Raw genomic sequence first — 57671 nt, forward strand, 5'->3', positions numbered from 1 at the left:
CACTACGCCTCGCTGGAGGATGCCCAGCTGATGCGCGGGATGAATCGGCTGCGGGCAGGGTACGTCGCTCTCGACCCCGGCCTCGAGCCCTATCTGACCACGGGGTTCACCGACGACAGGCCGGGGCTGGTCCGCACCTACGGTCTGGGCTACACGCGCTCCGGGGCCCAGCAGGTGATGGCCAGCGCCATCTTCTTCAGCAGCGTCGTGAACGGGCTCGTCGCCGGCGGCTGGGTCGGGATCCTTGCAGCTCCGGCCGGGCGAACGGTAGCGGTGCTGGTTGGTGTGGTGGCGGGGCTGGGCTACCTGGCTGCGTTCATGTACGCCGTCGCGCGGCTGTTCGCGCAGGCGGAGAGGATGCCGGAGCTGGTGCACTTCCCGTCAGCTCCATCATCACCTTCTTGAACGTGGCATAGCGCCGCTCGCCGACCTGGGCCGCGAAGTCGCTCTCCATCCGCTCGAGCGCGCCGTACACCTTGCCCATGACGCGGTCTCCCGTGCGCGTGCGGAAGACCATGCGCACGCGCCCGTCGTCGGGGTCGGGCTCGCTGTGGAGGTGGCCGGTGCCGGTGAGCTGCGTGACGAACTGCCCGCAGCCCTGCTTGGTCATCCCTGTCAGCCGGGCGAGCTCGGTCACGTTGATGCCCTCGGGCGGCACTGCGGACATGACCCGGACGTGAGACATCCTGAGGTCGCCCAGCGCCTTGTCCGGGAGCTCGCTGCGCAAGCGGCCGAAGAGCTTGGCCATCAGCTCCGGCAGTACGTCGACTCTGCCCGCGCTCATAAATGGACTTTACTATCTTGAGCCGCCTCCTAGGCTCATCTCCATGCCAGCTCACGTCGCCTCGGTGAACATCGGCAGCCGCGAGCCCTCGACTGCCAAGGGCGTCGGGTTCACGGGCATCCGCAAGCGTTCGGTCGACTCGGCGAAGCTGCGCGCACCAGGCCCGAAGCACGGTGGTCTCGGCAGCGGCCTGGTCGACGACTTCATCGGCGACATCCGGTCGCACGGCGGTGACTACCAGGCCGTCTACGCGTTCGCCCGCGAGGAGCTCGACTACTGGGAGCGGCGGCTCGGCACGGAGCTGGCGAACGGCTCGTTCGGCGAGAACCTCACGACATCCGACCTCGACGTCGATGCCGCTCTGGTCGGCGATCGGTGGGCGGTGGGCGACGAGGTGCTGCTCGAGGTGACCGGACCGCGGATCCCGTGCGCGACGTTCGCCGCCCGGATGGGCGTGCGCGGGTGGCTCAGGATCTTCACCGAGGTCGGACGCAGCGGTGCCTACCTCTCGATCGTCTCGGGTGGCGAGGTCAGGCCCGGAGATCCCGTTCGGGTCGTCTCGCGCGCCGCTCACGACGTCGACGTCCCGACCACGTTCAAGGCGTTCATGGGCGATCTCGACGCAGCCGACCACGTGATCTCGGTCGGGTGCCTGCCGGAGTGGGAGCTGGCCCACCTTCGCGACATGGTGACCAGACGCCGGCGGCCGCGCGCTTGACCCGAGCCGGACGGGTAGTAAAGTAACTTTCTCGTCTGCGTGTCGGAGGGAAGGCCATGCACGATCGCAGCGCTCTTGGTGCCGCCGACGTCGACGACACCACCCTGACCGGACTGGTGGCCGGCCTGCTCGGAGCTCCCGCAGCCGAGGTCGGAGTGCTCGACTCCGAGGTGACGGAGTTCCCCTACGACCTACCGGCGATCACGACGGGAGGGCGCTACGTCGTGCAGGGCACCGCCACCGTCGCCGGCGAGCGGACGCCATACGAGCTGTTCGTCAAGGTCGTCCAGTCGTGGAGCCGGTCGCCGTTCTTCGCGATGGTCCCCGACGAGATGAAGGACTTCGCCGAGGCCAGCGTGCCGTGGCGCACCGAGCCGCTGGCCTATCGCTCCGACCTGGCCGACCGACTGCCCGACGGGCTCCGGATGCCGCGGGCCGTCGGCGTCTTCGACCTCGACGACAAGTCGGCGGCGGTCTGGCTCGAGAAGGTCACCGTCGTGCCGCGACCGTGGGACGACGCGAGGTACGAGCGGGCGGCCTACCTGCTCGGCCGGCTGTCCGGCAGTCCGCAGGTGGCCGATCTCGCTCGTGTGGGCCAGCACTCGTTCACGGTCGCCGACTACGCACTCGGCCGGCTGGCCAACCAGGTGCTGCCGCAGCTGCACGACGACAGTGTCTGGCAGCACCCGCTCGTCGCGACCGCGTTCGACGACGACCTCCGCCACGGCCTGCGGGTCGCTGCGGGCCGGCTCCCGCAGTACGTCGAGGAGCTGATGGGCCTGCCCGTCCTCGCCGCCCATGGCGACGCCTGCCCCAACAACCTGCTGACCACCGAGGACGACGAGTCCTTCACCCTCATCGACTACGGGTTTTGGCAGCCGATGCCCCCCGGCGCCGACCTCGCCCAGCTCCTCGTCGGCGACGTCCAGATCGGACGCTGCCGCGCGGGCGACCTCGCTGCTCGCGATGACCGCAACCTGGCGGCGTACGAGCGGGGCCTTCGCGACGAGGGCTGCGACATCAGCCAGACCGCCGTCCGGCGCGGTCACGCACTCCACATGCTGCTGTTCACCGGGCTGTCAGCCCTGCCCACCGAGCTCCTCGGCCGGCCGCCCTCCCCCGCCCTCGAGGCCCAGGTCACCGACCGCGCCGCCATCGCCCGGTTCTGCCTCGACCGCGTCGCTGCCGAATAGGGGTCCGTCCGCAGGGTGACAGCGCGCGGGGACAGCGAGCGGAGCGAGCCGGTGTCAGGTGAGCTCGAGGCCTGGGTACAGCGGGTGCTTGTCGAGCATCTCGGCGGACTGCGCCTTGACGCGGTCGGCGACACCGTCGGCGAGCACGTAGGTCGCCTTCGAGGGGCCGCCGGCCTTGGTCTGGCCCGGCTGGGTATTGGAGAGCACCTCGACCATCAGCTCGGCGACCTTGTCGAACTCGTCGTGGCCGAAGCCGCGCGTGGTCAGAGCGGGGGTGCCGATGCGGACTCCGGAGGTGTACCAGGCGCCGTTGGGATCCTGGGGCACGGAGTTGCGGTTGGTCACCACACCCGCGTCGAGGAGCGCCGACTCCGCCTGCCGGCCGGTCAGTCCGAACGACGTCACATCGAGCAGGACGATGTGGTTGTCGGTGCCGCCGGTCACCAGCTTGCCGCCACGCTTCAAGAGGCCTTCGGCAAGGGACTGGGCGTTGTCGGCGATCGACTGCGCGTAGGTCTGGAAGTCCGGCCGCCGGGCCTCGGCGAGGGCCACCGCCTTGGCGGCCATCATGTGGCTGAGCGGACCGCCGAGCACGAGTGGGCAGCCCCGGTCGACGGACGGCGCGTACTCCTCCTGCGCGAGCACCAGCCCACCGCGCGGGCCACGCAGCGACTTGTGGGTGGTCGTGGTGGTGACGTGGGCGTGGGGCACGGGGTCCTCGTCGCCGGTGAAGACCTTGCCGGCGACCAGGCCGGCGAAGTGGGCCATGTCGACCATCAGCGTCGCGCCGACCTCGTCGGCGATCTCCCGCATCTTGGCGAAGTTGACGCGCCGCGGGTACGCCGAGTAGCCGGCCACGATGATCAGCGGCTTGAACTCATGAGCCTTGGCCCGCACCGCGTCGTAGTCGAGCAGCTGCGTCGTCGGGTCGGTGCCGTACTGCTGCTGGTGGAACATCTTGCCGCTGATGTTGGGTCGGAACCCGTGGGTCAGGTGACCGCCCGAGTCGAGGGACATGCCGAGCAGCCGCTGGTTGCCGAGCTTGCCGCGCAGCTCCTCCCAGTCGGCATCACTGAGCTCGTTGACGTTCTTGGCGCCGAGCTTCTCCAGCTCGGGACCCTCGACCCGGTGGGCCAAGATCGCCCAGAACGCCGTCAGGTTGGCATCGATCCCGGAGTGTGGCTGGGCATAGGCGTAGGGCGCGCCGAACAGCTCGCGGGCGTGCTCGGCGGCGACGGCCTCGACGGTGTCGACGTTCTGGCAGCCGGCGTAGAAGCGGTGTCCGATGGTGCCCTCGGCGTACTTGTCGCTGAACCAGGTGCCCATCGTCAGCAGGACCGGCAGCGACGCGTAGTTCTCGCTGGCGATGAGCTTGAGCGAGCCGCGCTGGTCGGTGAGCTCCTGTCGGGTCGCATCAGCGATCCGGGGCTCGACGGACCCGATCACCTCGAGGATGGAGTCGTAGGCGCTGGAGGCGATCTTGGCCAACGAGGGGGCGTGAGCGTCAGGGGTGAGGCCGGTCATGGCGCACACACTAAGGGCGCAGCCCGCCCGGACGAGAGGGGTGTCCGCCCGGCACACGTGAACATTCGCTGGGCAATCGTCACCATCCACACAAGCGTCTCGATATTCGGACAGTTGTCTCACATCACAAGATTTCACCTTGTGAGAAGCACGTCCAACCCCTGAGACTTCTTGACATGACCATCGCCGCCACCCGCAAGCACCTCGTGGTACGTCGCCACGTGGACTTGGGGCGCACGCGCAGCGCGATGTGTTGGCTTCGCTGAAACCAAGCCGCCCAACCCGCCATTCCGCGCTCAACGAAGCGCGCGGCCCGTCAGCGAACACCCTCAGCGAAAGGGACGTCGTCCCGTGCCAGACCTCCGCTTCCAGTCGCAACCGGCTCGTCACACCGAGATCCCGCGTGCCAAGCGCGCCGAGGGCCAGTGGTCGCTGGGCTACACCGAGCCGCTCAACAAGAACGAGCAGTCCAAGAAGGACGACGACCCGCTCAACGTCCGCGACCGGATCCTCCACATCTACTCCAAGCGCGGCTTCGACTCGATCGACCCCGCCGACCTGCGCGGGCGGTTCCGCTGGATGGGCCTCTACACGCAGCGGCGTCCGGGCATCGACGGCGGCAAGACGGCGATCCTCGAGGAGGAGGAGCTCGACGACCGCTACTTCATGCTGCGGGTCCGCTCCGACGGCCGGCTGCTGTCCTCCGAGGCGGTGCGGGCGCTGGGCACGATCGGCGTCGACTTCGCGCGGGACACCGCCGACGTCACCGACCGCGAGAACATCCAGTACCACTGGATCCGCATCGAGGACGTCCCCGAGATCTGGAACCGGCTCGACGAGGCCGGGTTGAGCAGCCTCGAGGCCTGCGGCGACTCGCCGCGACCGTTCCTCGGCTCGCCCGTGGCGGGGGTCGCCAAGGACGAGATCATCGACGGCACCTGGGCGCTGGAGGAGATCTTCCGCCGCTACATCGGCGACAAGCGGTTCTCCAACCTGCCGCGCAAGTTCAAGACCGCCCTGACCGGTCACCCCAGCCACGACGTCGCCCCCGAGACCAACGACGTGGCCTTCGTCGGCACCGTCCACCCCGAGCACGGCCCCGGGTTCGACCTCTGGGTCGGCGGTGGCCTGTCCACCAACCCCATGTTGGCCCAGAAGGCCGGCGTCTGGATCCCGCTCGACGAGGTCCCCGATGTCTGGGAGGCGGTCGCGTCGGTGTTCCGCGACTACGGCTACCGGCGGTTGCGCTCGCGCGCCCGCCTGAAGTTCCTCGTCGCCGACTGGGGCATCGACAAGTTCCGTGAGGTCCTCGAGAACGAGTACCTCGGCCACCGGCTCGTGCGCACGCAGTCGCCCGCCTCCCCCACCGGACACCGCGACCACGTCGGCGTCCACGAGCAGAAGGACGGCGACTTCTACGTCGGCGTCGCGCCGATCGCCGGCCGCGTCTCCGGCAGCCTGCTGGTCGCGCTGGCCGACGCCATGGACCAGTACGCCGTGCGCGGCGCGCGCCTCACGCCGTACCAGAAGATCGTGCTGATCGGCGTCCAGCCGGAGGCAGTCGACGGCCTGCTGCGCACCCTTGACGAGATCGGGCTGTCCGCTCGTCCGTCGCAGTGGCGCCGCAACACCATGGCGTGCACCGGCATCGAGTTCTGCAAGCTGGCCATCGTCGACACCAAGAACCGCGCGCGCGACCTCGTCGCCGAGCTGGAGCGCCGATTTCCAGACCTCGACACAGAGACAGGTCCTGGCATCACCGTCAACGTCAACGGCTGCCCCAACGCCTGCGCCCGCACCCAGGTCGCCGACATCGGCCTCAAGGGGCAGCTGGTCCTCGACGACGACGGCAACCAGGTCGAGGGCTTCCAGGTCCACCTCGGCGGAGCCACCGGACTGGGTGCCAACTTCGGCCGAAAGCTCCGGGCTCACAAGGTCACCAGCGCCGAGCTCGACGACTACGTGACAGCCGTGGTGACCGCCTACCTCGACCAGCGCACCGAGGGCGAGAGGTTCGCCGACTGGGTCGTGCGCGCCGAGGAGTCCGTGCTGCGCGGCGAGGGTCTCGACAACCTCGGTCAGCGACTGGTGGAGGTCCGATGAGCCACTCCACGACTCACCGGGCGAGCCCGTTCCACTGCCCCTACTGCGGGGAGCAGGACCTCTTCCCGCGCGAGGAGCAGGGCTGGGAGTGCCACGCCTGCTTGCGGGCGTTCTCCGTCACCTTCCTCGGGCAGCTCGACCGTCCCGCAGGAGTCTCCTCGCCAGTCTCGGGACAACAGTCATGAGCACCGCGACCACCAACCGCGCCCGCGAGTTCCGCGGCACCCACACCGAGGGCCGCACCAGCGAGGAGCTGCGTGAGCTGGTCTCCCACGTAGGTGCCGAGCTCGAGCTGGCCCCTGCCGAGAACATCATCGAGTGGGCGGTCGCCACGTTCGGCGAGCGCTTCTGCATCACCTCCTCGATGGGCGACGCAGTGCTCGCTCACCTCGCGGCCAAGGTGACCCCCGGTGTCGACGTGGTGTTCCTCGACACCGGCTACCACTTCATCGAGACCATCGGCACCCGCGACGCGGTCCAGGCCACGATGCCGGTCAACCTGCTCACGATCACGCCGGTGCAGTCCGTGGCCGAGCAGGACGCCGCCTACGGCAAGGACCTCTACAAGACCGATCCGGACCTGTGCTGCCAGCTGCGCAAGGTCCAGCCGCTGGCCGACGCCCTCGGCCAGTACGACGCCTGGGCCACGGGCCTGCGACGTGCCGAGACCCACAACCGGGTCATCGCGCCGGTCGTGGGCTGGGATGCCCGCAAGGGCAAGGTCAAGGTCTCGCCCCTGGCCCGGTGGAGCGACGACGACGTGCAGCGCTACATCGAGGACAACGGTGTCCTGGTCAACCCGCTCGCCTACGACGGCTACCCCTCGATCGGCTGCGCCCCCTGCACCCGCCGCGTCGCGCCGGGCGACGACCCGCGCAGCGGCCGGTGGGCCGGCACCAACAAGACCGAGTGCGGCATCCACCGATGAACAGCCCGCACCTGTTTCTCGACACCGACGTCGAGGTCCGATGAACACGAAGACGAACAACGAGAGGAGGCCGCGCTGATGGCCGCTCCCGCACTGGTGGCCCTGGCTCACGGCAGCCGCGATCCCCGTTCTGCCGCCACCATCAACGCCCTCGTCGCCGAGGTCCGCACTCTGCGCCCCGACCTCAAGATCGAGCGTGCGTTCCTCGACCTGGCCAAGCCCTCGCTCGACACGACCATCGAGCGACTGGCTCGCAAGCACGACGAGATCGTGGTCGTCCCCCTCCTGCTGACCGAGGCCTACCACGCCAAGGTCGACGTCCCGTCGGCCGTGGCGGCCGCCCAGGCCCGCCACCCCGGCGTACAGATCCGCGCGACGCCGATCCTCGGGCTCGAGCCCCGCTTCCTCGAGGTGCTCGACCTGCGGATGCGCGAGGCGCTCAAGGCCGCGCGCGCACGCGAGCTCGATGCACTCGTCCTCGCCGCCGCAGGCTCCAGCGACCCGCTCGCCAACCAGTCGGTCGCACGTCTCGCGCGCCTGTGGGGCAGCCACCACAAGCTCCCTGTCACCGCGGCGTTCGCCTCGTCGGCTCCCCCCGCCACGGGTGAGGCCGTACGCGCCTTCCGCAAGGAGGGTCGTCGCCACATCGCCGTCGCCTCGCTCTTCTTGGCGCCCGGGTTCCTGCCCGACCGCGCCGCAGAGCTCGCCCTCGAGGCCGGCGCCGTCGCCATCTCCGAGCCGCTCGGGGCCCACCCCGAGATCGCCCGCACCGTCTTGGCGCGCTACGCCGTCGGCGCCGTGGAGCTGGTCCCCGTCTAACGCGAGTCGGCGCAGTTCGCCCCTCATAGCTCGCCGAGTCGGCGCAGTTCGCCCCCTGAACCGGGCGATCTGCGCCTTCTCGGGGGTTTGGTGGGGGCCAACTGCGCCGACTCGCGGTGGGTTACGCGGGCATCGGTGCGGAGGCCTGCCTCGGCGGTCAACCCGTCGCTGTTTCGAGCCGTCGGAGGATCGTGGGCCAGTGGCTGAGCAGCGCGGCCAGGTGGGAGGTCTCGGGGAGCACCTCGAGGTCCGCGTGCGGCACCCGCTCGGCCCACCAGCTCGCCCCTGACATCGCCTGGTCGTCGAGCTCGCCACACCACAGGGTGGTCGGGCAGCGGATCGCCCGCACGTCGAAGTCCCACTCGCGATGCAGCAGCGCTGCGTCGCGAAGGTAGCCCTCAGGCTTCACCAGCGCCTCGAAGGCCAGGTAGGCGATGAACTCATCGTCGAACTCGCGGAGCACGGCGGCATCGGGCTCCGGCAGCTCGGCCAGGAACCGAGCGGCCAGGGCCGAGTCGTCCTCGTCGTCGGGACCGACCTTGGCGCGCCAGGCCAGGAACTCCGGACGCAGCCGCTCGACGGCGTCATCGACCGTCCCTCCGGTATCGGTGACGACATTGGCCTCAGCGGAGACCAGGGCCAGGGAGGTGATCCGATCGGGGTGGGTAGCGGCGAAGCCGGCCGCGTAGGACCCGCCCACCGACATTCCGATCGCCGCGACCTGCCCGATTCCCCACAGGTCCATCAGCTCGGCGACGTCGCGGGCGACCGAGGTATGCGTCGAGGCGAACGGTGTCGACGAGCCGTAGCCGGGCCGGTTGACGGCCAGCAGCCGAACCCCGACGTCGTAGGCGGCCTTGGCCCCGGTCATCGCTACGCGTCTGGTGTCGGGACACCCGTGGAAGACCAGCACCACCGGACCGGCAGTGCCGCCGTTCCAGTAGCGCAGGGCACGACCGTCGGAGAGAAAGACCTTCACCCGACGAGTCTCTCCAGCAGGTGCTCGAGCTGGCGGGCCGGGTCGTCGGTGACACCACCGTGCACCGGCCCAGGCTGGACGACGGTGCTGCGTGGCGCCTTGAGGAAGCCGAACCTGGTGCCGATCGGCTGGCGGGCCGCTTCTCCCGCGCGCTCGTCACCGGCGCAGACGCGGTCCACGAAGGCCAGGGCCTCGCAGACCTGGTCGACGTCGATGCGCGCGTCGAGGGACACCAGTCGGTCCCGGTCCACGCTCCACACCGCGTTGAGGTAGTCGGCGGCCTGGCAGTAGAGGACGACCCCCACGTTGAGGAACTCCTCGCGGTCGACGCGCGGGACGCAGCGCAGCACGACGTACTGGTAGGGCTGCGGACCGACCGTCATGACGCACGCTCCAGCGGCAGCCATTGCCGCGTCGCCAGCCTGGCGTCGAGGAAGCCGACATAGGCCGCCCGGAGCTGCTCGGCCGTGTCGGCGCCGGGCACGGGATCGAGCCAGGCGTCGGGGACGGCGGCCAGCACCTCGACGAACACGTCGTGGTCGAGGCGTTGTCCCAGCTCGTCATCGACAGCCGGGAGCTGTCGGGCATGGGAGCGCAGGACATGGTCGGCGGCATCCCAGGGTTGTGCGGCGAACTTCTCAGGCGAGGTCAGCCCGCCTGCCCAGGCGTGGTGGAAGTAGAGCGAAGCGCCGTGGTCGATCACCCAGAGCTCACCGTGCCAGCGCAGCAGGTTGGGGTTGCGCCACGACCTGTCGACGTTGGCGGTGAAGGCATCGAGCCACAGGATCCGCGCTGCGACGTCTGCGGATGGAGGCAGCTCACCGTCATAGCCGAAGGCGCCCGGCAGGAAGTCGACGCCGAGGTTGGGCCCCGGACTCGCGTTGAGCAGGTCTTGCACCTCCTCGTCAGCCTCGTAGCGCGCGATGGCCGGGTCGAGCTCGAGGACGACGAGCCGCGGTGTCGAGAGTCCGAGGCGATCGGCGAGTCCGCTGACGATCACCTCGGCCACCAGCACCCGTGCGCCCTGGCCGGCGCCGCGGAACTTGCAGACATAGGTGCCCAGGTCATCGGCCTCGACGATGCCGGGCAGGCTGCCCCCTTCGCGCAGCGGTGTGACGTAGCGCGTCACCCGCACGGTCTCGAGCGTCAAGAGATCGGTGCCTCGGCGATGAGACGCTCGCGCTCGGCCGCCACGTCGAAGTCGGCCTTCGGCCACTGGGGGTCCAACCGCCGCAGCGTCTCGAGCAGCAGGGTGCCGACCGCCAGGTTGCGGTACCACTTCTTGTCGGCCGGGATCACGTGCCAGGGAGCGTGCTCGGTGTTGGTGCGCTCCAAGGCGATCTCGTAGGCCTCGCGGTAGTGGCCCCATCGCGCTCGCTCGTCGACGTCGCCGGGGTTGTACTTCCAGTGCTTGGTCGGATCTGCGAGTCGGTCGAGCAGCCGCGCCTTCTGCTCCTCAGGGGAGATATGCAGCATGCACTTGACCAGGGTGACGCCGCTGTCGACCAGCTCCTTCTCGAAGTCGTTGATCGCGCCGTAGCGGCGCTCGACCTCGTCGGCCGGGGCCAGCTCTCGCACCCGCACGATCAGCACGTCCTCGTAGTGGGACCGGTCGAAGACGCCGAGGATTCCGGGTCCCGGCACGCCCTTGCGGACCCGCCACAAGAAGTCGTGGGCGAGCTCCTCCTTGGTAGGCGCCTTGAACGAGGTGATCTTCACCCCCTGCGGGTCGACCAGTCCGACGGTGTGCTTGAGGGTCCCGCCCTTGCCGGAGGTGTCCATGCCCTGCAGCACCAGCAGCACCGAGCGCTGGCCATCGTCCTTGCCGGCGAACAGTCGCTGCTGCAGGTCGAAGAGCTCCTCGCCGATGGCCCACAAGTCGGCCTTCCCCGACTTCTTGTCCCCGTCGTAGCCGGGCGCCACATCGGTCTCGATCTCGGTCAGGGCCACCGGCCCGGACGGCAGCCTCAGCAGGTCGGTGAAGGGGCTCGCGCTCGACATGGGCCCATCATGTCGTGTCGTGGGGGTCATCGTGGGCGTCATCGTGGGGGACGGCCCCGAGCTCCTCTCTCACCACGGCGAACGCCAGCCCTGGCGGGTAGCCCTTGCGGGCGAGCATGGCCACGAGCCGCCGGGTCGCGGTGGCCGAGTCGACCCGCCGTAGCGAGGGCAGCTTCTTGCGCACCAGGGTGCGGGCCGCGGCCTCTTCGGCCCCCGCATCGACCTCGTCGACCGCCTCGCGAACCACCTCGGCATCGACTCCCTTGCGTCGCAGCTCGTCGGCGAGCGCTCGCCTGGCCAGGCCTCGACTGGACTGCCGCGACTCCACCCACTGACGGGCGAAGGCCGCGTCGTCGACCAGCCCGACCTCGGTGAACCGGTCGAGCAGCCGGATCGCGATCTCCTCGGGAACCCGGCGCTGACGTAGCTTGTCGGCCAGCTCGCTACGCGTGCGCGCTCGACCGGTGAGCTGGTCGAGCAGGATCTTGCGGGCGACCGACTCGGGGTCGGCATCGGGACCGGCAGTCTCGACGTCGACGAGGAGATCCTCGGGGGCCGGATCCCCCCGGACCGACCCCCGAGTCACCCCATTGTGCGACGCCGGACGCTCGTCGCCACCGAGCCACGCCGAAACCCCCGTTTCGACGTTGCCACGCCAATCAGTCATCTCGACCTCCTCCAGGTGGTGGTCTCGAGGCTCGGCCGTGGCCGGCCGCGCACCTCCACCACCGATGGGGATCAGAAGTCGTCGACCCCGACCGGCTCGGCCGGGACCTCCGCATCGACCTGCGGGCCCACGCCGAGCTTCTCGAGGATCTTCTTCTCCAGCTCGTTGGCCAGGTCGGGGTTGTCGCGCAAGAACGTGCGGGCGTTCTCCTTGCCCTGGCCGAGCTGGTCGCCGTCATAGGTGAACCAGGCGCCGGCCTTGCGGATGATGCCGGCCTCGACACCCACGTCGATCAGGCCACCCTCGCGGCTGATGCCCTTGCCGTACATGATGTCGAACTCGGCCTGCTTGAAGGGCGGTGCCACCTTGTTCTTGACGACCTTGACGCGGGTGCGGTTGCCGACCGGGTCGGTGCCGTCCTTGAGCGTCTCGATACGACGGACGTCGAGACGGACCGAGGCGTAGAACTTCAGCGCGCGACCACCGGTCGTGGTCTCGGGCGAGCCGAACATGACGCCGATCTTCTCGCGCAGCTGGTTGATGAAGATCGCCGTAGTGCCGGCGTTGTTGAGCGCGCCGGTCATCTTGCGCAGTGCCTGGGACATCAGCCGGGCCTGGAGGCCGACGTGGCTGTCGCCCATCTCGCCCTCGATCTCGGCGCGGGGCACCAAGGCGGCCACGGAGTCGATGACGATCAGGTCGAGCGCGCCGGAGCGGGTCAGCATGTCGGCGATCTCCAGCGCCTGCTCGCCGGAGTCGGGTTGGGACACCAGCAGCGCGTCGGTGTCGACGCCCAGCGCCTTGGCGTAGTCGGGATCGAGTGCGTGCTCGGCGTCGATGAACGCCACGATGCCGCCCGCACGCTGGGCGTTGGCCACCGCGTGCAGGGCGACCGTCGTCTTGCCGGAGGACTCCGGACCGTAGATCTCGACGACCCGACCGCGCGGCAGGCCGCCGAGGCCCAGAGCGATGTCGAGGGCGATCGAACCCGTCGGGATGATCTCCAGGGGCGCCCGGGTGTCGTCACCCAGTCGCATGACCGAGCCCTTGCCGAACTGCTTCTCGATGTTGGCGAGCGCGGCGTCGAGGGCCTTCTCGCGGTCTCCACCAGCCATGTGATCCGTCCTCCAAGTCCGATTGTGATGTCGGGTCGAGAGGCTAGACACAACCGCCGACACCGTGCTGAGCCTCACGCACCACCTGTGGATGGCCGCCTGGGGAGCCCTGCGCGAACGAACCTAGTCGAACAGATATTCGAGCGCGCGCCGACACGCCGACCTTGAGAGGGTTGGCGCATGGACCTCACGATCCGTCCCGTCGACCCCTGGGACGAGCACGAGATGGACGTCCTCCAGGACCTCTACGTCGAGGCCCAGCGTGCGGAGGTGCCCGACTCCCGGATCTTCTCCCGCGCCGAGAGCGTCGTGGCGCTGCGACCTCCGGAGGGCGGCTACTTCTACGACGCGTTCGCGGCCTTCGACGCCTCCCTCGGCGAGCCGACGCCCGACCACATGGTCGGCCAGGTCTGGACGATGGGGAGCACCACCGACAACCTGAACCGCGCCCAGCTCTTCGCCTGGGTGCCGCCCCGCTTCGGGCGGCGAGGGATCGGCGCTGCTCTGGTCCGCCACGGCGAGGAGCACCTCCGGCGTGCCCGTGGACGGCGCACGGTGGTCGCCCAGACCTGGCTCGGCGCCGACGGCCGGTCGGGCTACCGGCGCTTCCCCGAACGGCTCGGCTACACCCTCAACAACGTGGAGGTCGAGCGCCGGCAGCGCCTGCCGGTCGACGAGGCGATCCTGGCGCGCCTGGAGGCAGAGGCCGCGGCGCATGCGTCGGCGTACACCCTCCGCACCGTGGTCGGCCCCGTCTCCGCCGAGCTGGCCCAGCCGTTCTGCGACATCTACAACCTGCTGCACGTGGAGATGCCGCAAGGCGAGCTCGAGGTCGAGGTCGGCCGCCGCACCCCGGTCGAGCTCGCGATCCAAGACGAGGAGCTGCGAGTGGCGGGACGCGAGCGTGTCAGCGTCTACGCCTTCGACGCCGCGGGCTCGGTGGTGGCCTACACGGTGGCCGCGACCGGCCCGGCCGACAGTGAGGAGACGGGCGTCGACCAGTGGTCGACCCTGGTCCACCCCGACCACCGAGGACACCGGCTCGGCCTGGCCGTGAAGTGCGCGCTGACCCGGGTGCTGGGAGAGCGGTTCCCCGATCGGACCTTCGTGCGCACCCAGAACGCTGAGGTGAACGCCCCGATGGTTCGCGTCAACGAGCTGTTGGGGTTCGAGGTGCACCTCGTCGAGGGCGAGTACCAGAAGACCCTCACCTGACGGAGGCGCCGAACGCCTCCCGCGCGGCTGCGACGTCGTACGCCGGCACGTGCGCCTCGACCAGGTCGAAGGTCTCCTGGGTCAGGCGGACGAGCTCGGCTACGCCGTCTCGGGGGACGGCAAGCACCGCGCGGATCCTCGACTCGAGGTCGACCGGAGCCAGCGTCAGCTGCGAGCACTCGAAGGTCAACCACTTGTGGAACGGGTGCGGCACGTACCTGCGGTTGACCGCGAAGAGCGCATCGAGCAGGCCGTGGACCCCCTCCACGAGATCGCGGGTCAGCAGCACGGGGTCGTCTCGATCGCGCAGCATCTCCAGGCGCTCGACGGGCCTCGGCGGCAGCCCACCGTCGACCATCGCCAGCGCGAGCGCCTCCGGGTACGGCGCCAGCCGGCCCCGCCACGCATCGACCACGTCGGCGCCGGCCAGGGCCCGGCCGTCGAGGAGCGCGGTGGCCCGCACCTGCAGCTCCGGCTCGGTGTCTCCGGATCGCAACGCCTCGACGTACGCATCGATCGTCGCGGCCGTGAACTGGCTGACGTCGACCTTCACGCCGTCGATCCGCACCCCATCGGCCCACTCGTTGTCGTCGACCTCGGCATAGACCCACTCCCAACCGGCGTCGTCGACCACGGCCCGGCGTTCGGCCTCCCCGGGCGGGCGGTGCCAGTAGACGTCGACCTCGACGTCGGAGCGGGCATCGGCGAGGCCGCGAGCGACCGAGCCGGCGAGCAGCACGGCCGCGACGCCGTCGTGGGCGGCGTAGTGCGGCGCCATCGACTCCGCCACCGCGACCCTGCGGGACAGCTCGCCCATCACGCCTCCACCACGACCGGCGCGCGGCGGGCCGCGGCATAGGCCGCCACCCCGACCGCGGTCGGCAGCAGGCAGGCGATCAGCGACAGGGCCGGGAACCCCCAAGTGTCGACGATGACCCCGGACAGGGCACTCGCCCCGGCCGCCGAAAGGCCCATCACCAGGTCGGCGAGACCCTGGATGTCGGCTCGCGACTCCAGGGGTGCGTTGTCGGTGATCAGCGTCGAGCCCGCGACCGTCGAGAACGACCAGCCCAGTCCCAGCAGGAACAACCCCACGAACACCTGCCACGACGCGCCCTCAGGGGAGGCCGCGGCCACGGTCAGCGCGACGAGCAGCAAGGTGGCCCCGGCCATGGCCGCAGGAGCCCGGCCGACCCTGTCGGTGAGGAACCCCGCCAGTGGCGCGAAGGCGAACATGCCGAGCACGTGGACGCTGATGACCATGCCGATGATCTCGATATCCGCTCCGCCGTGAGCCATGTGCAGCGGAGTCATCACCATCACCATGATCATCGCCGCGTGCGCGCCCGCCATGATCACCATCGCGGCCACGAGCAGCGGTCGCTCCCCCACCACTGCGAAGGCGTTGCGCCACGACGTGTGCGTCACCACGGGGACCTCGGCCGCCTGGCGGGCCAGCTGCAACGGGTCGGGCCGCAGCGCGACGAACAGGACGAGGCCCGCCACCAAGATGCCCACGGTGCCGACGGCGAACGGGCCGGTGAGCTCCGGCAGCGACAGGTGCCGAGCGACCCACGCGGCGAAGCCCGTCAGGTTCGGACCGGCGACCGCTCCGATGGTGGAGGCCCAGACGACGATCGACAGGGCGCGGGCTCGGGAGCCGTCGGCGGCGAGGTCGGTGGCGGCGTAGCGGCTGCTGTTGTTGGCAGCAGACGTCGCACCGAGCATGGCCGCGCCGACGAGCAGCAGCGGCATCGACTCGGCCACTCCGCCTGCGACGGCGAGCAGGCTTCCGCATCCGCCGATCACGTAGCCGGTGACCAGACCCGCACGGCGGCCCCGGCGCGACATCAGCCGAGCCAGGAGGTAGGACGCCACCGCGGCCCCGAGCACCTGGCTGGTCTGCACGAAACCGGACTGGGTGTCCGACCCCGAGATGTCACGGGCCAGCAGTGCCGCCGTGGCGAAGCCGATCGTCATGCCGAGTGCGCCGAAGGCCTGGCTCACCACCAGCACCCGGACGGTGTGGCGTTGCACCGCGACCAGGTCGTGCGAGAGCGCGCTCACCGGTCGACCGGCGGCAGCTCGAGGGCCCGCCACACGGCGGCCCACACCTCCTTGGGCGTCATCCCTGCTCCCAGTGCCTCGTCCGGGGTGCGTCCACCCAGCTCACCCAGCACCGTCTGCGCGGCCCAGTGGCGCGCGTAGCCCGCGCCGAGCGCCGACTCCATCCGACTCCAGAACTCCGTGTGCCGCACTCGTGCTACCTCTTGGTCGCGAAGACGGCCAGCCACGACTGGCTGGGACGGTCGATCGGTTGGCTCTCGCCGTGCCGCACCTCGTTGACGTCCCAGCCCGCGTCGCGCAGCACCTCGCGCAGAGGGGACTCCCGCCAGTAGGTGAAGAACCGCGGGGCTCCCACGTGCCCGTGCACCGACCACTGCTCGCCGTCACCCTCCTTGAGGGTCATGTGCAGGGTGCCGCCGGTACGTGTGGCGGCGGCGAGCCTGCGCAGCACGATGGGCAGACTCTCGCGGCGCACGTGCAGGAGCGACGCGTTGGCCCATACCCCGTCGTACGGCGCACCGTCACGAAGCGGGTCGGTCAGCTCGTCGCGCAGCGGGTCGAGCTCCTCGGCGACGTAGCCGGCCGAGCGCAGCTGGCGCACGAAGCCGGGGCTGACATCGGTGCGGCGGACGCTGAGCCCGATCTGCTCCAGCGCCAGGGCGTCGCGACCTGGGCCACTGCCGATCTCGAGCACGCGTCCGCCCGGTGCCACGGAAGCCACGAACCGGGCGATGTTGCCGGCCACCACCTCAGGCATCTGTGAGGTGCCCTCGGCGTAGTCCTCGGCGTAGCTGTCGTAGGCACCCACGGTGACCCGCTCGGCGAGGGCGGCGACGTCGTGGAGGTGGTGGTAGACGTCGTGGTAGTGGTAGCGGCCGATCGTCGCGACGGTGAAGACAGCCCCGTCGCTGCGCACACCGGGCCGGTCCCAGGTGTCCCCGGAGACCGCCGCGTAGACGTCTCCGACGGCGTACGCGGACGCCACGAGCGTCGGGCCGACGATCGCCGGCACCTGGTCGGCGTACCGCTTCTGGACTGCCGTGACGTCCTGGTCCCAGTTGGCGAAGTGGGGCCGCTGCTCGGTGAGCATCGCCGTCACCCGCTCGTGGAAGAGCTGGTGGACGTCGTGGACGTGGCAGGCGTACTCGAGGGGCGACCAGACGTGCGGCTCGGGGCGGACGGCGACCTCGGGGTCGCCCATCAGCGCCAGCCACACCTGGGCGTTGGCGCGCAGCAGGTGGGGAAGGTCTCCCGGATAGATCGAACCCGCCTCGAGACCACACTCCTCACACGGCCGCTCGAGCACCCAGGTCCAGTCCTTGGTGTCGGGCGGGACCTGCCCGGCGGTCGTCATGCGCGCATCCTCTCAGCAGCCTCTCTCGAGGGCGAGCCGTGGCGTCCGGCAGTTCTGTTCCCCGAGGTTGCCCGAGTGATGCAGAGTCGACACCATGCAGATCCGCCCCGCGACCGAGGACGACCTGCCCGAGGTGTCCGCCATCTACGACCACCACGCGATCACGTCGGTCTCGACCTTCGACGACCAGACGCCCGGGCCCGAGCGCTGGCTGCCCAAGGTCGGACCCGACCGCCTCCACGGCGAGCACCTGCTGGTGGTGGTCGCCGACGACGGCGAGGTACGCGGTTATGCCGAGTCGTCGGTCTTCCGGCCCCGGCCCGCCTACGACCACACCCGCGAGGTCTCGGTGTACCTCGGCCTCGATGCCCGTCAGCATGGCTACGGCCGCAAGCTGTACGACGAGCTGCTCGGCCTGCTGCGCGCCGACGGCATCCATGTGGCCCTGGCGGTGATCGCGAAGCCGAACCCGGCGAGCGAGGCCCTGCACCGCGCCTGCGGCTTCACGCTGGTCGGCGTCGTCGAGGAGGTCGGTTGGAAGTTCGGCGCCTGGGTCGACACCGGCTGGTGGCAGCTCAAGCTCGGCGAGGAGACGCCGGAGGGCTGAGCCTGACGCGTTGGGCGAGGATGTCACCCGTGATGATCCGGCCCGCTGAGCTCAGGTCCGTCAAGGAGGGCGTCATCGATCTCGCCTTCCGCCGCTGGGAGCGACCCCGGGTGGTCGTCGGCACGCAGATGCGGACGATGGTCGGGCTGGTCGAGGTGACCTCCGTCGAGCAGGTCGAGGTCGACGACCTCACCGAGGAGGACGCCCGCCGCGCGGGCTCGCCATCGCTGACCGCACTGGTCAGGGCGCTCGACCAGAAGGCCGACCGGCCGGCGTGGAGGGTCGGGCTCAGGCACGCCGGCGAGGATCCTCGAGCGCTGCTTCGCGACGCCGTACCGGACCGGGCCGAGGTGGGTGCGGTGCTCGCCCGGCTCGAACGTCTCGACCGCGCCTCGTCCTACGGCGCGTGGACCCGCGAGACCCTCGACCTCATCGACCGCAACCCCGAGCTCCGAGCACCCGACCTGGCGGCGAAGGTCGGCCGCGAGACCGCCGACTTCAAGAAGGACGTCCGCAAGCTCAAAGAGCTCGGCCTGACCGAGTCGCTGGCGATCGGCTACCGGCTGTCGCCCCGCGGGGAGGTGATCGTCGACCGGCTGCGCGGACGCAAGCGCAAGCGCCCGCCGCGTCCCGAAGGCACCCCGCTCCCCCGGTCGATCGGCGCGCCGGCGACACGAGCCCTGCGAGCAGCCGGGCTGACCTCGCTCGAGTCGCTCGCGATGCTCACCGCAGGGCAGCTCGCAGCCATGCACGGCGTGGGTCCCGTCGCCATCGCCCGGCTGCGCGAGGCCATGGACGACGCCGGGCTGGCGTTGGCTACTTGAGCAGCAGCAGGTCGAGGCGCTTGCGCACCAGAAGCAGACCGGCGATGCCCATCAGCACGAGGTAGCCGACCGACCAGACCGACGCCATCGAGACGGCACCGGTGGTGAGCTCGCGGCAGAGCACGACGCCGCGGTAGAGCGGGGTCACCTCGACGACCCACCTGATCGCGTCGGGGTAGGCGGTGACGGGGAAGAACGTCGCCGAGAACAAGGAGAGCGGCAGCTGCGCGAGGGTGATCTTGTCGAAGTCCTGCCAGGACTTCATGTAGGTCGTCAGGCCCATGCACACCGCCGCGAACGCGAACCCGATCAGCAACGATGCCGGTAGCGCCAGCACCGCCCACCAGGAGTGCAGCATCCCCATCGCGCCCATCACGACGACGAACACCGCGGCGTACACGCCGGCGCGCAGCTGGCCCCAGGCGATCTCACCGCGCGCGATGTCGGTCGTCGACATCGGCGTGGCCAGGATCTGGTCGTAGAGCTTGGTGAACCTGAGCTTGAAGAACACGTTGAAGGTCATGTCGATCAGCGCGCCGTTGAACGCAGACGCCGCCAGCATGCCCGGTGCCACGAAGGACGCGTAGTCGATCACGCGCCCGTTGAACGTGAAGCCGTCGATCAACGACCCCACGCCGATGCCGATCGACAACAGGTAGAAGAACGGCTCGAAGAACCCGGTGACGAACAGCTTCCACTGCCGGCGGTAGACCGTGAAGTTGCGCAGCACGAGCAGGCGTACGGCGGCGACCGAGGTCAGCGGCGGCACCAGGTCGAGGCTGCGAGACGTGGCTCGGGACGAGTCGAGCGTGGCCATCACCGCACCATCCGCCTCTCCAGGCCGGTCAGTGACCAGCGCAGCCCCAGAGCCGTCAGCCCGAGCAGGACCGCGGCGTTGACGGCGGCCCAGCTCCAGTCGACCTGGTCGAGGATGAGCATCCGCGAGAGGTTCACGCCGTGCCACAGGGGCGTCAGCCGCGCCACCCAGGCGCCGACTTCGCCGAGGTTGTCGATCGGGAAGAAGGCGCCCGAGAACAAGAACAGCGGGAACACCCCGAGACGGAACAGCAGGCCGAAGCCCTCGGGGCTCTCCAGTCGGGATGTGAGTGCGTAGACCAACGAGCCGAACGCCGTGCCGACCAGCACCTGCGCGGCGTAGGCCAGCAGTGCTCCCCACCAGGTCTGGTAGATCCCGAACGGCGCCACCACCAGCATGAAGACCGCGCACGTCGAGGCCACCCGGAACGTCACGAACCCCAGGGTGCCGAGCACCAGGTCCCGGGTGCACAGCGGCGTGGCCAGCATCGAGTCGTAGACCCGGTCCCACTTGATCAGCGACATGACGGGGTAGGTCGTCTCGCCCACGGCGGTCTGCATGGCGTGTGCCGCGATGAGCCCTGGGACGAGGAACGCGAGGTAGGACGTCGCGCCCTCGAGCTTGTCCGGGTCACCCTCGATGAAGCCACCCAGCAGGACGCCCATCGCCACGACGTAGAAGAGCGGGGCCACGAACGAGGAGATGGCAGTGCCCTTCCAGGTCCGCTTGTAGACGGTGACCCAGTAGTCGCGCTGCCGACCGACGCCCTCCGCGATCCCGCTGGTCGAGCTCGTCGAGACCAGCATCAGTCGACCAGCGTCCGGCCGGTGAGGTGGAGGAAGACGTCCTCGAGCGTCGAGCGGCGAACCAGCACGGCGACAGGCTCGAGTCCCCGCTCGTGCACCTTGGCCACGACCTCGTCGCCGTCCTCGCTGTACACGAGCAGACGGTCGGGGAGCACCTCGACCCGCTCCCCCAGGTCAGCCACCTTCTCGGCATGCCCCTCGTGGGACTCACCCTCATCGGCCACGCCGAACCGCAGTTCGGTGACCTCCCGGGTGGAGTGCTGCTGGATCAAGCCGAGGGGCGAGCCCTCGGCGACGATCACGCCCTTGTCCATCACCACGAGCCGGTCGCACAGCTGCTCGGCCTCGTCCATGTAGTGGGTGGTGATCACCAGCGTGACGCCGGTCTGCTTGAGGCGGAAGAGCTTGTCCCACAGGAGGTGCCGTGCCTGCGGGTCGAGCCCGGTGGTCGGCTCGTCGAGCAGCAGGAGGTCGGGCCGGTTGATCAACGAGCGCGCGATCGTCAGCCTGCGCTTCATGCCACCCGAGAGCTCCTCGACCTTGACCTTGGCCTTCTCGGTCAGCTGCACGAACTCCAGTAGCTCGGCCGCTCGCTCGCGCACGTCGGCCGCCGGGATCCCGAAGTAGCGACCGTAGATGAACAGGTTGTCGAAGACGTTGAGCTCGATGTCGAGTGTGTCCTCCTGGGGGCAGACACCCAGCCGGCCACGAATCGCCGGGCCTTCGGTCGCGGGGTCGCGGCCCAAGATGCGCAGCTCGCCGCCGCTGACGGGCGAGACGGCCGCGATCATCCGCATCGTGGAGGACTTGCCGGCGCCGTTGGGGCCGAGGAAGCCGAAGGCTTCGCCCCGGCGCACGGCGACGTCGATGCCGCGCACGGCCTCGAAGTCGCCGAACCGCTTGCGCAGTCCCCGCGCCTCGATCATCAGGTCCCCGGTCAGGTCTGTGTCAGGCACGACGGCGACCCTAGGGGAATAGCCCGGCAGTGATGGCACGACGATAAGAGATTGGGTTCTGTCGGTGCCATCGGCGAGGATCGCGGCGTGACCCAGATGAGTGACCAGATGAGTGACCAGATGAGTGACCAGTTGCATGCCCAGTCCCCCACTCCCCTGACGCTGCCTGCGGCCGACGACTTCGCGGCGTGGCTCGACCGGCGCTGCGCCGACGGGCTCGCGTCCACCCGTGACGCCGTACGCCGTCTCAAGGCAGGCGAGGCGAGCACGGCCGAGCAGGCTCTTCGCATCTGGGACACCGGCATGATCGGCATGGCCAACGCTGCGGCCGTGGGCTCGCTGTTCAGCGAGGTCCACCCTGACGAGGCCGTGCGCGACCGCGGCGACGCAGCGGTGCAGGAGGTGCAGAAGCTCGGCACCGAGCTCCAGCTCGACCGCGAGCTCTACGACGTCTTCGCCGCCCTCGATGCGGCCGAGCTGGACCCCGAGGCCGCGCGGCTGCTCGACAAGACCCTCCTCGACTTCCGGCGGTCCGGCGTCGACCGCGACGACGCGACCCGTGCCCGCATCAAGGAGATCAACGAGCAGCTCACGCTCGTGGGCCAGGAGTTCGGCAAGAACATCCGTGACGGCAAGCGCACGATCAGCGTCGCTCCCGCACGGCTCGCCGGCCTGCCCCAGGACTGGCTCGACGCCCACCCGGTGGGCGACGACGGGCTGGTCACGCTGACCACCGACTACCCGGACGCGATCCCGGTGCGCACCTTCTGCCACGACCGCGACGTGCGGCGCGAGATGGTCAACGCGTTCCTCAACGTCGGTTGGCCGGCCAACGAGCCTCTGCTCCGCGAGCTGTTCGAGCTGCGCGAGGAGCTGGCCCGCCTGGTCGGCTACGACACGTGGGCCGACTACGACGCCGGTGTGAAGATGATCGGCAAGGGCGTCGCGATCCCCGAGTTCATCGACCGCATCACCGAGGCCGCCACCGAGCCCGCCGAGCGCGACCGCGACATCCTTCTCGCCCGGCTGCGACTCGACCACCCCGGGGCCGAGGCCATCGACGGGGTCGACGTCGTCTACTACGAGGAGCTGGTCCGCAAGGAGCAGTACGACGTCGACGCCCAGGTCGTGCGCACCTACTTCGACTTCTCCCGGGTGCGCGCCGGTCTGCTCGAGGTGACCAGCCGGCTGTTCGACCTCACCTACACCCCCGTCGACGACGCCGTGGTCTGGCACCCCGACGTCACGGCCTACGACGTCACCCTCGGTGGCGAGACCCTGGGACGCATCTACCTCGACCTGCACCCCCGCGAGAACAAGTACAACCACGCGGCCCAGTTCACGATCACCGACGGCGTCGCCGGACATCAGCAGCCCGAGGGCGTGCTGGTCTGCAACTTCCCCAAGGGCCTGATGGAGCACGACGACGTGGTCACGCTGTTCCACGAGTTCGGCCACCTGGTCCACCACATCCTGGCAGGCCGGGCGACGTGGAGCAGGTTCGCCGGAGTCGCGACCGAGTGGGACTTCGTCGAGGCTCCGAGCCAGCTGCTCGAGGAGTGGGCGTGGGACGCGGGAGTGCTGCAGACCTTCGCCAAGAACGCCGAGGGCGAGCCCATCCCGGCCGACCTGGTCGCCGCCATGCGGCGGGCCGACGACTTCGGCAAGGGCTACATGGCCCGGACCCAGATGTTCTATGCCGCGATGTCCTACTGGTTCCACACCGACCTGCCCGACGACCTCACCGAGGCGACGGTCTCGCTGCAGGACCGCTACTCGATGTTCCGCTATGTCGAGGACACCCACATGTTCTCCGGCTTCGGCCACCTCGACGGCTACTCCTCGGGCTACTACACCTACATGTGGTCACTGGTGATCGCCAAGGACCTCTTCAGCGCCTTCGACCCCGACGACCTGTTCGCCCCCGAGGTCGCCCACCGCTACCGCGACCTGATCCTGGCCCCCGGCGGCACCCGCGACGCCGCCGACCTCGTCCAAGACTTCCTCGGCCGCCCCTACACCTTCGACGCCTACGGTGAGTGGCTGGCCAGGTAGTGGCGGCGGTCCGCCGGTGAGCCCGGGTGATTCCGCCCGGGGCCAGGTGTCGGTGGTGTGAGCAAGACTGACGGGGTGCACGCAGCTCTGAGTCGTTTCAGCGAACCCACGCGGGCGTGGTTCGCAGCCGCGTTCGCGGAGCCGACGACGGCTCAGCAGGGGGCGTGGGAGGCGATCGGGGCAGGGCGTCACGCGCTGGTGGTGGCGCCCACGGGGTCGGGCAAGACGCTCGCGGCCTTCTTGTGGTCGATCGACCGGCTACTGACGGCGCCGGTGCCGGATAAGTCGAAGCGGTGCCGGGTCCTCTACATCTCTCCTCTCAAGGCGCTCGGCGTCGACGTCGAGCGCAACCTGCGCGCGCCCCTGGCCGGCATCCGGCACGCGGCCGACCGGTTGGAGGTCGACAGCCTTCCCGAGCTCACCGTCGGCGTCCGCTCGGGAGACACCACGGCCCAGGAGCGGCGCGCGCTCAGCAGCCGGCCACCCGACATCTTGATCACCACCCCCGAGTCGCTGTTCTTGATGCTCACCTCCCAGGCCCGCGAGATCCTCAGGGGCGTCGAGACGGTGATCCTCGACGAGGTCCACGCGGTGGCCGGCAGCAAGCGCGGCGCCCACCTCTCGGTCAGTCTCGAGCGTCTCGACGCGCTGCTCGACAAGCCGGCCCAGCGGATCGGCCTGTCCGCGACCGTTCGCCCGCTCGACGAGGTCGCGAGGTTCCTGGGCGGCCACGCGCCCGTCGACATCGTGGCTCCGTTGGCAGAAAAGCGCTGGGACCTCAAGGTCGTCGTACCCGTCGAGGACATGACCGCACCCGACGGCGACCACGTCGAGAGCGACGGCGACGCCGACGACGGGCGCTCGGGCTCGATCTGGCCCCACGTTGAGGAGCATGTCGTCGACCTCGTCGAGCAGCACCGATCCACCATCGTGTTCGCCAACTCGCGGCGGCTCGCCGAGCGGCTCACCGCCCGGCTCAACGAGATCGCCACCGACCGGGCGGGAGCCCACCTGCGCGAGTCCGGCAAGCCGCCGGCCCAGGTGATGGCCCAGTCGGGCGTCTCGACGAGCTCGATCGACGATCCAGGCGCGGTGGTGATCGCCAAGGCACACCACGGTTCGGTCTCCAAGGAGCAACGAGCCCTTATCGAGGACGACCTCAAGCGCGGACGGCTGCCGTGCGTCGTGGCCACCAGCAGTCTCGAGCTCGGCATCGACATGGGCGCCGTCGACCTGGTGGTCCAGATCGAGTCGCCGCCGAGTGTCGCCAGCGCACTACAGCGGGTCGGCCGTGCCGGTCACCAGGTCGGTGAGGTCTCGCGCGGCGTGCTGTTCCCCAAGCACCGAGGCGACCTCGCCCAGACTGCGGTGGCCGTCGAGCGGATGCGCGCTGGGGCGATCGAGTCGATGCGGGTGCCGGCCAACCCGCTCGACGTGCTGGCCCAGCAGGTCGTGGCCGCGACCGCGCTCGATCCCTGGCAGGTCGACGACCTCTACGACCTCCTGCGCCGCAGCGCACCGTTCGCCCAGCTCCCGCGCAGCGCCTTCGAGGCCACCCTTGACCTGCTGAGCGGTCGCTATCCCAGCGACGAGTTCGCCGAGCTGCGCCCACGCGTGGTCTGGGACCGCGTGACCGGCACCATCACGGGTCGACCCGGTGCTCAGCGTCTGGCCGTCACCAGCGGTGGCACGATCCCCGACCGCGGCCTCTTCGGCGTCTTCCTGGTCGGTGAGGGCGCAGGCCGTCGCGTCGGCGAGCTCGACGAGGAGATGGTCTACGAGTCCCGGGTGGGAGACATCTTCGCCCTCGGCGCCACCAGCTGGCGGATCGAGGACATCACCCACGACCGGGTGATCGTGAGCCCTGCGCCCGGCATCCCTGGCCGGCTGCCCTTCTGGAAGGGCGACACGCTCGGCAGGCCGGCCGAGCTGGGCGAGGCCATCGGTGGATTCACCCGAGAGCTGGCTGCGTTGCCCGCGGCCCAGGCGACCGCACGCGCAGCCGAGGCCGGGCTCGACGAGTGGGCCGCCGGCAACCTGGTGACCTACGTCCACGAACAGGTCGAGGCGACCCGCCACCTGCCCAGCGACACGACCCTGCTGGTCGAGCGCTTCCGAGACGAGCTCGGCGACTGGCGGCTGGTCCTCCACTCGCCCTACGGCACCCCCGTGCACGCACCCTGGGCGCTGGCGATCAACGCGCGGCTGCGCGAGCGCTACGGCATCGACGGGCAGGCGATGGCCTCCGACGACGGCATCGTGATCCGGATCCCCGACACCGATGCCGAGCCTCCCTCGGGTGAGGTCGTGGTCTTCGAGCCCGACGAGATCGAGCAGATCGTCACCGACGAGGTGGGCGGCTCGGCTCTGTTCGCCGCGCGCTTCCGGGAGTGCGCGGCCCGCGCGCTGCTGCTGCCTCGGCGCGATCCCGGACGCCGCTCCCCCTTGTGGCAGCAGCGGCAACGTGCCGCCCAGCTGCTCGAGGTGGCCACCAAGTACCCCTCGTTCCCGATCGTGCTCGAAGCCGTGCGCGAGTGTCTCCAAGACGTCTACGACCTGCCCGCCCTGCTCGACTTGATGAGGCGCCTGGACCGGCGCGAGGTGAGCGTCAGCGACATCGAGACCCAGACGCCGTCTCCCTACGCGCGCACGCTGCTGTTCGGCTACGTCGCCCAGTTCGTCTATGAGGGTGACTCCCCCATCGCCGAGCGCCGAGCAGCCGCCCTGAGCCTCGACCAAGGGCTGCTCGCCGAGCTGCTCGGCCGTGCCGAGCTGCGCGAGCTGCTCGACCCCGACGTCCTCGCCGAGGTCGAGGCCGAGCTCCAGCGCCTGACGCCTGAGCGTCAGGCCCGCGACGTCGAGGGGGTCGCCGACCTGCTGAGGCTGCTGGGCCCGCTGAGCGTCGAGGAGGTCACCGCGCGCTGTGTGCCCGGCACCGACGTCGCGGAGTGCCTGACCCGGTTGGCCGACACCCGGCGTGCAGCTCAGGTCCGCATGGCGGGCGCCCCACGGTGGAGCGCGGTCGAGGACATCGGACGCCTGCGCGACGCTCTCGGAGTGCCCGTGCCTCCCGGCACGCCCGACGCCTTCACCGAACCCGTCGACGACCCGCTGGGCGACCTGGTCGCTCGATACGCCCGCACCCACGGGCCCTTCACCGTCGACGACCTGGCGGCCCGGCTCGGCGTCGGCGCCGCCGTCGCCCGCCACACGCTGCAACGCCTCGGCGCCCACGGTCGCGTCCTCGACGGCGAGTTCCGGCCCGCCGGCACCACGAGCGAGTGGTGCGACGCCGAAGTACTCCGACGACTGCGGCGGCGATCGCTGGCCCGGTTGCGCAAGGAGGTCGAGCCGGTCGAACCCCGGGCACTCGCCCGCTTCCTCCCGGCCTGGCAGTCCGTCGCGCAGGCGAGTCCCGGCGGCCGGCGGGGGTTGCGCGGGGTCGACGGTGTGCTCACCGCGATCGACCAGCTGGCCGGGGCGCCGGTGCCCGCCTCGGCCCTCGAGCAGCTGGTGCTCGCAGCCCGCGTCCGTGACTACGAACCCGCCTACCTCGACGAGCTGACCGCCTCCGGTGAGGTGATCTGGGCGGGGCAGGGTGACCTGCCGGGCAACGACGGCTGGGTCGCGCTGCACCTGGCCGACCAGGCGCCGCTCACACTCGCGCCACCGACCCCTCTGGAGCACTCGGAGCTCCACCAGTCCGTGCTCGACGCGCTCGCGCCGGGTGGAGCCTGGTTCTTCCGCCAGCTCTCCGAGCAGCTGCACAGCACCGACGACCGGGGCCTGGCCGCCGTCCTCTGGGACCTGGTCTGGGCGGGCAGGGTCACCAACGACACGCTCACGCCGCTGCGTGCCCTGATCCGTGGCGGCAAGACCGCCCACCGCACCCGCCAGGCGCCGGCCCGCACCCGCACCACCGTGCCGGGTCGGGCCCGGATGCCCAGCCGTGGTGGACCACCCCAGACAGCTGGCCGATGGGCGATCTTGCCAGCGCTCGACGACGACCCCACGCGTCGCGCCCACGCGATGGCAGAGCGTCTGCTCGACCGCCACGGCGTCGTCACCCGGGGCGCGGTGGCCAGCGAGCGCGTACCAGGAGGCTTTGCCGCCGTCTACAAGGTGCTCTCGGCGTTCGAGGAGACCGGACGCTGCCGTCGCGGCTACTTCGTGGGCGGCCTCGGTGCCGCCCAGTTCAGTACGTCGGGAGCAGTCGACCGTCTCCGTACGTTCGGCGAGGTGCCCGTCGACGCCAAGCCGGTGGCTCTTGCGCTGGCAGCCACCGATCCGGCCAACCCCTACGGCGCGGCGCTTGCGTGGCCCGAGCGACCCGAGCGGCCCGAGGGTGTCGAGGGCGGCGGCCATCGTCCCGGTCGCAAGGCCGGCGCACTCGTGGTGCTGGTCGACGGGGCCTTGTCCCTCTACGTCGAGCGCGGCGGCAAGACGCTGCTCACCTGGCCCGACGAGTCCGGCGGGTGGGGCCATCTCGAGCCCGCTGCCCTCGCGCTCGCCGAGGCCGCGACCCGCGGGGCACTCGGTCGGATCACGGTCGAGCGCGCTGATGGCGAGCAGCTGCTCGGGTCGGGCCTGACTCCTCTGCGCCTGGCACTGAGCGCGGCCGGCTTCGTCTCGACCCCGCGTGGGCTTCGGCTGCGAGCCTGAGCCTGCATGCCCGAGGGGGACGCGGTCTGGCGGACCGCCCGCAACCTGCACCGAGCCCTGTCGGGCCGGGTGCTGACCCGCACCGACTTCCGGGTTCCGGCGATCGCCACCACCGACCTCTCCGGTGCCACGGTCACCGAGACCGTCTCGAGAGGCAAGCACCTGCTCACCCGCATCGACGCCGCCGAGGTCGATGGCCGAGCGTGGACACTGCACACCCACCTGAAGATGGAGGGCTCCTGGCGCATCTACGACCGCGGCCAGCGTTGGAGCAAGCCCGGCCACCGGGCGCGGGTGGTCCTCGACGTCGCCGAGAGGACGGCCGTCGGCTTCCAGCTGGGCGTCGTCGAGCTGGTCTTGCGAGAACACGAGCACCAGGTCGTCGGTCATCTCGGTCCTGACCTGCTGGGTTCCGACTGGGACGAGCAGGAGGCGGTCCGGCGTCTCACCTCCGACCCGGACCGGCCGCTGGGCGAAGCCCTGCTCGACCAGCGCAACCTCGCCGGCATCGGGACCATCTACCGCACCGAGCTGTGCTTCCTCACCGGCTACGACCCCCGTTCACCGGTCGGCGTGGTTGCCGACCCGCTGCGGATGGTCCGGTTGGCCCACCAGTTGCTCACCCAGAACAGGCTCCTCCCCCAGATCGCCACGACGGGCGACAAGCGCAGGGGCAAGAGCCTGTGGGTCTACGGCAAGCCAGGCGAGCGCTGCCTCAGATGCGGGTCACCGATCGCCTACGCAGAGCTGGGTGACGAGGGCCGCAAGCGTGCGGCCTACTGGTGTCCTTCGTGCCAGCCGCCGAGGTGAGCCAGGCTCACGCGGCCGAAGCCACGACTTCACCGGCGCGGCCACGTGCGCGGATGGGCTCGAGGGAGGTCAGCGCCGCGGCGGCTTCCTCGATGGCGACGGCGTCGGAGACCTCGCGAAGAACGTCGGACAACGGCACCTCGAGAGCGTCGCACAGGGAGTAGAGGAGCTCGGAGGAGGCTTCCTTCTGGCCGCGCTCGATCTCGGAGATGTAGCCCAGGCTGACCCGGGCACCTGCCGAGACCTCACGCAGGGTGAGACCGCGCTGGGTGCGCTTGTCGCGCAGCACGTCGCCGAGCAATCGACGGAACAGCACCATGCGCTCACCCTCCTGTCGTGCACGCCGCTTCGAGCGGACCGTGGGCCCAACGCTACCGGAGGGCTGGTTCTTCCCCCGGCAATTCCCCCTGCACGGTGCGGACCAGGCAGTCGAGGGCCTCCAGGCAGGTCCGGTCCTGGATGGCCGCACGATCCCCCACCAGCTCCAGCGCGACCGCCGCCGTCGACCCGTCGGGACCGGCCAGCCCGACGTACACCGTGCCCACCGGCTTCCCCTCCTGGGAGTCCGGACCGGCAACGCCTGTGGTGCTCAGCCCGTAGGTCGCTCCCATCAGTGCCCGGACGGCCCTGGCCATCTCGCTCGCACACTCTGGCGAGACCACCCCGTAGCGCTCGACAACCGCGACCGGCACGCCGAGTACCTCGACCTTCACGTCGGTGGCGTAGGCCACCACCCCGCCCCGGAAGACGTCCGAAGCGCCGGGCACCGCCGTGACCAGCGAGGCCAGGCGCCCACCGGTCAAGGACTCTGCCGTGGCGAGCGTCGCTCCCCTCGCGCGCAGTACTTCGAGAGTCCGCGCGGCGGGAAGGTCACCCGTACGGGCGGAGCGGGAGGCGAGGCGCACGAGGCTACTGTTCCTCACATGGCGCTGCCGATCGAGGACTACGCCCTCATCGGTGACCGTCACACCGCCGCGCTGGTCGCGAAGAACGGCTCCATCGACTGGCTGTGCCTGCCGCGCTTCGACTCGCCGGCGTGCTTCGCCGGGCTGCTGGGAGACGACAGTCATGGCCACTGGCAGCTGTGCCCGACCGCCGACTACGAGGTGAGCCGGCGCTACGTCGACGACTCGGTGGCCCTGGAGACCACGTTCACCACCGACGACGGCTCGGTGACGTTGCTCGACGTGATGCCGACCGGCGACAAGCGGTCGGACGTGGTGCGCGTGGTCACGGGTATCCGCGGAAAGGTACGACTGCGGCACGAGTGGGTGGTGCGCATGGACTACGGCCGGATCATCCCGTGGGTCCGGCGCCGTGACCTGCGTGGTGAGGAGACGATCACGGCCGTCGCCGGGCCGGACAAGCTGATCTTGCGAGGCAGCCGGTTGCCCGTCGGCGACAAGCGCCGCCATCTGGACGAGTTCGACGTCGAGGCGGGGCAGACCCTGACGTTCTCCATGACCTGGGTCCCGTCCTACGAGCGCACCCCTGCCGGCGCAGACCCCCCGATCATGGAGACCATCGCCGACGAGCGTGAGTGGGCCTCACGCTGCCATGAGGACGTGCCGCACGTCGCCGCCGTACGCCGCTCGCTGCTCACCTTGCGCCTGATGACCCACGAGCAGACCGGAGGCATCGTGGCCTCGCCGACCACCTCGTTGCCGGAGGACTTCGGTGGCGAGCGCAACTGGGACTACCGCTACTGCTGGCTGCGCGACGCAGCCCTGACCATCGAGTCGCTCATCGACGCGGGCTACACCGACGAGGCGCGGTTCTGGCGGCTCTGGCTGCTGCGTGCCGTCGCCGGCGATCCGGACGACCTCCAGATCATGTACGCCGTCGACGGCGCCCGACACCTGCCCGAGCACACGCTCGACCACCTGCCCGGGTACGCCGGATCTCGCCCGGTGCGCATCGGAAACGCGGCTGTGGAGCAGAAGCAGGCCGACGTCCTGGGCGAGGTGATGATCGCTCTCGCGGCCGCGCGCGGAGCGGGCCTCGAGGACGACCCGTACGCCTGGGACCTCCAGCGGTCGCTGGTCAACCGACTGGTCGACACCTGGGAGGAGCCCGACCACGGGATCTGGGAGATCCGCGGGCCGCAACGCCGGTTCACCCACTCGCGGGTGATGGTCTGGGCGGCGTTCGACCGCGCGGTGCGGGCCGTCGAGGAGGACGGGCTCGAAGGTCCGGTGGACCGTTGGCGCGCGGCCCGAGACCGGGTGCGCGAGGAGGTCATGACGCGTGGTTTCAACACCGAGCGGAACACCTTCACCCAGCACGACGAGACCGACCAGGTCGATGCCTCGCTGCTGGTGCTCCCCCTGACCGGTTTCATCGCCGGGGACGATCCGCAGATGCTCGGAACGATCGAGGCCATCGAGCAGGACCTGATGCGTGACGGTCTGCTCATGAGGTACCGCACCGAGACCGACGTCGACGGGCTCTCTGGTGGCGAGCACCCGTTCCTCGCGTGCTCGTTCTGGCTCGTGTCCGCCTACGCCGCCGCCGGCCGTCTCGACGACGCGCATGCCCTCTTCGACCGGTTGGTCGGACTGGTCAACGACGTCGGCCTGCTGTCGGAGGAGTACGACCCGGTGAACCGACGGATGGTCGGCAACTTCCCGCAGGCCTTCAGTCACCTGACCCTCGTGCAGGCGGCGTTCCGGCTGCGTACGGCGGCCCGCGCGGTGCGCTGAACGGCCGACGGCCCGCCCCGCGGGTGCGGGACGGGCCGTGGGCGTCGAGCTCGGGGCTAGGTCACCTCACCAGGTTGATCCGCACGATGGTGCGAGCCGTGGTGAGCAGCGGGCTGCCGAGGTACTTCACCTTGACCCGGTAGGTACCGAGCTTGCCGAGGTGCGGGAAGTCGATGACGACCTTGCCGCCGCTCAGCCGTGCGGTGATCGACTGGGCGGTGCCCATGACCGTCAGCCGGACCCTGCCCCTGACCGGGATCCCGTCGGGAGCCACGACGCGCACCCGGACCTTGGCACCCTCGGACCGGTCGATCGTGCTGGGCACGTTGACCTTCACCTTGGGCGTGGCCTTGAGCACCCGGAAGGTCACCGTGCCCGTGGACGGGGCGAAGAAGCCGGTGCCGAGGTACTCGAGCCGCAGCGTGTTGACGCCCGGCTTGAACCGCTTGGCCGGGAGCACGAGCGTGCCGCGACCCGCGGTCAGGCTGGCAGTGCCGACAAGCACGTCGTTGGCGTCGAACACCTGGACGTCGCCGTCTGCGGTGTCGCGGCTGACGGCGATCTTGAGCAGCCCCTCCTTGCCGTACGTGTACTGGTCGACCGCTCCGGCCACCGTGGTCGGCGCCTTGGGCGAGACCTCGACCGGCACCTCGAAGCTGGTGCCCGTGTTGTTGCCCTCGACGACCAGTGTCGACGTACCTTCCGGCGTCAGCGCCGGCAGGACCACGTCGACCGAGGCAGTGCCCGACTCGTCGTTGGTGTTCTTGGCGGTCCCGTTGAGGACGACGGGCGTCGTCCGCACCGTCTCCACCGGGAAGGTGCCGAGCGTGGTGCCACCCAGCCTCACGGTGACGTTGTCGTCCGTCACTGCTCCGACCTCGGTCATCGACAGCGAGGTGAGGTCGAACTGGACGTGTGCGCTGCCGGCTCGGTAGGTCGCCGGGGCGTCGTCTGGGAAGTCGACGCCGATGGCCTGCTGCCTGTAGCTGATCGGCAGCGGAGCATCTCCCTCGGCAGTGTTGGCGAACTCGTCCATGTAGTCGACCATCGCCTGCAGGTCGACCATGCCGGTGTCCTTCTTGTTCGTGCCACCGGCGAAGGCGCTGAAGTTGTCGCCGCCGGCCGAGAGGAACGAGTTCACCGTCACGGAGTACGTCGCGGCCAGGTCGATCGGCGTGCCGTTGAGCCACATGCGGTCGACGGTCAGGGTGTCGGGGTCGTAGGTGTACTCGAAACCCTTCGACACCCCCAGCCTCAAGAAGCTGCGCGACGCGGCGTCGGGCTGCACCTGCTGGTTGAGCGCCGCCTTGATCTGGGCGCCGGTCAGGTCCATGTTCACCAGGGTGTTGGCGAACGGCTGGACGTTGGCCGCCTGTGCGTAGGTGATCCCCTTCGGGAACGGGCCGGCGTCGCCGACCATGTCCGTGCGGAGGCCACCGGGGTTCATGAAGGCGATCTGCGCAGCCCCACGCTCCGGGGTCGACGTCGCCCAGCGCTGGACCTCGGCAACCAGGTTGCCGAGGGTGGACTCGCCACCACGGTTCTCCGCGTCGGTGGCGAAGGTCGCTCGCGCGAACGGCGCGGCGATCTCCCCGAGCTTGACCGAGCCGAGCGTGGCAGCCGCGTCGTGGGCAGCGGTGACGATGGCCGCGGTGGCGGTGTCCTCCGGGTAGTTGAACGGGCCGGCGTTGGCCGCCTTGAGCTGCAGGATCGACTGCGTGGTGCCGAGCAGCTCGCCCGTGTCAGCGTCGACCGTGAAGACCAGCTTGTCCAGGTACGTGCCGTACTGACCCGCCGAGACCACCGGCCGTCCGTCGATGTTGCAGTCGTAGCGCTGGTGGGTGTGGCCGGAGATGATCGCGTTCACGTTGCTGTTGACACCGGCCACGATGGCACCGAACGGTGTCGTTGGCAGCGCGACGTCGTCGCACGTCTGGCCGCCCTCGTGCACGAGCAGCACGATCACGTCGGCACCGGCTGCCTTCAGGTCATCGGCCTCCTGGTTGACGGCGGCGACGATCGGTGTGATGTCGAGCATGGCGATGCCGTCGGGCGACACCAGCGAGGGCAGCTCCTCGGTGACCGCGCCGATGAACCCGACGTCCACGCCAGCGACGGTCTTGACCCAGGAGGGCGCCAGCGCGTCGGAGCCGTCGGACGCCATCTTGACGTTGGCGCCGAGGTACTGCCAGTTGGCACCACCCTGCGGATTGGTGGTCGCGTCGTACGGCTTCATCACCCGGTTGACCAGGTCGTCGTAGCCCTTGTCGAACTCGTGGTTGCCCACCGAGGAGACGTCGAGGCCGGCCTCGTTCATCGCGTCGATGGTGGGCTTGTCCTTGTCGATGAACGAGTCGAACAGCGTCGCCCCGATGATGTCGCCGGCGGCGGCGAAGATGGTGTTGGGGTTCTCGGTGCGCAGCTGCTTGACGGCGCCCGCCACGACCGCCGCACCGGGCACGAGCGAGCCGGTCTCGTTCTGGAGGCGGCCGTGGAAGTCGTTGGACCCGATGATCTGGATGTCGACAGGAGAGGCCGCGTGGGCAGACGGTGCCAGCACGGCCAGGCCGGCGAACGCCAGCGCGGCACTGGTCAAGGCGGCGATACGCCGCGGGTTGGTGGACATGCGGTTCCTTACGGTCGAGAGGGCAGGAAGCTCCCCCGAAAGCAAGCCCCCCTCACCCCGGACAAGGGTGATGTCGCGTCACCCTAACCCCGCAGGTCCACCCGTCGACCCACCCAACAGGTAACGAATCAGCGCCCCGCTGATTGGCGAATGTTGCCTCGTTGGCGCCACACGTCGCGGAAGAACTCATAGCCGGACCACAGGGTCATCGCCACCGCACCGGCGAGCATCACCTGGGCGAGGTAGAAGAGGATCTCGCCGAGGGTCTCCCACGGCTCGCCGCTGACCTGGCGCAGCGGGAGGCACAGCGTCGACAGCGCGATCGCCTGCAGCACCGTCTTGACCTTGCCCGACTGGGCGGCGGCGACCACGACCTGCCTGAGGATCGACAGGCGCAGCAAGGTGACACTCCACTCGCGCAGCAGCACGACGATGGTCACCCACCACCAGATGTCGCCGACGACCGAGAGACCGATGAAGGCCATGCCCGTGATCGCCTTGTCGGCGATCGGGTCGGCGATCTTGCCGAAGTTGGTGACCAGGTTGCGCTTGCGCGCGATGTCGCCGTCGATCTTGTCGGTGATCATCGCCCCGACGAACAGCGCGAAGGCGACCGCTCGCCACAAGACCGAGTCACCGCCGTCGTGGAGCAGCGTCCACCCGAAGAAGGGCACCATCACGATGCGCAGTGCCGTCAGCACGTTGGGCAGGTTCCAGTTGCTGGCCTCGGGGTTGGTCATCGCGCCACCTCAGCCACCAGGTCGACACCCTCGCTCGCCGTCACTGTCGCCGTGACCAGGTCGCCCACCACGACCGGACGGTCCACCAGCAGCGTCGTCGTACCGTCGACCTCGGGGCCCTGGTGGGCCGCCCGGCCGACGATCTCGGTGCCGTCGACCGATTCGACCAGCACCTCGACGGTCTCGCCGATCCGCTCCTCGGCACGTTGGGCGGTGAGCTCCTCGACCAGCGCCGTGACGTGGGAGACCCTGGCGCGCACCTCGTCGTCGTCGAGCTTGTCGTCGAAGCGCGCGGCCTCGGTGCCGTCCTCGTCGGAGTAGCCGAACACCCCGGTCACGTCCATGCGCGCCGCGACGAGGAAGTCGCAGAGCACCTCGAGGTCGGCCTCGGTCTCACCGGGGAAGCCGACGATGACGTTGGAGCGCACCCCCGCCTCGGGGTTGAGAGTGCGCACGCGGTCGAGCAGCCCCAGGAAGCTCATCGAGTCTCCGAAGCGACGCATCCGGCGCAGTACCGGCCCACTGGCGTGCTGGAAGGACAGGTCGAAGTACGGCGTGACCCCAGGCGTCTTGGCGAGTACGTCGACCAGTCCGGGCCGCGTCTCGGCCGGCTGCAGGTAGGACACCCGCACCCGCGCGACGCCCTCGACGGCGGCGAGCTCGGGCAGCAGCGACTCGAGGAGGCGCAGGTCGCCGAGGTCCTTGCCGTAGGACGTGGAGTTCTCGCTGACCAGGAACAGCTCGCGAGCCCCCTGGCCGGCCAGCCAGCGCGCCTCGTCGAGCACCTCGGTCGGGCGACGGCTGACGAAGGAGCCGCGGAAGCTGGGGATGGCGCAGAACGAGCAGCGGCGGTCGCAGCCGCTCGCCAGCTTGAGGCTGGCGGTGGGTCCCCGGTCGAGCCGGACACGCAGGCTGGCCGGCGCGTGCCCCGGGACGCTGAGCGCCGAGGTCTGGATCGTCGCGGAGCGTTCGACAGGCGTGATCGGTAGCAGCTGCCGGCGGTCGCGAGGCGTGTGCGGCTGGTGCTGCTCGCCGGCCAGGATCCCCCGGAGCCGAGCGGCGATGTCGGGGTAGTCGTCGAAGCCGAGGACCGCGTCTGTCTCGGGAAGGCTGGCAGCCAGGTCAGCGCCGTAGCGCTCGGCCAGGCAGCCCACGGCCACGACCTTCTGCGTGCGGCCGTTGGCCTTGAGATCGGCCGCCTCGAGCAGCATGTCGACGGAGTCCTTCTTGGCCTGCTCCACGAACCCGCACGTGTTGACCACGACCGTGTCCGCCGCCTCCGGGTCCTCGACCAGCGTGAAGCCACCCGCCGCAAGTCGCCAGGCCAGCTCCTCGGAGTCGACCTCGTTGCGGGCACAACCCAAGGTCACCAGCGCGACGGATGTGGACATAGGCCTCCGAGTATGCCGTCTGGCGGGGGCGGTCAGGGAATCACCGGCCGGCCGGGTAATCCGTGGGTTGTCGGCCAATGCTTGCCGTGCCAACCCAAAGATCCGGCCGACAACGTCACGCGACCTATCTACGCTGGCTCGCCCGGAAGGCTGCCCGGACGGCTTCGGCGGTCCGTTCGCGGCGATCAAGGTCTGCCCAGACGAACCTGAGGCACCGCCAGTTCGTCACCTGACGAATCAGGTCTTCGCGGCGCTTCTCGCGGACCACGACGGCGGACGGCGCCTCACCCAGCTGGTTCGGACCACCGGAGTACTTCGTGAGGCCGTCGATCTCGACGAACGTGTCGAACTGCGGCCACGCGAAGTCGACCCGGCCGATAAGGCGGCCCGACGCATCCCTGATCTCCACCTGCGACTGCGGCGCGGGCAACCCCATGCACCAGCACAGGTAGCGAAATCGCGTCTCAGCCGGCGACTCGCACTTGGGATCGCTGAGCCTGACCGCCAGGTCCATCGCCAGCGAGTTGGGCCAGAAGTTCATCCGTCTCGCCATCTCGGCCAGATCGCTCTGAGAGAAGACCAGCCGATGGAGCATGTCGTCCATCGGGATCAGCGCCCGCTCGGTGTCGGTCACCGTGGTCAGCTCGAGGGCCGCCCTGACCGGTGAGGTGACCCTCAGACCACCCACGTCGGCGATGTCGGCATCGGCAAGGAGTCCGCGATGTTGGCGAACCCCGGCTGCAGAGCGTCCGGATCGACCGTCGTCGCGGGTGAGATGGACCTCGGAGAGGTCGAGTCCCCAGGTCGCCGCACCGTGATGGAGCACTGCCGTCGTGTGTGAGAGCGCATGGCTGACACGACACGTGCGCGACACCATCCGAGAGCGGACGAGATGGTGTCCGACCTCGTCGAGCTGCCTCCACAGATCGGTGTAGAAGTAGCCGCCCTGTCGGACCCTGACCCAGTGCTTGGACCTCAGCCTCGCGGCGATGGCGTTGTCGTCGTAGCCCAGCCCGAGAATCTCGCGGCGCAGAAACCCGTCACCGCGCAGACAGCACTCCCACAGCACATCTTCCACGGCGACATCGTCGGTCAGACGGGCGACCGTTCGCTCGGACCGAGCCCCTACCTGCGGACAACTGGCTCGTGCGCGCAGACGTCGTTCTCAGCAGGGCAGAGTTGTCGGCCATTTCTCTGGGTTGGCACGACATGCATTGGCCGACAACCCAGGGATTACCCGGCCCACCGGGTAATCCCTGGAGCCAGCCGTCACCGCACTACGAACGTCCCGGAACCAGGGGAGCCGGCCTTGCCGAGGGCGCCGCGGTCCTCGCCGTCGACGGTGACGGTGACCGAGCCGTCGGTGGCCTGGATGCGGACGGGAGGTGAGACCGAGAGGGTCTTGGACGCACCGAAGGCGATATCCCCGGTGAATACGACCGAACCTTCGCCGTCGCGGACGATGACGCGCGCGCCGGATGCTGGGGCAGAGATCACCACGGGGACCTTGGCGGCAGCAGCCGCACCCTGCTGGTGGGGGCCGCCGGAGCCGTTGAGCACGGGCTGGTCGCGCAGGTCCACCGGTGCGTCCATGACCAGGCGCGCGATCGACCAGGCCAGCACCAGGGCCATCACGGCCGCCACCAGGACCGACCAGTTGGGTCCGCCGCGAGTGGCACGGATGCCACCGCTGTGGGCCAGCTCCGCCTCGAAGACGCGCCGCGCATTGACCGGTGCGTCGGCGTACCGCTCGTCGTAGGACGCCAGCAGCGGTGCGGCATCGACGCCGAGGACCCGAGCCAGGGTGCGGATGTGGCCGCGGGCGTAGAAGTCGCCGCCGCAGGGCACGAAGTCATCGACCTCGATCGACTCGATCACGTGAGGGCGGATCCGCGTGCGTTCGGCCAGCTGGTCGACGGAGAGACCCAACCGGCCGCGCGCGGCCGCGAACTCCACCCCGATCACCGGCTCCTCGGCCGGCTCGATGGCGAAGTCGTCGACCACGATCGTCTCGAGCAGGTCGCCGGTGACCACGATCGGCCGCACGTCGGCGCCATAGCTGCTCCAGCCCTCGACCTCCAGGTCGACCGAGCCCGGACGACGCAGCTCGAGCGCCTCGGGGAGCTGGCGGGTCGCGTCGTCGTCGTAGGACGCGTCGGCCTTCAGCGCGTTGGCACCGGCCACCTGCTCACGCGGCAGGTCGCGCGTGACCTCGGTACGACGACCCGCCACCGGCTCGCGCAGCGGACTCGGCGTAGCGCTGGCCACGACCGGGTCGGGGATCAGGGACGGACCATCGGCGCCGGGTGTGTCGACGTCAGGTCGTGAGCGCAGGCGAGCCGCCACCATGCCGATGCCGTGGGCGATGACCGGACCCGGGTGGGTCCACCGACGCGGTGGCTGCGGAGTCTCCACCTGACCCAACGGCCCTTCGTGGTCGGTCACGTCCTCGGGCGGCTCGATCCCGTCGGCCGACTCCCCCACCGGGCCGGCGACGATCTCGGTGCGTCCGTCGGCAAGCGATCGAAGCGGCGCGACGATCCCGGTCCCGAGATCGGCTGAGCGCAGCACGCGGGTGGCCAGCGTCAGCGGCACCACGAACGGCGCACCGTGCAGTCGGCGCGCAAGCCTCGCGGCCCGTCGCGCCCCGGCGTCTGCCTGCTCCAGCACTCGCGAGGAGTTGCGCGGGACCAGCACCAGACGTCCGTCCTGCAGGCCGCGGCGCCCGATCACCTCGACCCTGCGCAGGGAGCCCCAGGTCAGGCCCACCCACGAGCGGCCCATCCGCAACCGCACCCCCTGCTCGTCGGCGACCAGCAGAGGCGTGCGGGCGTCGAGCAGTGCGGCCAGGTAGGCCACGGATACCAGGCCCATCAGGGCACAGACGGCCCAGTCGCCGACGGCACCGGTGTCGACGGCCCTGGCCAGGTAGGCGATGGCAACGCCGCCGGCGACCACGCCGACGAACGCGGCCAGGCTCGCGCGCCGTCGTACGTCGAGGGTGGCCGGTTCGTCGCCCGTATCACCCGACTCGCCCGACTCGCCTGTCTCCTCGGGCTCGGTGCTCACCGGAGGCGGCAACGGCCCGAAGTCGGTCGGCACGTCGAACTCGACGAGCTCGTCGTCGCACTGCTCGGGCCGGGTGGTGGGTGCGGTCTCGTCAGCCATCGGTATCTCCCTGGAGTGTCGCGATCACACCGTCGATCTCGTCGGGCTTGACCAGCACGTCGCGGGCCTTGGAGCCCTCGCTCGGGCCGACCACTCCCCTGCTCTCGAGGATGTCCATCAACCGGCCGGCCTTGGCGAAGCCGACGCGCAGCTTGCGTTGCAGCATGGATGTCGAGCCGAACTGGGTGGACACCACGAGCTCCACCGCCTGGATCACCAGGTCCATGTCGTCGCCGATGTCGTCGTCGAGCTCGCGCTTGGACGCCGCCGGTGCGGTGACGTCCTCGCGGTAGGTCGGTGTCAGCTGGCCCTTGACGTGCTTGACCACCTGGTGGACCTCGGCCTCGGTCACCCACGAGCCCTGCACGCGTACGGACTTCGAGGCGCCCATCGGCAAGAACAGTCCGTCACCTTGGCCGACCAGCTTCTCGGCGCCCGGCTGGTCGAGGATGACGCGGCTGTCGGCCAGTGACGAGGTGGCGAACGCCAGCCGCGAGGGCACGTTGGCCTTGATCAGACCCGTGACCACGTCGACAGAAGGCCGCTGGGTCGCGAGCACCAGGTGGATGCCGGCTGCCCGCGCCAGCTGGGTGATGCGGACGACCGAGTCCTCGACGTCGCGCGGCGCCACCATCATCAGGTCGGCCAGCTCGTCGACGATGACGACCAGGTACGGGTACGGCGTGAGCTCGCGCTCGCTGCCCTGTGGCACCTGCACCTTGCCGGCACGCACCGCCTTGTTGAAGTCGTCGACGTGACGGAACCCGAAGTTGGCCAGGTCGTCGTAGCGCATGTCCATCTCGCGCACGACCCAGGCCAGCGCCTCGGCGGCCTTCTTGGGGTTGGTGATGATCGGGGTGATCAGGTGCGGGATGCCCTCGTAGGCGTTCAGCTCGACCCGCTTCGGGTCGACCATGATCATGCGTACCTCGTCGGGAGTCGAGCGCATCAGCAGCGAGGTGATCATCGAGTTGATGAAGCTCGACTTGCCGGAGCCGGTGGCGCCGGCAACGAGCAGGTGCGGCATCTTCGCGAGGTTGGCGACCACGAAGCCGCCCTCCACGTCCTTGCCCAGCCCGACCACCAGCGGGTGGTGGTCCGAACGCGCGGTGCCGGACCGCAGCACGTCGCCGAGCGACACGATCTCCTTGTCGACGTTGGGGATCTCGATGCCGATCGCGGACTTGCCCGGGATCGGCGAGAGGATCCGCACGTCCGCCGAGGCGACGGCGTAGGCGATGTTCTTCGACAGCGCGGTGACCTTCTCGACCTTGACGGCCGGGCCGACCTCGACTTCGTACCTCGTCACGGTGGGGCCCCGCGTGTAGCCGGTGACCTGGGCGTCGATGCCGAACTCCTCCATCACCTGGGTGAGGCGTTCGACCACGTCGTCGCTGGCCTTGGAGCGCGCCTTGTGCGGCGAGCCGGCGCGCAGCACGTCGTTGCCCGGCAGCGTGTAGGCGATGTCGCCGGACAGCGCGAGCTGCTCGACCCGCTGGGGCAGCGGGGCGTGGGGCGGCGGCTCGAGCTCACCATCGACAGCCGCCACCTCCGCGGTGGCGTCGGCGTCGGCCTTCCCCCTGCGCTTGCGGACCTCACGGTCCTCCAGCACGGGCGAGTCGTAGGCGGGATCACCCATGGTGGGGTCGATGGAGCCGGTGTCGACCATGGAGCCGACGCGCGAGCGCCGGGAGCGCGACACCCGGATCGGCTGGGTGGGCTCGCCCTCGAGGTCGTCCGAGGCCTCGGGGGGAGTGCGCCCGAGCAGGCGGTCACGCAGGGCGGCCAGCCGCTGCGGCACCTGGTAGACGGGGGTCGCGGTGATGACGAGGATGCCGAACAGGCACAGCAGCACCAGCAGCGGCACCACGACGTACGGCGTACGCAACAGGTCGAGGAGCAGGCTGGCCACCACGAAGCCGACGGCCCCGCCGGCTCCCTGCAGGTCGGTCGCGTCGCCGAGCTCGGGCTGGGGGCTTCCGTTGGCGATGTGGACGATGCCGAGGACACCGAAGCCAAGGGCCACCCACCCCACGATCTGACGCCCGGCCGGCCCGTTGCGCTCGGGGTCGCGCATGTTGCGCCAGCCGATCAGCACGAGCATCAGCGGCACCAGCCAGCCGACCTTGCCGACCGAGCCGGCCACGACGGTGCGCACGGTCTCCATCACCGCACCCGGCAGCTGCCACCAGACGGCGGCCGCGGCGACGACGGCCAGCCCGATGACGAACAGGCCGACGCCGTCGCGACGCTGCTCGGGGTCGAGGTCGCGGGCGCTGCGTCCGATCGACCGCGCCACGGCACCGAGAGCATGCGCGATGCCCAGCCACACTGCCGCCACGCCCCGCCCCAGGGCCGCGAACACGCGGAACACCGGCCCGGGACCGCTGCGGACGGCGCGCGGCGCCGGCCGACGGGTGCGCGTGGGCGCGCGCTTGCTCGAGGACCGCCGCTTGCGGCTGGTGGTCGTACTCCGCGCTCGGGTGCTCGAACCTCCGCGTCCGGCCTTGGTGCGGCCGGACGTGGACGTGCTCTTGCTCCGCGAACCCGGCGGGGAAGACGTACGGGTCGCCATGGAACCAAACGTATGCCAACGTCACACCAGTCACACGGACCACACGGCGTTTGCCGCGCGTGTCCCGGGTCCAGCCGCGCGATGCCTCGGCCCGAGGGCCCCGCCAGACCGCTGGCGGGGCCCTTGGTTTCTGCGATGATGTGGCCTCGTCGTGGTGAGGAGAGGTGTGAGCGAACCGTCCCCGGTCATCGCCGTCGCGGTGGACGCCGCATCCGTCGAGCGCCCCGTCATCGACGAGTGGGCCCGCGAGCAGGACCCGCCCGTCACGGTCGTGCTCGACGCCGTGACGGGCACCGGTGACGGGCTCGGCGCTGCATTGGCGTCCTACGACGACGCGCTGGTCGTGCCGGTCCGGGTCGCCTGGCTGCCCACGGTCGAGCGCAGCAAGGGCAGCTCGCGCATCTCCGAGCTCGCGCTGCTGGCCACGCCGAAGCGGCCGGCCACGTGGCTCTCGCGGCGACTGGCAGCGCTCTCACCCGGCCGGCGCCGGGTGCTGGCCGGCGAGCCCGCCACTCTCAGCGAGCTGCGCAAGCGGTTCCGCGAGACGACCGGCGTCGACGGCGACGCATCGGACGAGGCCGACCTTGACGCCTTCGGGGCGTTCGTCCGGCGCTCGGCGGTGGTCACCCTCGAGCGCGACGAACGCGCCGAGATCGGCAACCGCTACAAGGTGCCCCACGCGGTCAGCGAGGAGATCTTGGCGCGCAAGGAGTTTCGCGACGAGATAGCCGAGGTCGCAGGTGAGATGGGGCTGACCCTCGCCGAAGGGCTCGAGAAGGCCGAGGAGTGCCTCGACGAACTGGTCGCCGTCCAGAGCCGCGCCGCGGTCGACATGTTCTACGCGATGATGGAGCCGCTCCACTCCTCCACCTGGCAGGTGGTCGCCGACCAGTCCGGCCTGGCCCGGCTCCGTGAGCTCAACAAGCGCTACGCCCTGGTGTTCTTGCCGGCTCACCGCTCCTACGTCGACACCTTGGTCCTCGGTGACGTGCTCGCCCGCAACGACTTCCCGCGCAACCACGTGATGGGCGGCAACAACCTCCGCATCTGGCCGATCAGCGACCTGGCCCGCAGGGCCGGCATCGTGTTCATCCGGCGCAGCTTCGGCGACGACGAGATCTACAAGGCGGTCGTCCAGGAGTACTTCGCGTTCTTGCTGGCCAAGCGCTTCAACCTGGAGTGGTACTTCGAGGGCGGCCGCTCGCGCACCGGCAAGATCCGCAGCCCGCGTTACGGTCTGCTCCGCTACGTCGCCCAGGCGGTGCAGGCCGGCCGGGTCGACGACGTCTACCTGGTGCCCACCTCCATCACCTACGACCGCCTCCACGAGGTCACCAAGATGGCCGCCGAGCAGTCGGGCGGCAAGAAGCAGGCCGAGGGCCTGCGCTGGCTGGCCGAGTACGCCCGCACCCAGCGCAACACCCACGGCGGATCTGCCTACGTCCGCTTCGGTAAGCCGATCGCGATCCGCTCCTGGCTGCCCCCCTCGGATGCCTCCGACGACGACCAACGCGCGGCTCTGCACAAGATCGCCTTCGAGGTCGCGGTCGGCATCAACCAGACCTCCCCCCTGACCGCCAACGGGCTGCTCGCCCTCACCCTGCTCGGCGTTCGCGACCAGTCGCTGACGCTGAGCCAGATCGAGCGGATCCTCGAGCCCGTCTTGGCCTACATCGAGGCGCGAGGGCTCCCGGGCATGGGCCTGGAGCGACTGCAGGACCCGGTCCAGCTGGGCGCGGTGCTCACCGGTCTGGTGCGCGCCAAGGTCGTCACCGTCTACGACAAGGGCGAGGAACCCGTCTACGCCGTCGAGCGCGGCCAGCACCTGGTCGCCGCCTTCTACCGCAACAACGCCATCCACTGGTTCGTCAACCGCGCGATCATCGAGCTCTCGGTGCTGTGGACCTCACAGCAAGACACCGACAACCCCTGGCTGACGGGCTGGACCGAGGCCAAGCGGATCCGCGACCTGCTGAAGTTCGAGTTCTTCTTCCCCGACCGTGACACCTTCGAGTCCGAGCTGCGCACGGAGCTCGACCTGCTGGCACCCGGCGCGTCGGACGCGTCCGAGGCGCTGCGCGGGTCGGGGGTGCTGATGGCCCACCGCGTGCTGCGCTCCTTCCTCGACGCGCAGCTCGTCGTCGCCGACCGCCTGGCTCACTGCGACCCTGCGGCGCCGGTCGACAGGGCCGCACTGCTCGAGGACTGCGACCGGATCGGTCAGCAGATGCTGCTGCAGCGCCGACTGCACTCACCGGAGTCGGTCTCGCGCGAGCTGTTCAACTCCGCGCTCGACCTCAAGGCCAACTTCGGGCTGCTCGAGGCAGCCGAGGGACAGTCGCTCGACGACCTGCAGCGCCGACGTACCCAGCATCTGGAGTTCGTCACGAGCCTGATCGAGCGCACCCAGCTCATCGAGTCGCTGGACGCAGCCAACCGAGCGGAGGTCACTGGTGTTGTTGTCTGAGCGCCTGGCGCAGGTCTACTCCGGACCCGAGGGCCCGCAGGTCGCCGCGTTCTTCGACTTCGACGGCACCTTGATCCACGGGTTCTCGGCCGTCGACTTCTACCTCGACCGGATCCGCAGCGGAAAGGTCGGCCCGCTGGAGGCCATCCGCACGACCGCCCTGGCCCTGCGCGGGGTGGAGACCGAGGAGGACTTCGAGAAGCTGGTCGCGATCGGGCTCGCCGGCCTCGACGGGCACCACGAGGACGACGTGACGGCGGTCGGCGAGCGGGTGTTCGCCAAGAAGCTCGCAGCGCGTGTCTATCCAGAGGCCTGGCAGCTCGTGCAGGCCCACCACCGGATGGGCCACGTCGTCGTGCTCGCCTCGTCTGCCACGCGCTTCCAGCTCGAGGCGGCAGCGCGCACCCTGAGCATCGACCACGTGCTCAGCACTGCCCTCGAGTCCGGCGAGGACGGGATCCTCACCGGGCGAGCCGACGGACCCACGCTGTGGCGGGCCGGCAAGGCGCGCGCCGTACGCGAGTTCGGTGAGCTCCACGACATCGACCTGGCCGCCAGCTACGCCTACTCCAACGGCGACGAGGACATCGACTTCCTCAGCCAGGTCGGCTTCCCGGCGGCCACGACGCCGGAGGACAAGCTGCGCGAGCACGCCACGGAGCACGGCTGGCCGGTGCTCGACTTCCGCAGCCGGGGCCTGCCGAGCGTGGCCACCATCGCGAGGTCGGCCGCTGCCATGGGCGGCATCTTGACCGGCATCGGCACCGGCGCGGCGTTCGGGCTGCTCAACGGCAGCCGACGCACGGCGATCTCCTCGATCATGGCGTTGTCCTCGGAGTACTCCCTCGCGCTGGCCGGCGTACGCCTCGACATCATCGGCGAGCAGCACGTATGGGAGCAGCGGCCCGCGGTGTTCGTGTTCAACCACCAAAGCCAGCTCGACGTGTTCGTGATCTGCCACCTGCTGCGGCGTGACTTCACCGGAGTGGCCAAGCAGGAGCTGACCAAGGACCCCGTGTTCGGGCCACTGTTCAAGTTCGCGGGAGTCGCGTTCGTCGACCGTCAAGGCGGGGGCAACCCGCGCGAGGCTCTGGCACCAGCGGTCGCCAAGCTGAACGACGGCATCTCGGTCGTGATCGCGCCCGAGGGCACGCGGTCATTGACACCGACGCTCGGCGACTTCAAGACCGGCGCCTTCCACCTGGCCCGCGAGGCCGGGGTGCCGGTGGTACCCATCGTGATCCGCAACGCCGGCGAGCTGATGTGGCGTGACTCGCTGACCATCAAGCCCGGCACCGTCCAGGTCGCCGTGCTGCCGCCCATCGACGTCTCGGCCTGGCCGGCCGACCAGGTGCGCAACAAGACCCGCGAGGTCCAGGAGATGTTCGCCGAGACCCTGGCCCACTGGCCCGGCGAACCCCGCCCCGCCCCCAAGACCCCCACACCCCCCAAGAAGGCCGCCCCCAAGAAGGCCGCCCCCAAGAAGGCCGCCCCCAAGAAGGCCCCGGTGAAGAAGGCCGTCGCCAAGAAGACGGTGACCAAGAAGTCCGCCTCGACCCGCCGCCGTACGACCTGACGCCGTAGACCTGACCCCCTTGTAACGCGGGGTTATTCGCTCTGCCCACGCGTCCAGTCCCGTGGGCAGAGGGCACAACCCCGCGTTACAAGCTCGCTCGTACCCTCAGGCGGTGCCGCTGAACCAGGGGTTGCGGAGGTCGTAGAAGGCGGTGCCGCTCATGTCGCCCATGGCCTTCTTGAGCTCGGCCTCGACGTCGGCGGGCATCGGCTTCTGCTCGCCCTCGCGGGCCGCGGCCTCGGAGGTGAAGTAGATGGTCTGGGTGAAGTCGCCGTCGTCGGCGATCGCGGTCGTGCCGCCGATGATCTCGGGGCGCATCTGGCTCAGGCCGTCCATCGGCTGCTGGCTGAAGGCGCGGAACGCATCGGCGTCGGCGGCCTTGCCGCGCATCACCTGCACGAACCCGGCATCGTTGGACCCACCGCCCAGCCAGGCGACCGCGTCGTCGTAGTCGGCGAAGCTCGGCTCACCGTCGAAGCAGGTGGCGGTCTCGCGCCACCACGCGTCCTGCTCGGGGCGGGCCGAGTTGGCCTCGGCGTGCGCGCGCGACTCGAACCGGACCACGGCCACGGCGGTGCCGTCGTCGGTCACCCCGCCGGTGCTGCCGAGGAACCCGTCGGCCCCGCCGGCGATCGTCTCGTCCCACAGATCCATCTGCTTGCGCAGGCGATCGGCATCGGTGCACCGACCTTGCAGAACCTGGATGAACATGGCTGCCTCCTGACTGCCGAGAGGCCGCTTCCCGCTGAAGTGGTCAGCGCCTGACGCTACGCCGGTCCGAGATGAGCGGACAGATGCCAGTTCTTACGCCTCGATGACCACGGGGATGATCATCGGTCGGCGCCGGTGCTCGCGGTTGACCCAGCGGCCGACGACCCGGCGTACGACCTGCTGCATCTGGTAGGAGTCGGTGTTGCCCTCGGCGGCGGCCCGGTCGAGCGCGTCGATGATCGGCTGCTTGATCTCGTCGAAGGTCGAGCTGTCCTCGGCGAAGCCGCGCGCGTGGATCTCGGGACCGCCCGCGACCTTGCCGCTCACGGAGTCGACCACCACGATCACCGAGATGAAGCCCTCGGAGGCCAGGATCCGGCGGTCCTTGAGCGAGGACTCCGTCACGTCGCCGATCGACGAGCCGTCGACGAAGACGTAGCCGCACTCGACCTTGCCGGCGATGCTCACCTGGCCGTGGACCAGGTCGACGACGACACCGTCCTCGGCGACGACGACGTTCGCGGCCGGGACGCCGGTGCGTCGGGCCAGCGCGGCGTTGGCCAGCATGTGCCGGATCTCGCCATGCACGGGCATCACGTTGCGGGGCTGGACGATGTTGTAGCAGTAGAGGAGCTCGCCGGCGCTGGCGTGACCCGAGACGTGCACGAGCGCGTTGCCCTTGTGCACGACGTTGGCGCCCCAGCGGGCCAGGCCGTTGATGACGCGGTAGACGGCGTTCTCGTTGCCGGGGATCAGACTGCTGGCGAGGATGACGGTGTCGCCCTCCTCGATGTGGACCAGCTGGTGGTTGCGCTGGGCGATCCGGCTCAGTGCCGAGAGCGGCTCGCCCTGGCTGCCCGTCGAGATGAGCACCTGACGCTCGGGCGGCAGGTCGGCGAGCTCCTTGACGTCGACGAGCACGTCGGCCGGCACGTGGAGGTAGCCGAGGTCGCGAGCGATGGCCATGTTGCGGACCATCGAGCGTCCGACGTACGCCGCCTTGCGGTCGTGGGCCACCGCGGCGTCGAGGATCTGCTGGACGCGGTGCACGTGGCTGGCGAAGCAGGCCACGATGATCCGCTGCTGGCTGGTGTGGAAGACGCGGTCCAGCACGGGACCGATGTCCTGCTCGGGCGTGGTGAAGCCAGGCACCTCGGCGTTGGTCGAGTCGGTCAGGAAGAGGTCGACCCCCTCCTCCCCCAGCCGGGCGAAGGCGCGCAGGTCGGTGATGCGTCCGTCGAGCGGCAGCTGGTCCATCTTGAAGTCGCCGGTGTGGAGCACCATCCCGGCACCGGTGCGGATCGCGACGGCGAGCGCATCGGGGATCGAGTGGTTGACCGCCACGAACTCGAGGTCGAAGGGACCGAGCGTCAGCCGGTCTCCCTCCTTGACCACGTGGTGCACGGTCTCCTTGAGACGGTGCTCGCGCAGCTTGGAGTCGAGCAGCGCCAGCGTCAGCTCGGACCCGACGAGCGGGAGATCCTCGCGCTCACGCAGCAAGAACGGTGTCGCGCCGATGTGGTCCTCATGGCCGTGCGTCAACACCAGCGCCTCGACGGCGTCGAGCCGGTCTCGGATGGCCTCGAAGTCGGGGAGGATCAGGTCGACGCCAGGGTGGTGGTCCTCGGGGAACAGCACGCCGCAGTCGACGATCAGCAGCCGCCCGTCGTACTCGAAGACCGTCATGTTCCGGCCGACCTCACCGAGGCCGCCGAGCGGGATGACCCTCAGCCCTCCGGGGGCCAGGGGCGCGGGTGCGGAGAGCTCGGGATGGGGATGACTCAAGAGATTCCTTTGCTAGATCAGGTGTGAGGCGGCCAGACCCTTGCGGAGGGCGGCCACCTCGTCTTCCGAGAGCGGCACCAACGGGCCGCGCACGTTGCGGTTGTCGAGCACGCCGAGCAGCTGCAGGCATGCCTTGGCAGTCGTGGCACCGTAGTTGGGCACGCCCATGATCGCGTCGTTGGCCGGCAGCAGGCGTTCGTACGTCGAGAGTGCGGCTGCGTGGTCCCCGGCCACGAAGTCGCGGATCATGCCGGCGATCTCGTCACCGGCTGCGTGGCCGACCACCGACACGACGCCTTGGGCACCATGGGCCAGCCAGCCGAGGTTGGCGGCGTCGTCGCCGGAGTAGAGGTCGTAGCCCATGGCCATGATCCTCACGCCCCGGGCGTAGTCGCCGACGGCGTCCTTGACGGCCACCACCGTGTCCCACTGCTTGGCGGCCTCGTAGGTCTCCAACGCGATCTGGGTGCCGGTGCGGCCCGGCACGTCGTAGAGCATCACCGGCACGCCGGTGCTCTCGACGACGCAGCGGAAGTGGTGGAGGACGCCGGCCTGCCCTGGCTTGTTGTAGTAGGGCGTGACCAGGAGCAGCGCGTCAGCGCCGAGCTTCTCGGCCTGCTGGGCCAGCTCGACGGAGTGGGCGGTGGCGTTGGTGCCGACGCCGGCGATGACGGTCGCCCGGTCTCCCACGGCATCGATGACGGCACGCAGGATGTCGCCGTCCTCGGCGACGGTCGTAGTGGGACTCTCGCCGGTGGTGCCGCTGACCACGACCCCGTCGTGTCCGTGGTCGACCAAGTGGGCCGCGATCCGAGCGGTGCCGTCGAGGTCGACGGAGCCGTCGTCGTGGAAGGCGGTCGCCATCGCCGTCAGCATCCGGCCGAAGCGCGGACCAGAGGCGTGGATCGTCATGGGCCAAGGCTAGTGGGTGACGTGCGGCATGATCTCCTCCGCCACGAGGTGCAGGTGGTCGAGGTCGTCGAGGTCGAGGGTCTGCAGATAGAGACGGGATTGGCCGGACTCCGCGTAGCGGCCCACCTTGTCGAGCACCTCGCTGACCGTGCCGCCGAGCTGCTCGCTGCGCAGCGTCTCGGGATCGTGGCCGATCGCCGCGGCACGCCTGTGGAACTCCGCCTCGTCCCGGCCCACGCACAGGACCAGGGCGCTGGAGTGGATCATCGACGCCGGGTCGCGGTCGATCTCCTCGCAGGCCCGGCGCACGCGCTCGTGGACCTCGAGCCCTTCCTCGAAGGCGGTGAACGGCACGTTGTACTCGTCGGCGAACCTGGCAGCCAACGCGGCCGAGCGCAGCTTGCCGGCCCCGCCGATGATCACGGGCGGCTTGGCCTGGTGCGGCTTGGGCAAGCCGGGTGAGTCACTGACCTGGTAGTGCTTGCCATCGAAGGAGTAGCGATCGTCGTTCGCGTGACCGCACGCCCAGAGCCCCGTGATGATCTCGACCTGCTCCTCGAGCATCTCGAACCGCTCGCGGACGTCGGGGAACGGCACGGCGTAGGCCGCGTGCTCCTTGCCGAACCACCCGGCGCCGATGCCCAGCTCGACGCGTCCGCCGCTCATCTGGTCGACCTGTGCCACCTGGACCGCGAGCAGACCCGGCCACCTGAACGTCACGCTGGTGACCATCGTGCCGAGACGGATCGAGCTGGTCTCGCGGGCCAGAGCGCCGAGGGTGACCCAGGCGTCGGTCGGCCCAGGCAGTCCATCGGTGCCCATGCCGAGGAAGTGGTCGGAGCGGAAGAACGCCCCGAATCCCAGCTCCTCGGCCTTCTGGGCCACCCTCAGCAGGTCGTCGTACGACGCTCCCTGCTGCGGCTCGGTGAACACGCGCAGCTCCATCGCAGCCATGCCGTCAACCCTGCCAGACGGCTAGCGTGGCCCACGTGAGCATTCGTCGCAGGATGCTGGCGTGGAGCAACCAGTTCGGGGTGTGGCTCTACCGGCGGACGTCGGGCGCTGCGGGTGGCGGCGCCGCAAAGGTGCTGGTCCTCACGGTGCCCGGTCGGCGGACGGGGATACCGAGGTCGACCTGCATGGCCTACGTCGAGACTCCCGGGGGGCTGTTGGTGTGGGGCAGTGCCTCAGGCGCCTCGAGCGATCCCGACTGGTTCCGCAACCTGCGGGCCGCAGAGCGCGCCGAGATACAGGTCGGCACCCAGCACCGAACGGTCACGCCGCACGAGCTGCGCGGCTCCGAGCGAGCAGAAGCCTGGCGCCTGATCCTCTCCACGAGACCTAACGTCGCCCGCTACGAGCGGAAGGCCGGTCGCACCATCCCGGTAGCCCTGCTCGCCGACTGACGGTGGCACCATCGCTGCATGAGCCTCCTGAGCTTGGCGGACGGACGAGAGCTGGACCTGTACGACGCGGGTGGGACTGGCGAGGTCGTGCTCTACCACCACGGCACTCCCGGATCGGTACTGCCCTATCAAGCGATGGTCGACGCGGCGGCTGGTGCCGGGCTTCGCCTGGTGACCTGGTCGCGTCCGGGGTACGGCGCATCCTCGAGGCGACCTGGCCGCAGTGTCGCCGACGTTGCCGACGACGCGCGCCAGGTGCTCGACCACCTCGGGGTGCGGGAGTGCGTGACGGCCGGCTGGTCCGGCGGCGGGCCGCACGCGCTGGCGACCGCGGCTCTCCTGGGCGACCGGGTCACCGGTGTGCTGACGATGGCGAGCGTCGCGCCCTACGGCGGCGAGGGCCTCGACTTCCTGGCCGGCATGGGCGAGGGCAACGTGGTCGAGTTCGGCGCTGCCCTCGACGGAGAGGACGCACTGCGTCCGCTGCTGGAGCAGGAGGCTGTCGGGCTGCGCGACACCGACGGACCCGGCATCGTCGCGGCCCTGGGCTCCGTACTGCCCGACATCGACCGCGCGCTGCTGAGCGACGACCTCGGCGACTGGCTCGCCGCCAACTGCAGAGAGGCGCTGCGGCCGGGGATCGACGGGTGGCTGGACGACGACCTCGCCTTCACCCAGCCCTGGGGGTTCGAGCTGTCGGCCCTGCGGGTGCCGGTCTACGTCTGGCAGGGCGAGGTCGACTTGATGGTGCCCTTCGACCACGGTCGGTGGCTGGCTGAGGCACTACCGGCGGCGACCGGCCACCTCGAGCTCGGAGAGGGTCACCTGTCAGTCGTGTTCGGTGCGCTGCGCCGGATGTTCGGCGAGCTGGCGGGCCGTAACTGACCCCAGAGATGGGTAGCGGTTCCCCATACCGTCATCGCGCCGGAGAAGCGACGATGGAAAGGTGACGATCGCGCCCGCGGGACCGGCTTACAGTTTTCCGGTGGAGCTGCTCGAGAGGGACTCTGAGCTCGCGGCGCTCTCGGGTGCGCTGGCGACGGCCAGGGCGGGGACCGGCACGGCGATCGCGGTCTCAGGCGAGCCCGGCGCGGGCAAGTCGGCGCTGGTGGAGGCCGCGTGCGCGGGCGTCGAGGACCTGCGCGTGCTCCGCGGCGGCTGCGACCCGTTGGCCACGCCGCGACCACTCGGTCCGATCCGCGACCTCTTCGAGGACGTCGTGCCCGTCACCGGCACCTCATCGTTGGCCGACGTGTGCGAGGCGGTGTACGCCCAGCTGCGGGCTGAGCCGACCGTCCTGGTCGTGGAGGACCTGCACTGGGTCGACGCGGCGACCGTCGAGGTGCTGCGCTTCCTGGTCAGGCGGAGCGAGGCGATGCCCAGCGTGGTCGTGGTGACCTACCGCGACGACGAGATCGACGCGACGCACTCGGCCCGACCGCTGATCGGCGACTTCGCCGTCCTCGACCAGCTCACCACGCTACGGCTCGGGCCCCTCACCTTCGACGGCGTCGCGAAGCTGCTCGCCGGCACCGGCCTGGACACCGAGCGCGTGCACGCGCTGACCGGTGGCAACCCGTTCTTCGCCTCCGAGGTCGCCAAGGACCCCGACGCCCCGGAGCTGCCCGAGACCGTGCGCGACGCCGTACTCGCCCGCACGACGGCCATCGCGCCCGAGGACTTCGAGGTCCTGCAGCTCGCGGCCGCCGCCCCCGACCGCCTCGACGACCGGCTGCTCCCGGCCCTCGGGGTCGACCTGCCGACCCTGCGTCGCCTCCACGCGACCGGGCTGCTGCTGCGCAACCGCCACGGTCTGATCTTCCGTCACGAGCTCGCCCGGCTGGCCGTCGAGAGCACGATCCCCGCCGGCGGGCTGACCCGGCTGCACGCCCGGATCCTCGACGCGCTGGAGCGGATCGAGCCGCGCGACCCCGCCGTCCTCACCCACCACGCGGTGGCCGCGGCCGACTCCGCCCGCGCCGTTCGCTACGGCGAGGAGGCCGCCGAGCAGGCGGCGCGCGCCGGAGCCCACTCCGAGGCAGCGGCCTTCTTGCAGATCGCGGTCGCCCACCACCAGGGCGAGGCGTCCGAGCGCGCCACGTTGCTGACCCGGATGGCCTACGAGCAGTACATGACCAACCGGCTCGACGACGCCATCGCGACGGTGACCTCCACGTTCCCGGTGTGGCAGGACGCAGGCGACCCCGTAGGCCTCTCCTCGGCTCACGAGATGTGCGCCATCTTCGAGTACTACAACGCCCGGCGCTTCCAGGCCGAGGAGCACGTGGAGCGGGCGATGAGCCTCGCGGCGGGCGCCGGGGCGGAGTACGCCGCTGCTCGGCTCACCCTCGGCTACCTGGCCTACATGCGCAGCGACCACGAGCTCGCGGTGGCGTGCAACGTCGACGGTGACCGCATCGGTCGCGAGCTCGACCACCAGGGGCTGCTCACTCGCTCCGGGTTGGTCCGTGCCGCCGCCGACCTGGCTCAGGGCGTCGAGGGGGGCCGCGAGCGACTGGTGTCCTCGATCGAGACCGCGCGCGGCCTCGGGTACGACGAGCTCGCGTCAACGGGCTACTCCAACCTCGTCTACCACGATGTCGAGCAGCGTCGGCTGGGCGCAGCCGAGCGGGTGCTGGAGGAGTCGCTGCAGTTCACCCTCGAGCGCGACATCCCGATCTGCAACCACTGGCAGACCTCCGTACGAGCCCGGCTGCGGTTCCTCGAGGGGCAGTGGAACGCCGCCCTCGAGGATGCCGACGAGTGCCTGAACCGCTCCGGGATGCCGCTGGCCGACTTCTGGCCGTTCGTCGTCGAGGGCCTGGTGGCCTTGCGTACGACCGGCTCCGACAACGGGCGGCTCGAGGACGCCTGGCGGCTGGCCGACCAGCTCGGCGAGCCGCTACGCCGGATCCCAGCGCTGGCCGCCCTGGCCGAGCGCTGGTGGCTCACCGGCACTCCCGACCCTCGCGTGAGCAACGCGACCGCGCTGCTCGGGCACCTCGACACCCGGTCCCGGGCAACGGCCTGGGTGGGCGGCGAGCTGGCTGTCTGGCTGGGCCGCATGGGTCTGCCGTCACCGATCGACCCCGAGCAGGTCGCCGAGCCCTACCGGCTCAGCCTCGCCGGCCAACACCGCGAGGCCGCGTCGTGGTGGCGCCAGGCGGGCGCGGTGTTCGAGCAGGCCATGTCCTCGGCCGACTCCGCGGATCCCGCGGATCGCATCCGCGGCATCGAGCGGCTCGACCTGCTCGGCGCGACCTCGACGGCCGACCGGCTCCGCCGGCTGCTGCGCGAGGACGGCGTCGAGCACGTGCCGCCGCGCCCTCTCGCCAGCACCCGGGCCAACCCGGCGGGTCTGACCAACCGTCAGCTCGACGTGGCCAAGCTCGTGGCCCGAGGCTTCACCAACGCCGAAATCGCCGAGCGGCTGTTCATCTCGGTCAAGACTGCCGACCACCACGTCTCTGCGGTCCTGATGAAGCTGGGCCTGCCCAACCGCCGTGCCGTCGTCGTCCAGGCCGCGGAGCTGGGACTCGCGTGACCGCTCCGGGTGTGGCCTGGCCTCAGGGAGCTCCCCAGGTCGGCGACCGCGCCGAGCTCACGCGCACGATCGAGGCCTCCGACATCCTCCGCTTCACCGAGATCAGCGGTGACCGCAACCCCGTGCACTACGACGTCGAGGCCGCTGCTCGCACCCGCTTCGGCGGCATCGTCGTGCAGGGCGGGGTCACCAGCGCGATCCTCAACGCGGTGGTGGCACAGCGACTCCCCGGCCCGGGCACCGTCTTCTTGGAGACGCACTGGAAGTTCCTGGCACCCTGCCGGCCCGGCGACACCATCACCGGCCAGGTGGAGGTCACCGCCGTGCGCGAGGACAAGCCGATCACGACCCTCGCGACGCGGGTGGTCCGCGACGACGGGGTCGTGGCCATCGAGGGAACGGCTGTCTGCTGGACCATGGACCTCTCCCCAGCGTGAGCGCAGATAGGTAGCCGCTCCCGATGTTCGCCGGGTCCGTTGGCAGCAGGCTGGTGCACACCCAGACCGGAAGGACCGATCCCATGCCTCGCTACCTGATCCAGCGATACCTGCCCGGCGCGAGCCGGCTGACCGACGACGAGGTCGGCGCGATCGCGCAGACCTGCCAGGAGGCCGTCGACTCGCTCGGCGTGCCCTACACCTGGGTCACCAGCTATGTCGCCGGCGACACCATCTACGACGTCCATGAGGCCGAGGACGAGGAGGCCGTCTTGGAGCAGGCGCGACGCGGAGGCTTCCCGGGCGCCGTCGTGATGGAGCTGACCCGCGAGTTCGGTCCGCTCGCGCGGCAGGCGTGACCCCCGTCTGATCATGGGTTCGCCGCTGGAGCGTGAGGCCGAGCTGGTAGCGCTGACCGACCGGCTCCGCAGCGCCCTGCTGGGCCGGGGCTCCGCGGTCGCGGTCTCGGGTGAGGCCGGTGCCGGGAAGTCCACCCTCGTCCTGGCCGCGTGCCAGGCCGCCGCGTCGCTCGGCGGCTCGAAGGGGTCGCGGACCCTGCGGGTGCTGCGCGGCGGCTGCGACCCGTTGGCGACCGCGCGCCCGCTGGGGCCGTTTCGCGACCTGTTCGCCCACCTGCCCGCCTTGTCGGGTCAGGTGCTGCTCTCCGAGGTGTGCGAGGCCGTCTTCGCCGAGCTCCGTGAAGTGCCGACCCTGCTGGTCGTCGAGGACCTGCACTGGGTCGACGCCGCCTCCGTCGAGGTGCTCCGCTTCCTGGTGCGTCGCTGCGAGGCGATGCCGTGCGTGGTGGTGGTGACCTACCGCGACGAGATCGACATCAACCATCCCGCTCGCCCGCTCATCGGCGACTTCGCCGTGCTCGAACCGCTCCTGTCGCTCCGTCTCCCGCCCCTCAGCCCAGCCGGTGTGGCCGCGCTGCTGGAGGGCACCGGACTGGACGCCGCGGAGGTCCATGCGCTGACGGGCGGCAACCCGTTCTTCACCGCCGAGGTGGCCAAGGCGCCCGACCTGCCCCTGCCCGAGACCGTGCGCGACGCCGTACTCGCCCGCACGACCGACATGGCGCCCCACGACTTCGAGGTGCTGCAGCTCGCCGCCGCGGCACCCGACCGCGTCGACGACCGGCTGCTTCCGGCGCTGGGTGTCGACCTCCCGACACTGCGTCGCCTGCAGGCGAGCGGCCTGCTGACCCGCAACGATCGCGGGCTGCTCTTCCGTCACGAGCTGGCCCGGCTGGCCGTGGAGAGCACCATCCCGGCCGGAGGCCTGAGCCGTCTGCACGCCCGACTGCTCGACGCCCTCGAACGCACGGGTCCCGGCGATGCCGCGGTGCTCACCCACCACGCAGTCGCTGCTGCCGATGCGCCGCGCGCGGCCCGCTACGCCGAGCAGGCCGGGTACGACGCCACGCGCGCCGGCGCCCACGCCGAGGCGGCCGCGTTCTTCCAGATCGCGCTGTCCCACTACCAGGGGTCGACCCACCGACGCGCGGTGCTGCTGACCCAGCTGGCCTTCGAGCAGTACATGATCAACAAGCTCGACCTCGCGATCGCGAGCATCACCGCGACCTTCCCGCTGTGGGACGAGCTCGGCGACGCGGCCGGCCTGTCCTCGGCGCACGAGCGGTGCGCGGTCTATGAGTACTACAGCGCGCACCGGGCCCGCGCCGAGCAGCTCGCCGAGCGGGCGGTGAGGCTCGTCGACGACGGATCCGAGGGGCAGTCGCCGGCCTATGCCGCCGCTCGCCTCACCCGCGCCTACCTGGCCTTCCAGCGCAGCGAGTACGCGCTCTCGGCTGCGTGCAGCGACGACGGCCTGCGGATCGGCCACGCCTCGGGCATCGACGCCCTGGTCGTGCGAGCCGGCATCGTGCGAGCCGCGACCGACCTGGCCCACGGCGAGGCCGACGCCCGCGAGGAGCTGCTCGGCCAGATCGAGCGCGCGAGGGCCACCGGTCTCGAAGAGCTGGCCTCCACGGGGTACACCAATCTCAGCTACCTCGACGTCGACCAGCGCCGGTTGTCCATGGCCGAGAGCGTGCTCGAGGAGTCGCTGGCCCTGACCGTCGAGCGAGACATCCCCATCTGCAACCACTGGCAGACCGCAGTTCGGTCCCGCCTGCGGATGCTGGAGGGCCGCTGGGACGCAGCGCTGGAGGATGCCGACGCCTGCCTGCGTCGACCCGGCATGGCCGTGGCCCAGCTGTGGCCCACCATCGTCGAGGGGCTGGTGCTGCTGCGCCGACAGGGCTCGGACGAAGGCCGCCTCGACGAGGCCTGGCAACTTGCCCAGTCGCTCGACGAGCCGCTGCGCCGCCTACCGGTGCTGGCCGCACTCGCGGAGCGCACCTGGCTGACCGGCATCCCGGACGCACGGGTGGGCAAGGCGGCCGAGGGTGCCTGGGTGTCCGGGGACCGGTCGACGACCTGGGTCACCGGTGACCTCGCCCTGTGGCTGCGACGCATCGGACTCACGGTCTCGGTGGAGGCGGAGAGTCTCCCGGAGCCCTACCGCCTCACTTTCGCGGGTCGGCCCCAGGAGGCCGCGACCTGGTGGCGCCGGGCGAACGCGACGTACGACGAGGCGATGGCCTGGAGCGACTCCGACGA

49 protein-coding genes (2 of these 49 cut by a window edge) are annotated in these 57671 nt (G+C 70.3%); 22 read left to right on the forward strand and 27 right to left on the reverse strand.

Features of this window, described 5'->3' with window-relative positions; all coding sequences use genetic code 11:
• Nucleotides 1-405, forward strand: partial view of a hypothetical protein gene (locus ISU10_RS04265; RefSeq protein ID WP_194695132.1) — the 3' portion only. The gene continues 261 nt to the left of window position 1, outside the view; 405 of the gene's 666 nt are visible here — the last part of the coding sequence; the start codon falls outside the window, past its left edge; its stop codon occupies nt 403-405.
• On the opposite strand, the gene ISU10_RS04270 is transcribed toward ISU10_RS04265, so the two are convergent.
• On the reverse strand, nt 317-784 hold the full coding sequence (locus tag ISU10_RS04270; RefSeq protein WP_194695133.1) for a MarR family winged helix-turn-helix transcriptional regulator: 468 nt from the start codon (nt 782-784) through the stop codon (nt 317-319). The genes ISU10_RS04265 and ISU10_RS04270 overlap by 89 nt on opposite strands.
• Before the next feature lie 43 nt (nt 785-827).
• On the opposite strand from ISU10_RS04270, the gene ISU10_RS04275 reads away from it, so the two are divergent.
• Both ISU10_RS04275 and ISU10_RS04280 read left to right on the forward strand, forming a co-directional pair.
• Nucleotides 828-1502, forward strand: a complete 675-nt coding sequence (locus ISU10_RS04275) for an MOSC domain-containing protein (protein WP_194695134.1) — start codon at nt 828-830, stop codon at nt 1500-1502.
• A 56-nt stretch (nt 1503-1558) separates the two neighbouring features.
• Nucleotides 1559-2695, forward strand: coding sequence for a phosphotransferase (locus ISU10_RS04280; RefSeq protein ID WP_194695135.1), 1137 nt, complete (start codon nt 1559-1561; stop codon nt 2693-2695).
• Nucleotides 2696-2749: 54 nt separating this feature from the next.
• Here ISU10_RS04280 and ISU10_RS04285 read toward each other — a convergent pair whose 3' ends face one another.
• A complete protein-coding gene (locus tag ISU10_RS04285; protein ID WP_194695136.1) occupies nt 2750-4219 on the reverse strand; it encodes a glycine hydroxymethyltransferase in 1470 nt (489 codons plus the stop codon).
• 351 nt (nt 4220-4570) lie between these two features.
• Between ISU10_RS04285 and ISU10_RS04290 the strand changes: the two genes are divergently transcribed.
• The 4 genes from ISU10_RS04290 to ISU10_RS04305 all read left to right on the forward strand — a co-directional run bounded on the left by ISU10_RS04290 (nt 4571) and on the right by ISU10_RS04305 (nt 8069).
• Entirely contained in the window at nt 4571-6322 is a 1752-nt protein-coding gene (locus tag ISU10_RS04290) for a nitrite/sulfite reductase (protein ID WP_194695137.1), read from the forward strand.
• Complete coding sequence (locus ISU10_RS04295; RefSeq protein WP_194695138.1) at nt 6319-6507, forward strand: Insertion element protein; 189 nt, start codon at nt 6319-6321, stop codon at nt 6505-6507. Before ISU10_RS04290 ends, ISU10_RS04295 begins: the two co-directional genes overlap by 4 nt.
• Complete coding sequence (locus ISU10_RS04300; RefSeq protein ID WP_194695139.1) at nt 6504-7250, forward strand: phosphoadenylyl-sulfate reductase; 747 nt, start codon at nt 6504-6506, stop codon at nt 7248-7250. The genes ISU10_RS04295 and ISU10_RS04300 overlap by 4 nt, the downstream gene beginning before the upstream one ends.
• 78 nt (nt 7251-7328) lie before the next feature.
• Nucleotides 7329-8069, forward strand: a complete 741-nt coding sequence (locus ISU10_RS04305; RefSeq protein WP_194695140.1) for a sirohydrochlorin chelatase — start codon at nt 7329-7331, stop codon at nt 8067-8069.
• 157 nt (nt 8070-8226) lie between these two features.
• Here the strand turns inward: ISU10_RS04305 and ISU10_RS04310 are convergent, their stop codons facing one another.
• The 6 genes from ISU10_RS04310 to recA all read right to left on the reverse strand — a co-directional run bounded on the left by ISU10_RS04310 (nt 8227) and on the right by recA (nt 12831).
• Entirely contained in the window at nt 8227-9048 is an 822-nt protein-coding gene (locus ISU10_RS04310) for an alpha/beta fold hydrolase (RefSeq protein ID WP_194695141.1), read from the reverse strand.
• Complete coding sequence (locus ISU10_RS04315; protein WP_194695142.1) at nt 9045-9431, reverse strand: DUF3037 domain-containing protein; 387 nt, start codon at nt 9429-9431, stop codon at nt 9045-9047. The genes ISU10_RS04310 and ISU10_RS04315 overlap by 4 nt, the downstream gene beginning before the upstream one ends.
• Nucleotides 9428-10198 (reverse strand): HipA family kinase, encoded by a 771-nt coding sequence (locus tag ISU10_RS04320; RefSeq protein WP_194695143.1) that lies wholly within the window; start codon nt 10196-10198, stop codon nt 9428-9430. The genes ISU10_RS04315 and ISU10_RS04320 overlap by 4 nt, the downstream gene beginning before the upstream one ends.
• Complete coding sequence (locus ISU10_RS04325; RefSeq protein WP_194695144.1) at nt 10195-11049, reverse strand: PPK2 family polyphosphate kinase; 855 nt, start codon at nt 11047-11049, stop codon at nt 10195-10197. The genes ISU10_RS04320 and ISU10_RS04325 overlap by 4 nt, the downstream gene beginning before the upstream one ends.
• Before the next feature lie 7 nt (nt 11050-11056).
• Complete coding sequence (locus ISU10_RS04330; protein WP_194695145.1) at nt 11057-11716, reverse strand: regulatory protein RecX; 660 nt, start codon at nt 11714-11716, stop codon at nt 11057-11059.
• A gap of 71 nt (nt 11717-11787) precedes the next feature.
• Entirely contained in the window at nt 11788-12831 is a 1044-nt protein-coding gene (gene recA, locus ISU10_RS04335; protein WP_194695146.1) for a recombinase RecA, read from the reverse strand.
• 180 nt (nt 12832-13011) lie between these two features.
• Between recA and ISU10_RS04340 the strand changes: the two genes are divergently transcribed.
• The gene (locus tag ISU10_RS04340; protein ID WP_194695147.1) at nt 13012-14046 is read left to right on the forward strand and encodes a GNAT family N-acetyltransferase; all 1035 of its coding nucleotides are present in this window, start codon (nt 13012-13014) and stop codon (nt 14044-14046) included.
• Here ISU10_RS04340 and ISU10_RS04345 read toward each other — a convergent pair.
• The 4 genes from ISU10_RS04345 to ISU10_RS04360 are packed head-to-tail and all read right to left on the reverse strand — an operon-like array spanning nt 14039 to nt 17467.
• Nucleotides 14039-14863, reverse strand: a complete 825-nt coding sequence (locus ISU10_RS04345; protein ID WP_194695148.1) for a nucleotidyltransferase domain-containing protein — start codon at nt 14861-14863, stop codon at nt 14039-14041. The two genes, ISU10_RS04340 and ISU10_RS04345, sit on opposite strands and share 8 nt — an antisense overlap.
• Complete coding sequence (locus tag ISU10_RS04350) at nt 14863-16113, reverse strand: MFS transporter (RefSeq protein ID WP_370864730.1); 1251 nt, start codon at nt 16111-16113, stop codon at nt 14863-14865. Before ISU10_RS04350 ends, ISU10_RS04345 begins: the two co-directional genes overlap by 1 nt.
• Nucleotides 16110-16304: a DUF3046 domain-containing protein gene (locus ISU10_RS04355; protein ID WP_194695149.1), complete on the reverse strand. Its 195-nt coding sequence runs from the start codon at nt 16302-16304 to the stop codon at nt 16110-16112. Before ISU10_RS04355 ends, ISU10_RS04350 begins: the two co-directional genes overlap by 4 nt.
• 5 nt (nt 16305-16309) lie before the next feature.
• Nucleotides 16310-17467 carry a methyltransferase domain-containing protein gene (locus tag ISU10_RS04360; RefSeq protein WP_194695150.1) on the reverse strand — a complete coding sequence of 386 codons (1158 nt, stop codon included), beginning with the start codon at nt 17465-17467 and terminating at the stop codon, nt 16310-16312.
• A gap of 94 nt (nt 17468-17561) precedes the next feature.
• Between ISU10_RS04360 and ISU10_RS04365 the strand changes: the two genes are divergently transcribed.
• The gene (locus ISU10_RS04365) at nt 17562-18074 is read left to right on the forward strand and encodes a GNAT family N-acetyltransferase (protein ID WP_194695151.1); all 513 of its coding nucleotides are present in this window, start codon (nt 17562-17564) and stop codon (nt 18072-18074) included.
• Between the two features lie 29 nt (nt 18075-18103).
• Nucleotides 18104-18898 carry a hypothetical protein gene (locus tag ISU10_RS04370; protein ID WP_194695152.1) on the forward strand — a complete coding sequence of 265 codons (795 nt, stop codon included), beginning with the start codon at nt 18104-18106 and terminating at the stop codon, nt 18896-18898.
• Here the strand turns inward: ISU10_RS04370 and ISU10_RS04375 are convergent.
• The 3 genes from ISU10_RS04375 to ISU10_RS04385 are packed head-to-tail and all read right to left on the reverse strand — an operon-like array spanning nt 18891 to nt 21477.
• A complete protein-coding gene (locus ISU10_RS04375; protein WP_194695153.1) occupies nt 18891-19715 on the reverse strand; it encodes an ABC transporter permease in 825 nt (274 codons plus the stop codon). The two genes, ISU10_RS04370 and ISU10_RS04375, sit on opposite strands and share 8 nt — an antisense overlap.
• A complete protein-coding gene (locus tag ISU10_RS04380) occupies nt 19715-20521 on the reverse strand; it encodes an ABC transporter permease (RefSeq protein ID WP_194695154.1) in 807 nt (268 codons plus the stop codon). The genes ISU10_RS04375 and ISU10_RS04380 overlap by 1 nt, the downstream gene beginning before the upstream one ends.
• Nucleotides 20521-21477: an ABC transporter ATP-binding protein gene (locus tag ISU10_RS04385; protein ID WP_442417786.1), complete on the reverse strand. Its 957-nt coding sequence runs from the start codon at nt 21475-21477 to the stop codon at nt 20521-20523. Before ISU10_RS04385 ends, ISU10_RS04380 begins: the two co-directional genes overlap by 1 nt.
• A 96-nt stretch (nt 21478-21573) precedes the next feature.
• On the opposite strand from ISU10_RS04385, the gene ISU10_RS04390 reads away from it, so the two are divergent.
• The 3 genes from ISU10_RS04390 to ISU10_RS04400 are packed head-to-tail and all read left to right on the forward strand — an operon-like array spanning nt 21574 to nt 29004.
• The gene (locus ISU10_RS04390; protein WP_228499569.1) at nt 21574-23532 is read left to right on the forward strand and encodes a M3 family metallopeptidase; all 1959 of its coding nucleotides are present in this window, start codon (nt 21574-21576) and stop codon (nt 23530-23532) included.
• Nucleotides 23533-23589: 57 nt separating this feature from the next.
• On the forward strand, nt 23590-28194 hold the full coding sequence (locus tag ISU10_RS04395; protein WP_370864733.1) for an ATP-dependent helicase: 4605 nt from the start codon (nt 23590-23592) through the stop codon (nt 28192-28194).
• A 6-nt stretch (nt 28195-28200) separates the two neighbouring features.
• On the forward strand, nt 28201-29004 hold the full coding sequence (locus ISU10_RS04400; protein ID WP_194695155.1) for a DNA-formamidopyrimidine glycosylase family protein: 804 nt from the start codon (nt 28201-28203) through the stop codon (nt 29002-29004).
• Between the two features lie 7 nt (nt 29005-29011).
• Here the strand turns inward: ISU10_RS04400 and ISU10_RS04405 are convergent, their stop codons facing one another.
• Nucleotides 29012-29323, reverse strand: a complete 312-nt coding sequence (locus ISU10_RS04405; protein ID WP_194695156.1) for a helix-turn-helix domain-containing protein — start codon at nt 29321-29323, stop codon at nt 29012-29014.
• Between the two features lie 52 nt (nt 29324-29375).
• A complete protein-coding gene (locus ISU10_RS04410; protein ID WP_370864736.1) occupies nt 29376-29909 on the reverse strand; it encodes a CinA family protein in 534 nt (177 codons plus the stop codon).
• 18 nt (nt 29910-29927) lie between these two features.
• Here ISU10_RS04410 and ISU10_RS04415 point away from each other — a divergent pair, with 18 nt between their 5' ends.
• Nucleotides 29928-31706 (forward strand): glycoside hydrolase family 15 protein, encoded by a 1779-nt coding sequence (locus ISU10_RS04415; RefSeq protein ID WP_194695158.1) that lies wholly within the window; start codon nt 29928-29930, stop codon nt 31704-31706.
• 61 nt (nt 31707-31767) lie between these two features.
• Here ISU10_RS04415 and ISU10_RS04420 read toward each other — a convergent pair whose 3' ends face one another.
• From ISU10_RS04420 to ISU10_RS04445, 6 genes are all read right to left on the reverse strand, one after another.
• Nucleotides 31768-34332, reverse strand: coding sequence for a bifunctional metallophosphatase/5'-nucleotidase (locus tag ISU10_RS04420; RefSeq protein ID WP_194695159.1), 2565 nt, complete (start codon nt 34330-34332; stop codon nt 31768-31770).
• Between the two features lie 128 nt (nt 34333-34460).
• Nucleotides 34461-35072 carry a CDP-diacylglycerol--glycerol-3-phosphate 3-phosphatidyltransferase gene (gene pgsA / locus ISU10_RS04425; protein WP_194695160.1) on the reverse strand — a complete coding sequence of 204 codons (612 nt, stop codon included), beginning with the start codon at nt 35070-35072 and terminating at the stop codon, nt 34461-34463.
• Nucleotides 35069-36463, reverse strand: a complete 1395-nt coding sequence (rimO, locus tag ISU10_RS04430) for a 30S ribosomal protein S12 methylthiotransferase RimO (RefSeq protein WP_194695161.1) — start codon at nt 36461-36463, stop codon at nt 35069-35071. Before rimO ends, pgsA begins: the two co-directional genes overlap by 4 nt.
• Before the next feature lie 124 nt (nt 36464-36587).
• Nucleotides 36588-37541, reverse strand: a complete 954-nt coding sequence (locus ISU10_RS04435; RefSeq protein WP_194695162.1) for a hypothetical protein — start codon at nt 37539-37541, stop codon at nt 36588-36590.
• A gap of 191 nt (nt 37542-37732) precedes the next feature.
• Nucleotides 37733-39631, reverse strand: coding sequence for a helix-turn-helix domain-containing protein (locus ISU10_RS04440; protein WP_194695163.1), 1899 nt, complete (start codon nt 39629-39631; stop codon nt 37733-37735).
• Nucleotides 39624-42206: an FtsK/SpoIIIE family DNA translocase gene (locus ISU10_RS04445; RefSeq protein WP_194695164.1), complete on the reverse strand. Its 2583-nt coding sequence runs from the start codon at nt 42204-42206 to the stop codon at nt 39624-39626. The genes ISU10_RS04440 and ISU10_RS04445 overlap by 8 nt, the downstream gene beginning before the upstream one ends.
• Nucleotides 42207-42372: 166 nt before the next feature.
• On the opposite strand from ISU10_RS04445, the gene ISU10_RS04450 reads away from it, so the two are divergent.
• On the forward strand, nt 42373-44673 hold the full coding sequence (locus ISU10_RS04450; protein WP_194695165.1) for a glycerol-3-phosphate 1-O-acyltransferase: 2301 nt from the start codon (nt 42373-42375) through the stop codon (nt 44671-44673).
• Nucleotides 44663-46249 carry an HAD-IB family hydrolase gene (locus tag ISU10_RS04455; RefSeq protein WP_228499514.1) on the forward strand — a complete coding sequence of 529 codons (1587 nt, stop codon included), beginning with the start codon at nt 44663-44665 and terminating at the stop codon, nt 46247-46249. The genes ISU10_RS04450 and ISU10_RS04455 overlap by 11 nt, the downstream gene beginning before the upstream one ends.
• A gap of 105 nt (nt 46250-46354) precedes the next feature.
• On the opposite strand, the gene ISU10_RS04460 is transcribed toward ISU10_RS04455, so the two are convergent.
• The 4 genes from ISU10_RS04460 to ISU10_RS04475 form a co-directional block, all read right to left on the reverse strand.
• Nucleotides 46355-46960 (reverse strand): hypothetical protein, encoded by a 606-nt coding sequence (locus ISU10_RS04460; RefSeq protein ID WP_194695167.1) that lies wholly within the window; start codon nt 46958-46960, stop codon nt 46355-46357.
• A 93-nt stretch (nt 46961-47053) separates the two neighbouring features.
• Nucleotides 47054-48745: a ribonuclease J gene (locus tag ISU10_RS04465; protein ID WP_194695168.1), complete on the reverse strand. Its 1692-nt coding sequence runs from the start codon at nt 48743-48745 to the stop codon at nt 47054-47056.
• A 12-nt stretch (nt 48746-48757) separates the two neighbouring features.
• Nucleotides 48758-49657, reverse strand: coding sequence for a 4-hydroxy-tetrahydrodipicolinate synthase (dapA, locus tag ISU10_RS04470; RefSeq protein WP_194695169.1), 900 nt, complete (start codon nt 49655-49657; stop codon nt 48758-48760).
• A 9-nt stretch (nt 49658-49666) separates the two neighbouring features.
• A complete protein-coding gene (locus tag ISU10_RS04475) occupies nt 49667-50611 on the reverse strand; it encodes an LLM class F420-dependent oxidoreductase (RefSeq protein WP_306442083.1) in 945 nt (314 codons plus the stop codon).
• Between the two features lie 35 nt (nt 50612-50646).
• On the opposite strand from ISU10_RS04475, the gene ISU10_RS04480 reads away from it, so the two are divergent.
• The 6 genes from ISU10_RS04480 to ISU10_RS04505 all read left to right on the forward strand — a co-directional run.
• On the forward strand, nt 50647-51063 hold the full coding sequence (locus tag ISU10_RS04480) for a nitroreductase/quinone reductase family protein (protein WP_194695170.1): 417 nt from the start codon (nt 50647-50649) through the stop codon (nt 51061-51063).
• Nucleotides 51064-51081: 18 nt separating this feature from the next.
• On the forward strand, nt 51082-51948 hold the full coding sequence (locus tag ISU10_RS04485; RefSeq protein ID WP_194695171.1) for an alpha/beta fold hydrolase: 867 nt from the start codon (nt 51082-51084) through the stop codon (nt 51946-51948).
• A 100-nt stretch (nt 51949-52048) separates the two neighbouring features.
• Entirely contained in the window at nt 52049-54607 is a 2559-nt protein-coding gene (locus ISU10_RS04490) for an ATP-binding protein (RefSeq protein ID WP_194695172.1), read from the forward strand.
• Entirely contained in the window at nt 54604-55044 is a 441-nt protein-coding gene (locus tag ISU10_RS04495) for a MaoC family dehydratase (RefSeq protein WP_370864738.1), read from the forward strand. Before ISU10_RS04490 ends, ISU10_RS04495 begins: the two co-directional genes overlap by 4 nt.
• Nucleotides 55045-55127: 83 nt before the next feature.
• Complete coding sequence (locus ISU10_RS04500; protein ID WP_194695173.1) at nt 55128-55403, forward strand: nickel-binding protein; 276 nt, start codon at nt 55128-55130, stop codon at nt 55401-55403.
• Between the two features lie 13 nt (nt 55404-55416).
• Nucleotides 55417-57671 carry the 5' portion of an AAA family ATPase gene (locus ISU10_RS04505; protein WP_194695174.1) on the forward strand. 334 nt of this gene lie beyond the right edge of the window, so only the first 2255 of its 2589 coding nucleotides appear in the window; the start codon lies at nt 55417-55419; its stop codon lies off the right edge, out of view.

Origin of the sequence: Nocardioides agariphilus (assembly GCF_015352445.1) — a bacterium.
GTDB lineage: Bacteria > Actinomycetota > Actinomycetes > Propionibacteriales > Nocardioidaceae > Nocardioides > Nocardioides agariphilus.

What these genes read in the sequence shown, in the direction of transcription:
- ISU10_RS04365 (WP_194695151.1), top strand. Translation starts at nt 17,562, where the DNA reads ATGCAGATCCGCCCCGCGACCGAGGACGACCTGCCCGAGGTGTCCGCC.
- ISU10_RS04270 (WP_194695133.1), bottom strand. Translation starts at nt 784, where the DNA reads ATGAGCGCGGGCAGAGTCGACGTACTGCCGGAGCTGATGGCCAAGCTC.
- ISU10_RS04375 (WP_194695153.1), bottom strand. Translation starts at nt 19,715, where the DNA reads ATGGCCACGCTCGACTCGTCCCGAGCCACGTCTCGCAGCCTCGACCTG.
- recA (WP_194695146.1), bottom strand. Translation starts at nt 12,831, where the DNA reads ATGGCTGGTGGAGACCGCGAGAAGGCCCTCGACGCCGCGCTCGCCAAC.
- ISU10_RS04420 (WP_194695159.1), bottom strand. Translation starts at nt 34,332, where the DNA reads ATGTCCACCAACCCGCGGCGTATCGCCGCCTTGACCAGTGCCGCGCTG.
- ISU10_RS04445 (WP_194695164.1), bottom strand. Translation starts at nt 42,206, where the DNA reads ATGGCGACCCGTACGTCTTCCCCGCCGGGTTCGCGGAGCAAGAGCACG.
- ISU10_RS04325 (WP_194695144.1), bottom strand. Translation starts at nt 11,049, where the DNA reads ATGTCGAGCGCGAGCCCCTTCACCGACCTGCTGAGGCTGCCGTCCGGG.
- ISU10_RS04475 (WP_306442083.1), bottom strand. Translation starts at nt 50,611, where the DNA reads ATGGCTGCGATGGAGCTGCGCGTGTTCACCGAGCCGCAGCAGGGAGCG.
- ISU10_RS04415 (WP_194695158.1), top strand. Translation starts at nt 29,928, where the DNA reads ATGGCGCTGCCGATCGAGGACTACGCCCTCATCGGTGACCGTCACACC.
- ISU10_RS04300 (WP_194695139.1), top strand. Translation starts at nt 6,504, where the DNA reads ATGAGCACCGCGACCACCAACCGCGCCCGCGAGTTCCGCGGCACCCAC.
- ISU10_RS04275 (WP_194695134.1), top strand. Translation starts at nt 828, where the DNA reads ATGCCAGCTCACGTCGCCTCGGTGAACATCGGCAGCCGCGAGCCCTCG.
- rimO (WP_194695161.1), bottom strand. Translation starts at nt 36,463, where the DNA reads ATGTCCACATCCGTCGCGCTGGTGACCTTGGGTTGTGCCCGCAACGAG.
- ISU10_RS04345 (WP_194695148.1), bottom strand. Translation starts at nt 14,863, where the DNA reads ATGGGCGAGCTGTCCCGCAGGGTCGCGGTGGCGGAGTCGATGGCGCCG.
- ISU10_RS04380 (WP_194695154.1), bottom strand. Translation starts at nt 20,521, where the DNA reads ATGCTGGTCTCGACGAGCTCGACCAGCGGGATCGCGGAGGGCGTCGGT.
- ISU10_RS04315 (WP_194695142.1), bottom strand. Translation starts at nt 9,431, where the DNA reads ATGACGGTCGGTCCGCAGCCCTACCAGTACGTCGTGCTGCGCTGCGTC.
- ISU10_RS04330 (WP_194695145.1), bottom strand. Translation starts at nt 11,716, where the DNA reads ATGACTGATTGGCGTGGCAACGTCGAAACGGGGGTTTCGGCGTGGCTC.
- pgsA (WP_194695160.1), bottom strand. Translation starts at nt 35,072, where the DNA reads ATGACCAACCCCGAGGCCAGCAACTGGAACCTGCCCAACGTGCTGACG.
- ISU10_RS04440 (WP_194695163.1), bottom strand. Translation starts at nt 39,631, where the DNA reads ATGGCTGACGAGACCGCACCCACCACCCGGCCCGAGCAGTGCGACGAC.
- ISU10_RS04305 (WP_194695140.1), top strand. Translation starts at nt 7,329, where the DNA reads ATGGCCGCTCCCGCACTGGTGGCCCTGGCTCACGGCAGCCGCGATCCC.
- ISU10_RS04405 (WP_194695156.1), bottom strand. Translation starts at nt 29,323, where the DNA reads ATGGTGCTGTTCCGTCGATTGCTCGGCGACGTGCTGCGCGACAAGCGC.
- ISU10_RS04400 (WP_194695155.1), top strand. Translation starts at nt 28,201, where the DNA reads ATGCCCGAGGGGGACGCGGTCTGGCGGACCGCCCGCAACCTGCACCGA.
- ISU10_RS04390 (WP_228499569.1), top strand. Translation starts at nt 21,574, where the DNA reads ATGAGTGACCAGATGAGTGACCAGATGAGTGACCAGTTGCATGCCCAG.
- ISU10_RS04500 (WP_194695173.1), top strand. Translation starts at nt 55,128, where the DNA reads ATGCCTCGCTACCTGATCCAGCGATACCTGCCCGGCGCGAGCCGGCTG.
- ISU10_RS04340 (WP_194695147.1), top strand. Translation starts at nt 13,012, where the DNA reads ATGGACCTCACGATCCGTCCCGTCGACCCCTGGGACGAGCACGAGATG.
- ISU10_RS04460 (WP_194695167.1), bottom strand. Translation starts at nt 46,960, where the DNA reads ATGTTCATCCAGGTTCTGCAAGGTCGGTGCACCGATGCCGATCGCCTG.
- ISU10_RS04280 (WP_194695135.1), top strand. Translation starts at nt 1,559, where the DNA reads ATGCACGATCGCAGCGCTCTTGGTGCCGCCGACGTCGACGACACCACC.
- ISU10_RS04485 (WP_194695171.1), top strand. Translation starts at nt 51,082, where the DNA reads ATGAGCCTCCTGAGCTTGGCGGACGGACGAGAGCTGGACCTGTACGAC.
- ISU10_RS04285 (WP_194695136.1), bottom strand. Translation starts at nt 4,219, where the DNA reads ATGACCGGCCTCACCCCTGACGCTCACGCCCCCTCGTTGGCCAAGATC.
- ISU10_RS04360 (WP_194695150.1), bottom strand. Translation starts at nt 17,467, where the DNA reads ATGACGACCGCCGGGCAGGTCCCGCCCGACACCAAGGACTGGACCTGG.
- dapA (WP_194695169.1), bottom strand. Translation starts at nt 49,657, where the DNA reads ATGACGATCCACGCCTCTGGTCCGCGCTTCGGCCGGATGCTGACGGCG.
- ISU10_RS04295 (WP_194695138.1), top strand. Translation starts at nt 6,319, where the DNA reads ATGAGCCACTCCACGACTCACCGGGCGAGCCCGTTCCACTGCCCCTAC.